A 56,346-nucleotide genomic window follows, 5' to 3' on the forward strand; every position below is an offset into this window, starting at 1 on the left:
ACTCGCGTCGGGTCGTGTCGTTCTGGTGGGAGAGGCGGCGCACGGCTTCCCGCCAATCGGCGCGCAAGGTTTCAACCTGACGCTTCGTGACGTCGAAAGAGTAGAGGACATTGTTCGGAGTGCGATGCACCTGTCAGGCAGCAAGCGGCTCGATGGCGAGAAAGCGGCTCGGGATTACGACAAGGCGCGTCGTTTCGACGTATCAGGGCGCGTTGCCGGCGTCGATCTTCTCAATCGCTCCCTGCTGAGTGACGTCCTGCCCATGCAGATTGCGCGCGCCACGGGATTGATGCTGGCCCGCGATCTTGGACCGGTCCGGCGACTTCTGATGCGCGTAGGGCTCGCTGGACGGTAACGGTCCAGGCGATGTGAGCGGCCGAAGGCGAGCCTTGCGGCCTGTCCTCCGGCGCTTCCGTTCCCGCTAGAAATTCGGCTTGCATAAATTCCGCTCTGCGGGCCGAAGCTCGGCCCGCAGAACTCTTGTCCTATGCCGGGATCACTACTCCGGCTTGGGTTGTGGCAACACGGGCTGTGCGGCGTCGCGTGGCGTTGCCCCATCCAGCAGATCCTTGGGATCGCCAGCCTTGGCGTCGGGGGCTTCGCCGTCGGAATCCGGCGGCAGATCGATGGCGTCCGGATCCTTGGTGTCCACGTCCACCTTGCCCGCGGCGGCTTTCTCGCGCTCGATCTTGCGCCACTTGGCGACGTTGCGGTTATGCTCGGCGAGGCTGGCGGCGAAGATATGCCCGCCGGTGCCGTCGGCAACGAAGTAGAGGTCCTTGGTATTGGACGGATTGGCGACCGCCTCCAGGGCGGCGCGTCCCGGGTTGGCGATCGGTCCGGGGGGCAGGCCGTTGATGTGGTAGGTGTTGTATGGCGTCGACTTGTCGATGTCGGCGCGGCTGATCGGCCGGCCGAGCGTGCCGGCGCCCCCCACGAGACCGTAGATGATCGTCGGGTCGGACTGCAGGCGCATGTTTTTCTCGAGGCGATTGAGGAAGACCGATGCGACATGCGGACGCTCGTCGGCCTTGCCCGTCTCCTTCTCCACGATCGAGGCCAGGGTGACGAGCTGCTTGGGCTCGGAGAATGGCAGGTTGTGGGTGCGGTTGGCCCAGACCTGGTCGAGCACCTTGGTGTGGGCGGCCTTCATCTGCTCGAGGATCTGGCTGCGGGACGCGCCCCGCGTGAAGCTGTAGGTTTCCGGAAGCAGCGTGCCTTCGGCGGGCACGGCGGCGATATCGCCGGTCAGGAACTCGTTCTGCTTGAGCCGGTTGACGATCTGCTGCGAAGTCAGCCCTTCGGGGAAAGTGATCTGGTGCAGGATCGCCTTGCCCGAAACGAGCATGTTCATGACGCCGCGCATGCTGACGCGGGCCGGAAAGGCGTATTCGCCGGCCTTGAGGCGCCCCTGCTGCTGGTAGGCGCGCACGCCGCCGATGAAGATATAGTGGCCGAGCATGTCATAGGGGCTTTCGATGACCCCCTCGGTCTCCAGGATATCGGCAATGCGGGCGAGGCCGGAATCGGCGGGAATGATGACGACCTTGTCCTCGGCGAGCGGCCCGGGCTTCTCGAACTCCGCCTTGCCCCAGTAGAGCAGGGCCCCCGCAGCGACGACGCCGAGCACAAGCAGCGTCACCAGAGCGTTCATGACGACGACGATCGGGTTGCGGGCCCGACGCGAACGCGGCAAGGGCGGCGCCTGCTCTGGCGCCAGCGCTTCACGCGGGCTCTTGGGGTTCAGCCGCGTTTTCATTTCCTGCGTGGTGTCGGCTGCGTCCTGCCTGTCGTCCATGGGTCCAAGTCTCTTCATGGGGGGCGCGATCCGCCACTTCCGCCCATGAATGTGGCAGCAGCGCGGAACGGTGGCCGTCAAGATGCCGTTCGTGAGGGCGTGGCGTCTTTCAGGCCCGTTCGGGCGAGCTTCCAAGCAACACGCCGACTCCTGCCTTGGCAAGCGCCGCTTTGGCGATTGCCACAGCTTTTGCCTTCCGAATCAAAAGGCCCGCCGGACGATAGATCCGGCAGGCCTGATTTTTCCGTCCTCAGCGCCGGTGGCCGTTGCCGCCGACTCGCTTTCCCGAAGCGCTGCCCTGGGGCGACGCCAGGGGGATGCGTCAGCCCTCGAAGGCCTTGACGATCAGCGACGCGTTGGTTCCGCCGAAGCCGAAGGAGTTGGAGAGCGCGTAACGCAGCTTCTTCTCCTTGGCCTTGTGGGGCACGAGGTCGATCGAGGTCTCGACGTTGGGATTGTCGAGGTTGATGGTCGGCGGCAGGATGCCGTCGCGCACGGCGAGCGTGGAGTAGATCGCCTCGATGGCGCCGGCGGCGCCGAGGAGGTGACCGGTCATCGACTTGGTCGAGGACATGGCGAGGGTTTTGGCCGAATCGCCGAACAGCCGCTCGACGGCGCCGACCTCGATGCCGTCGGCCATGGTCGACGTGCCGTGGGCGTTGACGTAGCCAATCTCGTCCGGCGAGATCTTGGCGTGCCGCAGGGCAGCCTTCATGCAGCGGAACGCGCCGTCACCGTCCTCGGACGGAGCGGTGATGTGGTAGGCGTCGCCCGACATGCCGTAGCCGACGATTTCGCCGTAGATGGTGGCGCCGCGCTTCTTGGCGTGCTCCAGCTCCTCGACGACGACAACGCCGGCGCCTTCGCCCATGACGAAGCCATCGCGGTCGCGGTCATAGGGACGCGAACCCTGCTCGGGGCGATCATTGAAGGTGAAGCAAAGCGCCTTCATCGACGCGAAGCCGGCCAGCGAGATCCGGCAGACCGGGCTTTCAGAGCCGCCGGCGATCATCACGTCGGCTTCGTCGTTGGCGATCAGGCGCGCGGCATCGCCGATGGCATGCGAGCCGGTCGAACAGGCGGTGACCACCGATGAGTTCGGCCCCTTGTAGCCGTGGGCGATGGAGATGTAGCCGGCGGTGAGGTTGATCAGACGGCCGGGGATAAAGAACGGAGAGACGCGGCGCGGCCCCTTGTCGCGGAGCGTGTAGCCCGCCTCGACGATGCCGTTGATGCCGCCGATGCCCGAGCCGACCAGCACGCCGGAACGCGCCTGATCGTCATACTCGGTCGGCTTCCAGCCACTGTCCTCGACCGCCTGACGGGCCGCTTCCAGCGCGAAGATGATGAAATCGTCGACCTTGCGCTGGTCCTTCGGATCCATGGCGAGGTCGGGATTGAACGTACCGTTGGTGCCGTCGCCGCGCGGAATGAGGCCGGCGATCTGGCAGGCGATATCATCGACGGGGAAGGTATCGATGTGGCGAATGCCGCTTTTGCCCGCCTTGATGGCGGACCAGTTGTGCTCGACACCGCAGCCGAGCGGCGTGACCATGCCGAGACCGGTGATGACGACTCGTCTCATTTGGACGAGAGCCTCCCTGTTGGTCGTCTCCGCCGGGTCCGTCGCCATGAGGAGGACACGCGCGAGCGGGACGCAGTTGACGGAGCAAAAGGACCGTTCAGCTGGCCGGGGCCGACCGAGAAGACTGCCGGCCTCGCAGCCGGCACCGGTCCCGCAAACGCGTTGTCAAGCAAAGAAAGCAGTTCCTCGGGGAGGAACTGCTTCCCAGCCGAACGCGTCCGGAAATCAGGCCGTCGCCTTCTCGAGGAACTTGACGGCGTCGCCGACCGTCAGGATCGTCTCGGCGGCATCGTCGGGAATCTCGACGCCAAAGGCTTCCTCGAAGGCCATGACCAGCTCGACGGTGTCGAGGGAGTCAGCACCCAGGTCTTCGATGAAGGAGGCCTCAAGAACCACCTTGTCGGCGTCCACGCCGAGATGGTCAATGACGATGTTCTTCACCTTTTCAGCGACTTCGCTCATGTTCACGGATCCTTGTTAGTCCAAATCCATTGCCGAACGGGACGTCGGCCGCTCGCCGCCTGCCGCGCGTTCGCGAGGCCATGGCGACGGTGACCGGCTACCGAAGGTGTCGAGCATGCCAGTGCCTGACGGCACTCCCCCGGTTGGTCCGATCGCCCGCCCCCGAGGGTAGAACGTGTCCGAACCCCTTCGGAAATCGTGGCGATCTCAGCCAATGCTCGTGCTCACGACCTTCGGGCGGGTCCTCGGACGGTTCCCGATCAGATCGCGGGCTTGGTAACACACTTCGCCCCTGCTGACTAGCGGCCCCCAGAGCATTTCCCGCTCGAACAAAGTCGTCCGATCGGGAAGGAAACACTCCGGAGTCAATCGTTTGGGCCTATTCCCGTGGCTCGGTTCACTTCAACTCGAGCCGAATATGCCCGGCGGAACCGCCGATGATCGCGAACGGTTTTCCAACCACCCGCGAAACCTTAAAAAATCAAGGCATTGCCGGACATTTCGCCCGACCGACCATCAGATCATCGCCATGCCGCCGTTGACGTGCAGCGTCTGGCCGGTGACGTAGGCGGCCTCGCGGCTTGCCAGATAGACGCAGGCGGCGGCGATCTCATCGGAGGTGCCGAGCCGGCCCATCGGCACGTTGGCCAGCGTGCCTTCCTTCTGCTTGTCATTGAGGGCGTCTGTCATCGCCGTCTCGATGAAGCCAGGCGCGACGCAGTTGGCGGTGATGCCGCGCGTCGCCACCTCGGCGGCCAGCGCCTTGGTCATGCCGATCATGCCGGCCTTGGCGGCCGCATAGTTGCCCTGACCGGGATTGCCGGTGACGCCGACGATGGACGTGATGCCAATGACCCGGCCGAAACGGCGCTTCATCATGCCCTTGATCGCCGCGCGAGCGAGACGGAAGCCGGAGGTCAGGTTGACCTCGATAACCTGGTCCCAGTCTTCGTCCTTCATGCGCATGAACAATCCGTCGCGGGTGATGCCTGCGTTGTTGATCAGAATGTCAACCTGACCGAGGGCAGCTTCGGCGTCGGCGAACAGGCGGTCGACATCCGCCCGGTCGGACAGGTTGCCGGGAACGACATGCGCGCGCTCGCCCAGTTGGCCGGCCAGTTCCTCAAGGGGGGCGACTCGCGTGCCGGAGAGCGCCACTTTCGCACCCTGTGCGTGGAGCGCAGTTGCAATCGCACCGCCGATGCCGCCGGAGGCTCCGGTGACCAGTGCCGTCATTCCAGTCAAGTCGAACATGGCTTCCCACCTCGTTCTTGCGTCCGTCCGGTTGTCGCCGGCAGCTCGCTTGACGGCCTGACACCACGTCGGCTGCGTCGAGTCAAGCGTGAACGGCTGGTTTTCCCGCCTTTGCCATTCACTTTGCCGCCCAATCCGCCAAAGACTGCTGACGGGGATTGGGGCGAGCGGGCCTAATCTCGGGAAGATGGACAAGGAGAAAACCATGACCGGAGAGACGCATTTCTCAACCGTATCGATCATTGCCCTCGGCGTTTCCGACCTTGGCCGGGCGCGCGCCTTTTATGAAGCGCTTGGTTTCACGGCCGGTCCAGGCTCTGGCGAACAGATCGTCTTCTTCCAGCTCGGAGGGCTCGTTCTTTCGCTTTACCCGAGGGCGCTGCTCGCCGAGGACGCCGAAGTGGAGAATGACGGCCAGGGCTTCGACGGCATGACGCTCGCCCACAACTATCCGTCTGAAGAGGCGGTGGACGCCGCGATGGCGCGAGCGCTCGCTTCGGGTGCGACGCTCAAGAAGAAGCCGCAGAAGGTCTTCTGGGGCGGCTACTCGGGATATTTTGCCGACCCCGACGGTCATCTTTGGGAGGTTGCCCACAATCCCTTCGTGAAGGTCGACGATCATGGCATAGTGACGCTTTGAACGCGCAAGAAGGAGTGTCACCGATGGCCATGGATGGAAAGACCGACGACGACATCACCCGCATCCTCGAGGAGACGCGGACAATCGCCGTGGTCGGCGCCAGCCAGAACCCGTCTCGCCCCGTCTATGGCGTCATGGGGTTCCTGATCGGGCGCGGTTACGAGGTGTATCCGATCAATCCGGGCCTCGCCGGTCAGGAATTGCAGGGGAGGACGGTTTACGCCAGCCTCGCCGACGTGCCGGCCGAAATCGACATGGTGGATGTGTTCCGCAACGCGGAAGCGGCCGGCGATACCATTGACGAAGCCCTCGCCCTGGCGGTGCCGCCGAAGACCATCTGGTTGCAGCTCGGCGTCATCAATCAGGCGGGTTTCGAACGAGCCGAGGCGAAGGGCGTCAAGGTCGTGATGGACCGTTGTCCCGCCATCGAAGGGCCGAGGCTTGGCGTCTGAGGCGCCACAGGTGCCGGCGCGGGCGGTCCTATCGTCCGCGCCTCACCTTGCTCGTCCGCTCCTTGCGCTCGCGGTCCTTTCGCGCCTTGGCCGCGCGCATGGCGGCGGCGCGCCCGAGCGGCCGCCCGGCGCTGCCCTCCGAGATCATTTCGAAGCGCAGGGCGCCGGCAAACGGCGCCGCCTCGATGAGGCGCACTTCGACCGTATCTCCGAGCCGATAGGTTTCGCCGGTCCGCGATCCGATCAGAGAATGCCGGGCTTCGTCGAAGGCGAAGTAGTCGTCGCCCAGCGTCGAGATGGGAATGAAGCCGTCGGCCCCCGTCTCGTCGAGGCGGATGAACAGCCCCGCCTTGGTGACGCCGGCAATGCGGCCCCTGAAAACTGCGCCGACGCGATCGGCAAGCCAGCCGGCGATCAGCCGGTCGATGGTTTCCCGTTCGGCCTGCATGGCGCGCCGTTCGGCGGCCGAGATATCCTCGGCCACGCGCGGCAACGCATCTTCGGCGCCGTCCGGTAGTCCGTCGTCACCAACGCCAAGCGCGGTAACCAACCCGCGATGAACCACAAGATCGGCGTAGCGGCGGATCGGCGAGGTGAAATGGGCGTATTTCCGGAGATTGAGGCCGAAGTGGCCGATATTGACCGGTGAGTACTCGGCCTGGCTCTGCGAGCGCAACACCACTTCGTGGACGAGGTAGGCCTGCGGCGTACCGTCCACCCTTTCCAGGATGCGGTTGAACAGATCCGGCTCGATGTGGCCCTGCTTGGCCAGCTTCATGTCGAGCGTCGCCAGGAACTCGCGCAGCGACTCCAACTTGGCGAGCGAAGGTTGGTCGTGCACGCGATAGAGCAGCGGCGTCCGACGCTTTTCCAACGTTTCGGCGGCGGCCACGTTGGCCTGGATCATGAACTCCTCGATCAGCCGGTGGGCGGTCAGGCGCTCCGGTGTGACGATGCGATCGACGGTGCCGTCGGGCTTCAGCAGCACCTTGCGCTCGGGAATGTCGAGTTCCAGCGGTCCGCGGGCGTCGCGGGCCGCGGCTAGAAGGTCGTAGGCCGCCCAGAGCGGCCTCAGCGCGCTGTCCAGGATCGGCCCTGTGCGATCGTTCGGCGATCCGTCGATGGCAGCCTGCGCTTCGAGATAGGAGAGCTTGGCCGCCGAGCGCATCATGATGCGATGAAAGCTGTGGCTCTTCTTGCGGCCCTCGGCATCGAACACCATGCGTACGGCGAGAGCGGGCCGGTCGACGCCCTCCTTCAGCGAACACAGGTCATTGGAGATGCGCTCCGGCAGCATCGGGATGACGCGGTCGGGAAAATAGACCGAGTTGCCGCGCTTCAGCGCCTCACGGTCGAGTTCGGATCCCGGCCGGACGTAGGCGGCGACGTCGGCGATGGCGACGGTGACGACGTATCCGCCGGCATTTGCCGGGTCCTCGTCGGCAACGGCATGGACGGCGTCGTCATGGTCCTTGGCGTCCGGCGGGTCGATGGTGACGAGGGGCAGGGCGCGCCAGTCCTCGCGGTTCGACATGGTCGCGGGTTTCGCCGCATCGGCCTCGCGGATCACGGCATCGGGGAAAACGTAGGGAATGTCGTTGGCGTGGATGGCAATCATCGACACCGCTTTTTCCGAGCGGAGATTGCCAACGGTCTCTCGTACCCGGGCGCGACTGAGGCCGAAGCGACCGGAGCGGATGACGTCGACGGAGACGAGGTCGCCATCCTCCGCCGTACCAAGGTCGGCGGCGTCGATGACCAGCTCCTCGTGCTGCTTCTTGGAAATCGGCAGCAGGCGGGCGCCACCGTCCGTGACGCGCACAATCCCAAGCACGCCTTCCGGCTTTTTCTCCAGTACCTTCACGACGCGAAGACCGGCCTTGGCCAAGCCTTCATAGCCGTCCGGCAGCTCGACGACGCGGGCCAGTATGCGGTCGCCGAGGCCGGCCGCCGGGCCATGTTCGCCGCGTCTGCGGCGCATGGCGACGACAATGAAACGAGGCCTTGGACCTCGGTCGGGGTCCCATTCTGCCGGTTCGGCGTAGAGATCGCCGTCGCGATCGCGACTGACGATATCGCAGGCCAACACCGCGGGGAGAGAGCCAGGCTCCGCGAAGCGACGATGCCGACGCTCGATCAGGCCTTCGCCCTCGAGTTCCTTCAGTATGCGCTTCAGGACGACGCGCCCCTCTCCATGCACCTCGAAGGCGCGAGCTATATCGCGCTTCGTTCCCTTGCCGGGATGCTCCGAAACGAAACGGAGGATTGCCTCACGGGTCGGTGTGACTGGTTCGTCGGTTGGGCGGGGCTTGCGAGCCAAGCGGATCTTCCCTGTGGCTTGAGAACGTGGCGACATAGACCACAGATGGAGATGCAAGGCCAGCCTCGCAAACGGGCAGCGGACTCGTGAGCTTGGAAGCGCGTTGTCAGGAGCGGCGGGTGCGGCCACGCTTTTGCGGGGCCGGCCCGTCCGAGCTCCAGACGATCTCATCGCCCTCGACGATACCGGGCGCGGTCGGCTCCGAGGCGAGACAGACGCGGCTCCGGCCGGTGGCCTTGGCAAACTCGAGGGCGCTGTCGGCGGCCGCAAAGGCCTGCGTAAACGTGATCGCGTCCGTGACCTCGGTGATTCCGGCCGATGCCGTCAGGCTGACCGGCTTTTCCAAAGTGCCGAAGTTGCCGCCCTCGACTCGCGCGAGAAGCGCCAGAACCTGGGTCTTGGCTTCGGCGACGGTATAGCCGGTCGCAAGCACGGCGAACTCCGTGCCGTCGGTGCGATAGATGCTGCCGAGATTGCCAAGCTCCTCGGCGATCATGCGAGCGGCCCGGATCAGGACTCGATCGCCGACCACGTGACCGTATCGCTCGTTCACAGTCTTGAAGCGGTCGAGCGATACGAGAATGAGGAGCCGGTTCCCTTCCGATGCGGCGTCGTAGTCGATGGGCAAGGAGGTGCGGTTCCTGAGGCCCGTGAGACTGTCGGCGAGGCTCTTCTCGTTCAGCTTCAGCTTGGTGCGATAGTGCTCAAGGCGTGTCGCTCCGATGTACCTTCCGATCGGATAGGCGACCAGAGCGACGACGACGATCGTGATCGCCCAACCGCGCAGCAGGCCAAGCCAGCCGTGAAAGGCGAGCAACTGCAGGGCGGAATCGACGGCTATGGCAATGACGAAGCAGATCGCGGCGAAGCGGAGGGCAAGGAGTCTGACGTCGCGCTCGGATTGGACGGGCCTGTTGAGGAGCGTCCGCAGGATCTCACCGTACATTATCGCTCTTCTACACCGTTGAACGAGGCGAAGGACGTCATCGTTCAACAGTATAGGGAGAATGTAAGGTTTTGGCCAACCAAAACGATAAAAGTGTAAATGATCGGCGGCGGGAACGATCCTGCCGAGGAGCCCCCCCGAGCTCTCGCTCAGGTGGGCTTTGCCTTTGAGGCCTTGGGCTTGGTCGCCGCCTTCTTGGCGGCTCTGCCCGCCGCCTTGGCTTTCGCGGGGGCTTTCTTCTTGCCGTCGGCCTCGCTTCCGGCGGCCGCTTTTGCGGCCTTCGGCGCCTTGGAGGATTTGGTTTTCGGCGCCTTGCCGGCCTTGTCGGCGATCAAGGCCACGGCCTCCTCCAGCGACACCGACTGAGGATCCTTGCCGCGCGGCAGGGTGGCGTTGATCTTGCCCCAGGCGACATACGGTCCGTAGCGCCCGTCGCGTACAGTGATCTCGCCGCCGGATGCCGGATGCTCCCCGAGGCTCTTGAGAGCGGCTGGCGTGGCGCGCGTCCTCCCGCCCCGTTCCTTCTTCTCGGCGAGAACCGCGACGGCACGGTTGAGGCCGACGTCGAACACCTCGTCGACGGAGGAGAGGTTGGCGTAGGTGCCGTCATGGCTGACGTAGGGACCGTAGCGACCGATGTTGGCCTCGATCGGCTTGCCGGTTTCCGGATGGTCGCCGACGTTGCGCGGCAGAGAGAGCAGCCGGCAGGCGCGTTCCAGGTCGATGCTTTCGACCGTCCAGTCCTTGGGGAGGGAGGCGCGTTTCGGCTTGCCCTCCTCGCCGAGCTGGACGTAGGGGCCGAAACGGCCGGAGCGCAGCGTGACGTCGAGCCCGGATTCCGGGTCGGTGCCGAGCAGCTTGACGCCCCCCTCGCCAAGGGCGGCATCCGCCTCGCCATCGCCGCCGAGCTGGCGGGTGTAGCGGCATTCCGGATAGTTGGAGCAGCCGATGAACGAGCCGAAGCGACCAAGCTTCAGCGACAGGCGGCCGTTGCCGCAGGTCGGGCAGGAGCGCGGATCGGAGCCGTCGCCGCGATCGGGGAAGATATGCGCGGCGAGGTCCTCGTTGAGGGCATCGATGACTTCGGCGACGCGGAGTTCCTTCACCTCGCCGACGCGGGTGTTGAAGTCGGTCCAGAAGCGGCGCAGCACTTCGCGCCATTCGGCTTCGCCGGCCGAAATGCGATCGAGGTCTTCCTCGAGACTGGCGGTGAAGTCGTACTCGACGTAGCGCGTGAAGAAGCTTTCGAGGAAGGCGGTGACGATCCGGCCCTTGTCGGAGGGGACGAGCCGCTTCTTGTCGATCGTCACATAGTCGCGGTCACGCAGCGTGGCGAGCGTCGCGGCATAGGTGGATGGGCGGCCGATGCCGAGCTCTTCCATTTTCTTGACCAGCGTCGCCTCGGTGTAGCGCGGCGGCGGCTCGGTGAAGTGCTGGCTGGCCGAAACGGATTTGCGCGCCAGAGCGTCGCCGACGGAGAGCGGCGGAAGGCGGGAACCGTCCTCGTCCTCCTCGTCATCGCGGCTTTCCTGGTAGAGGGCGAGGAAGCCATCGAACTTCAGAACCGAGCCAGTCGCTCGAAGGCCGGCCGAGGTCGAACCGCTCCCGGCGGTGATGTCGACGGTGGTTCGCTCGAAGTCGGCGCTCTGCATCTGGCTGGCGATGGTGCGCTTCCAGACCAGCTCGTAGAGGCGCGCTTCGTCAGCCTCGAGGTGGCTGGCTACCGTGTTGGGCAAACGTGCAAGGTCGGTCGGTCGGATGGCCTCGTGCGCCTCCTGGGCGTTTTTGGCCTTGGTGGAATAGAAGCGAGGCTTTTCCGGCAGATAGCGCTCGCCGTATTCCTTGACGATCACCTGGCGGGCGGCATTGACTGCCTCCGGGGCGATCTGGACGCCGTCGGTACGCATGTAGGTGATGAGGCCGACCGTTTCGCCGCCGATATCGGCGCCCTCGTAAAGGCGCTGGGCCACCTGCATGGTGCGCTGCGCCGAAAAACCGAGCTTGCGCGAGGCCTCCTGCTGTAGCGTCGAGGTGGTGAAGGGCGCGAAGGGATGGCGCTTCTGCGGCTTCTGCTCGGCGTGGGTTACCGAGAAGGTGGCGCTGTTCAGGAAGGCGCGGATCTCGTTTGCCGTGACCCCATCGGTCACGTCGAGACGGCCGATCTTCTTGCCCTTCCACTCGGACAGGCGCGCGTCGAACTCGTCGCCGGCCGGATTGGCCAGGCGGGCGAGGACCGACCAGTATTCCTGGGGCTTGAAGACTTCGATTTCGTTCTCGCGGTCGCAGATGAGGCGCAAGGCCACCGATTGCACTCGACCGGCCGAGCGGGCGCCCGGCAGCTTGCGCCAGAGGACCGGCGACAGCGTGAAGCCGACAAGATAGTCGAGCGCGCGGCGGGCGAGGTAGGCCTCCACCAGCGGCTGGTCGACGTCGCGCGGCTTGGCCATGGCGTCGAGCACGGCCTGCTTGGTGATCGCGTTGAAAACGACACGCTGAATGGTCTTGCCCTTGAGCGCACCACGCCGGGCGCCGAGCACCTCGAGCACATGCCAGGAAATCGCCTCGCCCTCGCGATCCGGGTCGGTGGCGAGAATGAGCTTGTCGGCGGTCTTCAGGGCGGCAGCGATGTCCGCCACGCGCTTGCCTGATTTGCCGTCGACTTCCCAGCTCATGGAAAAATCGTCGTCGGGGAGGACGGAACCGTCCTTGGCCGGAAGGTCGCGGATGTGGCCGTAGGAAGCCAACACCGTGTAGTCGCGGCCGAGGTATTTGTTGATGGTTTTCGCCTTGGCAGGCGACTCCACGATCACGAGGTTCATTAAGGTGCGCCGGACAATTTCTGGAAAAAAGCTCCGCCCTCTTTAAGTGCGACCTCCGGATTAAGCAAGGGTCGAGCCAGATATGCCGTCGGTGACATGCGGTTCGCCCGCGTGACGGCGCTTGACGTCAAGGAGCATTCGGAAGGCATTCCTCCGCTTGAGAAAGCGCCGATCGCGGCTCTTCCGGAAATGGATTTTCTGCCGAAGTGGCAATTTATGGGTGTGTTGTGCCTGCCGCTGTTCGGCAGCGGTCGCTCAGCGGACCAGAGAGACCAGTTGGCTGCCATGCCGCTCGATGCGTCCGGCAAGGTCGAGTTCGAGCAGGATCACGGATACGGCGGAAGGTGTGAGCCGCGTGTGCTGGATGATGTCGTCGATCGCGACGGGCGCCGGGCCGAGTGCGCCGATCACGGACGCGCGGCTTTCCTGGTCAATGCTGTCGGGGTGCGCGTCCTCCTGATCGCTTTCCCGGAGCTCCCGGAACAAGGGGGCATCGCTTTCCAGCATTGGCCGAAGTACGGCAACGACATCCTCGGCGGAACGGGTCAGCGTGGCTCCGTCGCGGATCAGGCGATTGGTGCCCTCGGCGCGCGGATCCATCGGCGAACCGGGCACGGCGAACACCTCGCGGCCCTGATCGAGCGCATAACGGGCTGTGTGCAGCGTGCCGGAGCGAGCGGCGGCCTCGACCACGACGACGCCCAGACTCATGCCCGAGACGATGCGATTGCGACGCGGGAAATCCTTCGCGCGCGGATTCCAGCCAAATGGCATTTCGGTCAGGATGGCGCCGCCCCGGCCGACGATCTCCTCCATCAGAGGACCGTGCTCCTCGGGGTAGACGTGATCGATGCCGCCGGCGATCACCGCCACGGTGCCGGTGTCGAGAGATGCCCTGTGGGCGGCGCCATCGATTCCGCGGGCGAGACCTGAGACCACCACGAAGCCGGCTTCTCCAAGACCTCGGCCGATGCGCTCGGCCATCTTGTGGCCGATTAGGGAGGCGTTGCGCGAGCCGACAATCGCCGCGGTCGGCCGGGCGAACAGCTCGCGTGAGCCGCCGCGAATGGTGACGAGCGGCGGCGGCGCGGCTATCTGGCGCAGATAGGCCGGGTAGAGGTGCTCGGAAATGGCCACGAGCCGGGCGCCATGGGCGAGCGTTCGCTCGATCTCGGCCTCGGCCTGTGCAACCGACGGAATCGAAAGCCTGGCCGACCCGCCTCGTCGGGCAAGCGCCGGCAGCGCATCGAGCGCCGCTTCGGCCGAGCCATAGTGGTTTATCAGGCTGCGGAAAGTGGCTGGACCGACGTTCTCCGAGCGGATGAGCCGCAGCCAACAGATGCGCTGGTTGTCGGAAAGCTCGCCCCCGCGTCCCGGCCCGGTCATCCCTTGTGTCCGATCTTGCCCTCGGTGCCCGAGAGAAGGCGGCGGATGTTGGCGTGGTGCTTGATCCAGACGATGACGGTGAGAAGGGCGAGCACGGCGGCCAGCACGTTGTACCCGAGGCCCCAGAGGGAAAGCGGCACCACCACGGTGGCGACAAGGGCGGCAAGTGAGGAGTAGCGGCTGAAATAGGCGACGGCGATCCAAACGCCTGCGAATATGAGAACTGCCGGCCAGAACAGGCCAAGCAGCACACCGATGTAGGTGGCGACGCCCTTGCCGCCCTTGAAGCCGAGCCAGACGGGGAAGAGGTGGCCGAGGAACGCGGTGACGCCGGCGAGCGTGGCTGCCTCCGGCACGGTTGGCATCAGCGCGCGCACGATCAGGACCGCCGCCGTTCCCTTGAGGAGGTCGAAAAGCAGCGTGGCGGCGGCCAGCTTCTTGTTCCCTGTTCTCAGGACATTGGTGGCGCCGATGTTGCCGGAACCGATGGCCCGCACGTCGCCAAGGCCGGCGGCCCGCGTCAACAGCAGACCGAAGGGAATGGAGCCAAGGCCGTAGCCGACAAGCGCGGCGACGAGGTAAGCGACCCAGGGAGAGGCTGACTCGAACATGATGCCCTCGGCGATCTTGAATGATGGTAACGGTTACCGGGTGTGCGTCACTCTGTTTGGACGTCAGCGCTCGAACACCAGCGAACCGCCGACATAGGTGCGGCGGACGCGACCGGTGAAGCGGGCGCCGTCGTAGGGCGTGTTTTTCGCCTTGGAGAGGATGTCCTTGGCGTTGAGCACCCACGGTTCTTCCGTGTCGAACACGACGACATCGGCAGGCGCGCCCTTCCTGAGCGTTCCGGCGTCGAGGCCGGCGATTTCGGCCGGGCGCGTCGACATGGCATCGATCAGCCGCAGAAGCGTCAGCGATCCTCCATGCACCAGCCTGAGACCGGCCGACAGGAAGGTTTCGAGACCGATGGCGCCGTCGGCGGCTTCCGCGAAGGGCAGGCGTTTGGTTTCGACATCCTGCGGATCGTGGTTGGAGACGATGACGTCGATGGCCCCGGTCTTGACGGCTTCGACGAGGGCAAGGCGGTCGGCTTCGGCGCGCAGCGGCGGCGACAGCTTGAAGAACGTGCGATAGGCGCCGATATCCATCTCGTTGAGCGTCAGATGCGCAGCCGAGACGGATGCCGTGGCGGCTATTCCGCGGTCCTTTGCCCAGGCCATCAGTTCGGGCGACTCGGCGGCCGACAGCAGAGACGCGTGGTAGCGTCCCCCGGCAAGCCGGGCGAGGCGAAGGTCGCGGGCGAGCATGGTGGTTTCGGCTTCGGCGGGAATTCCCTGCAGGCCGAGCCTGACCGCCGTCTCCGAGAGGTTCATGACTGCGGCGCCTTTCAGCGTCGCGTCTTCGGGTCGGTTGCAGACCAGGGCGCCGAAGTCCTTGGCATAGGTCAGCGCCCGTCGCAGGACCTGGGCGTTGGCGATGGCGCCGCGACCGGACGTGAAGCCCACGGCTCCGGCTTCGCCCAAAAGGCCGAACTCCGTGAGTTCGGCGCCAGCCTGTCCTTTGGTCAGAGCCGCCATGACACGCACGCGTACGGCCGACGTCCGTCGGGCGCGCGTCGCCACAAAGTCCACCAGGGCCGGATCATCAATGCAGGGATCGGTGTCCGGCATGGCGATGAGCGTGGTGATTCCGCCGGCAGCCGCCGCCCGGCCGGCGGAGGCGAACGTCTCGCGGTGTTCGTGCCCGGGCTCGCCGACATGGGCGCGAAGATCGACGAGGCCGGGAGCGACGACGAGGCCGCGACAGTCGACGATCTCGGTGTCCTCCGGGGCGCCGTTGTTGCCGGCCGACGGACCGGCGGCGGCGATGCGACCGTCGACCATCAGCACGGCGCCGGGACCATCGATGCCTTGCGAGGGGTCGACGACGCGGGCGTTGCTGAGCATCAGCGGGCGGGTCTGTGCCATCCGGCTCATGGGTAGGCCTCACCACCGTTGCCTCGGGCGTTCACGACCGCATCGAGCACGGCCATGCGGATGGCGACACCCATTTCCACCTGCTCCCGAATGAGGCTTTGCGGCCCATCGGCGACAGCCGGGTCGATCTCGACGCCCCTGTTCATCGGGCCGGGATGCATGACGAGGGCATCGGGCTTGGCATAGGACAGCTTCTCCTCGTCGAGACCCCAGTAGTGGAAATATTCGCGGACCGATGGCACGAAGGAGCCTTGCATGCGCTCGCGCTGGAGGCGCAGCATCATGACGATGTCGGCATCCCGAAGCCCCTCGCGCATCGAGGTGAAGGTTTCGAGGCCAATTTCACGGAAGGCGCCGGGCACCAGGGTGGACGGCCCGACGAGCCGGACGCGGGCGCCGAGGGCCGTCAGCAGCAGCACGTTGGAGCGGGCGACTCGGCTATGGGCGACATCCCCGCAGATGGCGACGACCAAGCCGTCGATGTGCTGCTTGTGGCGCCGGATGGTCAAGGCATCGAGGAGGGCCTGTGTCGGATGCTCGTGGCTTCCGTCACCGGCGTTGACCACGGAACAGTCGACCTTCTGGGCGAGCAGGGCCACCGCTCCCGACGCGTTGTGTCGCACGACGATGACGTCGGGGTTCATGGCGTTGAGCGTCATCGCCGTGTCGATCAGCGTCTCGCCCTTCTTCACCGACGACTGGCCGACGGCCATGTTCATCACGTCGGCGCCTAGCCTCTTGCCGGCCAGCTCGAAGGACGACTGCGTGCGCGTCGAGTTTTCGAAGAAAAGGTTGATCTGCGTGCGACCAAGAAGGCTGTCGCTCTTCTTGGAAGGTTGCCGGCCTAGCTCGATGTTGGCTTCGGCGCGATCGAGAAGGTCGACGATCTCCGGCGGGGAAAGACCCTCGATCCCGAGGAGGTGCGGGCGGCTGAATCCGTAGGGATTGGCGGCTTTCGTTGTCATAAGCCCCCCTGATAGAGGCGTTTTGTGCCTCCGGCAAGGGCGGGGAATCCGAGTGAACAGGAGAATCCCCGTCATAGACGACGGCGGTGGTCCCAAGTGTGCGGAAGCCCGGCCGCTTGGAGCGGTCGGGCCACGGGTATCGGTTGGGCGCGAAAGCTCAGGCGGCGTCGATTTCGGCGAGGAAGCTTTCCACCTTGTGCCCGAGGTCGACCGAGGATGCCTTCAGCGAGGTGACGGCGTCGAGCACCGTCCTCGCTTCGGAACGCGTGGTGGCGGCGCCATCGCTGAGCTCAACGATGGTGCGTGACAAATCGCTGTTGCCGCGCGCGGCTTCCTGCATGTTGCGGGTGATCTCGCCGGTGGCGCCGGTCTGCTGGGTGACGGCGGTGGTGATGCTGGCCGAAACGCTGTTCACCTCCTCGATAATGGAACCAATCTCGGCTATGGCGTTGACGGTGTTGTCAGACACGAGCTTGATCTCATCGATCTTGCGCGAAATGTCTTCGGTGGCCTTGGCCGTCTGGTTGGCGAGCGACTTCACCTCGGCGGCGACAACGGCAAAGCCCTTGCCGGCTTCGCCCGCCCTTGCCGCTTCGATCGTGGCGTTGAGGGCGAGCAGGTTGGTCTGCTCGGCGATGGCGGTGATCAGGCCGATCACCTGGTTGATCTGGTCGGTGGCGGCGAGCAATTGGCTGACCGTCTCGCGCGTCTCGTGGGCCGAGGCGCGGGCCTTGCCGGCGACGGCCTGAGACATCCCGACCTGGCGGGCGATCTCGTTGGTCGACGCCTCAAGTTCCTCGCACGTGGCGGCAACGGAACGGACGTTGCCCGAGGCCTGCTCGGCGGCGGCCGCCGCCACGCCGCTGCTGCGTTCGCTGCCTTCGGCGGTAGCCATCAGTTCCTCAGCCGATCCTTCGAGCCGCTGGGCAGCGTCGACGACCATGCCGATGGTTCCCGAGACCTCGGAGCGGAAGCGTTCGATCAGCGCCTCTGCGCGCTCGGCCCGGCGTTCACGCTCCTCGACGATGGCCCGCTGGCTTGCTTCCAGGCGATCCCTTTCCTCGGCATTGGCGCGGAAGACGGCGACGGCGGCGGCCATATGGCCGATCTCGTCGTGACGGTCGAGGCAGGGGATATCGGTCTGGAGATTTCCCGCGGCCAGCGAGCGCATGGCGGCGGTCATCGCCGTGACCGGTTCGGCGACGATGCGCTTCAGGACCAGCCCGAGCGCGAGCAGCAGAATGACCGTTGCGGCGATGGTTGCCAACAGCGCGGTGAACCCCAGTCGGTTGAGGCTGGCGTAGGCCATGTCGCTGTCGACGGCGACGCCGACGTACCACTTGACCGGCAGGCCCTCGATGGCGACGAAGCTGGCGACATGGTCGCGGCCGGCAAACGTCGTCTCCACAATGCCGCTGGCGGTCGGCGTCGACAGACCGGCGAAGGCGTCCGACAGCGGCTTGCCCACAAGGCTCGCCTCGGGGTGAACGAGAATCTTGCCGTCCGAGGAGACCAGGAATGCCTGGCCGATGCCGCCGAAATTGGATGCCTTGATCCGGTCGATCAGAGCGTCGAGCGCAAAGTCGCCGCCGAACACGCCGATCATCTTGCCGTCGGCACTGACGGGAACACAGGCCGAGATGACCACCTTGTTGGTCGCCAGATCAACATAGGGCTCGGTCAGCTGGGTCGACATCGCCTTGGCGGTGTCGATGTACCAGGGGCGCTTGCGCGGGTCGTAACCCTCGGGCATTTCGGCCTTGGGCGAGATGGTGAAAGCGCCGTTCTCCTCGCCGAGATAGACCGACAGGAACTCCGAACTCAGCGTCTTGCCCGAGAGAACCACACCGAGCATGTCCCTGGAGGCGCCGATGGCGTCGGCGGCTTGGGTTGCGATCAGAAGACGACCCTGAAACCAGTTGCCGGTACCGGAAGCGACGCTGGCGCCGGTCGTTTCCAGAGTGCGCGCGACATTGTCTCTCAGATCCTGGCGCTCCAGCACGTAGATGGTCGTGGAGAACAGGGCAAAGCTGGTGACCACGATGAGCGATGCAATGAAGACGATGCGATGCAGGAGCTTGGCCCGAGTATTGATGAGGGTCATGTCAATTCGACTCTTGGCTATTGAATGACGGAACGCTAGTCGCCAACCCATTTAGGAAAGGTAACTTCTGGGCGCGCTTTGTTGCCTGTTTCAAAAGTATCTACGTTCACATAGATCGGAATAAACTTGCTGCCTTGAGTGAACTTATTTGGTTTTACTCGCCGGGTTGGGGTGGAGCATGCGTTTCCGAGCCAGCGCCGAGGGAGGCGCGCAGGGCAGTCATTCAAAAACGCCTCTGGCCAATGGTAAGGCCCAGGGTGTAGCGACTGGCGGATCGGGCATCCTTATGTTCGAGCAGCGGCCAGCCGCGATCCCTTCCGTCGCAGATCGGTGTTGTCGATGTTCCTCCCGCAGCCGGGCCTCGGTCTCCGTGCCAATGCGATCCTCTGGGCCGTTCTCCTGTCGGCATCGGTGGCGATCAGCGTTGCCCTGGAGATGGCCCATCTTCCGGCGGCGTTGCTGCTTGGGCCGATGCTCGCGGCGATCCTGCTGGGCTTCAACGGACGGGCCGTTGCCGTGCCTCGGCCGGCCTTCATGATGGCTCAGGGCGTGGTTGGCACGATGATGGCGCGGGCGATGCCTCCAAACGTGCTCGGCGAGATCCTTTCGGTATGGCCTATCGTCCTGATCGGCGTGGCGTCGGTGGTGTTGACGGCCAATGCGATCGGCTATGTGCTCGCCCGCTTTCGCGTGCTGCCGGGAACGACCGCCGTCTGGGGCGCCTCGCCGGGGGCGGCTACCGCCATGGTGATCATGGCAGAGGCCTACGGCGGCGACACTCGGCTTGTCGCGGTGATGCAGTACCTCCGCGTGTTGATCGTCGCCACCATGGCGTCGCTGGCCGCGCGCTTCTATCTCGATGCCACGATTACCGGCGGTACTGCGGCCGACTGGTTTCCGCCGATTGATTGGGTGAACTTCGCCGGCACACTGGCGGTCATCGCCGCGGGTCTCGTCCTGTCACGCATCTTCAGGCTGACGACGGGCGCCATGATCCTGCCGATGCTGTTCGCCATCGGTTTGCAGGGCGCCGGCCTGCTCACGGTCGAGTTGCCACCGGTGTTGCTCGCGGTTTCCTATGCGGTTTGCGGCTGGGCGATCGGTGGCCGGTTCAACAGGGACATCATCGCCTATGCGGCAAGGGCTTTGCCGACGATCCTTCTTGCCATCGTCGCGCTCGTTGCCATCTGCGCCGTCTACGCCGGCATCCTGTCATCGGTGACCGGCGTGGATTTTCTGACGGCCTATCTCGCCACCTCGCCGGGCGGCGCCGACTCGGTCGCCATCATCGCCGCGTCGAGCAATGTCGACATGTCCTTCGTGATGGCCATGCAGACCATGCGCTTCTTCATGGTGCTGTTCACCGGACCGTCGACGGCGCGCTTCATCGCGGCTCGCGTCAGTCTCTGGGACGTTCCTTCCGGCCGATGACCACGGCGCGCGCCGCCGCGAGGCGGGCAATCGGCATGCGAAACGGCGAACAGGAGACGTAGGCGAGGCCGGCTTCCTCGCAGAAGGCGATGGAGGCCGGATCGCCGCCGTGCTCGCCACACATGCCGAGGCCCAGGTCGGGGCGCGACTTTCGGCCCCGCTCGATGGCGATGCGGATCAGTTCGCCGACACCGTCGCGATCGAGGCTGACGAAGGGGTCGCGAGCGAGCACGCCCTTCTGCAGATAGGTTGGCAGGAAGGAGGCAGCGTCGTCGCGGCTGATGCCGAAGGTGGTCTGGGTGAGATCGTTGGTGCCGAAAGAGAAGAAAGCGGCCGACTGGGCGATGTCCTCGGCCATCAGCGCGGCGCGCGGCAGCTCGATCATCGTACCGACCTGGTAATTTACCGGCCGACCCGCTGCCTCGGACACCTCGACGGCGACGCGGGCGATGATTGCCTTGACGTAGTCGAGTTCCTTGCGGGCGGCGACGAGCGGCACCATGATTTCCGGCACGACCGGTTGGCCGATCTTGTCCGACGCGGCAATGGCCGCCTCGAAGATGGCGCGAGCCTGCACTTCGGCGATTTCCGGGAAGGAGACGGCGAGGCGGCAGCCGCGATGGCCGAGCATCGGATTGTACTCTTCCAGATTGGCAATGCGCCGACGCAGCACCTCGGGCGATACGCCAGCTGTCTGGGCGAGCTCCGCCACCTCCCGCTCCGTGCGCGGCAGAAACTCGTGCAGCGGCGGGTCGAGGAGGCGAATACAGACCGGCTGCCCTTCCATGATCTCGAACAGTTCGGCAAAGTCCTGCCGTTGCATCGGCAGGATCTTTTCAAGCGCCGTCCGGCGACTCTCGGGCGTTTCGGCGAGAATCATCTCGCGCACGGCGGAGATTCGCGAGTGCTCGAAGAACATGTGCTCGGTGCGGCAGAGGCCGATGCCTTCGGCGCCGAACTGGCGGGCAATGCGCGCCTCGAGCGGCGTTTCTGCGTTGGCGCGCACTTCGAGACGACGGATGGCGTCCGACCAGGCCATGATCTCGGCAAAGGGGCCGGACAGTTCGGGTTCCTTCATCGGCACGCGGCCAGCCATGACCTGTCCGGAGGAGCCGTCGATGGTGATGACGTCACCGGCCCGAAGTACGCGTTTTCCCACGGTCACGATGCCGGCCACAGGGTCGGCCTTGAGGGCACTGACGCCGACCACGCAGGGTTTGCCGAGGCCACGGGCGATGACGGCGGCGTGCGAGGTCATGCCGCCGCGAGCGGTTACGACGCCGATCGCCGAGTGCATGCCGTGCACATCGTCGGGGCTGGTCTCGGCGCGCACCAGAATCACCTTGATGCCGCGCTGACGCGCTTTTTCGGCCTGTTCTGAGTTGAAGGCGATCTCGCCGACGGCGGCGCCGGGGGAGGCCGGCAAGCCGGTGGCGAGAATATCGCGCGGCGCGTCCGCCTCGATGGTCGGATGCAGGAGCTGCTCCAGCGACGACGGATCGATGCGCTCGATGGCCTCCTCGCGGGTGATCAGGCCTTCGTTGGCCATGTCGACGGCGATCTTGAGCGCCGCCTCGACGGTGCGGCGGCCGGATCGCGTCTGCAGCATCCAGAGCTTGCCGCGTTCGATGGTGAACTCGAGATCCTGGATATCCTTGAAGTGCCGCTCGAGCTTCTGGCAATACCCGATGAACTCGCGGTAGGTATCCGGCATCAGCGTTTCGAGCGAAGGGCGGTCGGAGCGGCTGGCGAGCCGGGCGGCCTCGGTGATGTCCTGCGGCGTCCTGAGGCCGGTTACGACCTCTTCGCCTTGAGCATTGAGCAGGAACTCGCCGTAGAGTTGTCGCTCGCCTGTCGAAGGGTTGCGCGTGAAGGCAACGCCGGTCGCCGAGCGCTCGTCCATGTTGCCGAACACCATGGCCTGGACGTTGACGGCGGTGCCGGAGTTCGAGGAAATGCCGTGAAGCTTGCGGAAGGTGGCGGCGCGCCGGTTGCTCCAGGAACCGAATACCGCGCCTATGGCGCCCCAGAGCTGTTCCAGAGGGTCGAGCGGGAAAGGCTTGCCAGTTTCGTCGGCGATTATTTCCTTGAAGCTGGCGATGACCTTGCGCCACTCGTCGGCCGTGAGCTCGGTGTCGTTGTAATAGCCTTCGCGTTCCTTGAGGTCGTCGAGGATCTCCTCGAAAGCCTGCCCGTCCACCCCCATCACGACTTCGCCGAACATCTGGATGAAACGCCGGTAGCTGTCGAGCGCAAAGCGGGCGTCGCCGGATTCGATCGCCAGCGCTTCGACGGTCACGTCGTTGAGACCGAGGTTGAGGACGGTGTCCATCATGCCCGGCATGGCGGCGAGCGCGCCCGAACGGACCGACACCAGAAGAGGGCGCTCGGGGTGGCCAAACGCGCGCTTCGTGCGCCGGCTGAGAAGGTCGAGCGCGGCATTCACCTGCCGCTCGAGGTCGGATGGATAGCGATGGTCGTTGGCGTAGTAGTGCCGACAAACCTCGGTGGTGATGGTGAAGCCGGGCGGGACCGGCAGGCCCAGACTGGCCATCTCCGCGAGATTGGCGCCCTTGGTCCCGAGGAGGTGGCGTAGCCTGATGCCACCGTCCGCCACGCCTTCGCCGAAGCTGTAAACCCACGTCGGCATGCTGCCGCTTTCCAGTTGCGTGTCGCGAGTATCCATGACCTGCCTATAGCACGGAAAACAGGGGCGCGCGTCCGTTGAGACGCTCACTCGTTTCGCCTGCGAGGCTACCGCGCCGCTTCGATTTCAAGCGCAAAGGGAGTGCCCTCGAACGCGTCCGCCCCCCGCCCGATGGCATCGATCGCGGTCACCATGCGACCGTCGCGGCCGAGCAGGCGATCGGCGATCTCCACGATGCGCCGGTTGGGCGTCGCCGACGGCGCGCGCTGCCGTAAAAGGGTGGCGAGGGCCGCTTCGTCGCGCCAGGGATTGAGTGCCGAGACCAGCGTATAGGCGGCGGCGGTCGACCTGGATATGCCTGCGAAGCAATGGACGACGAGGGGTGTGGTCCGGTCCCAATCCTTTACCCATTCCAGCATCTGCGCGACGTGGATCTCTCCGGGCGGCGTCATGCCATCAACCGTTTCCACTATGTCGTGCATGGCGAGAAACAGGTGATTCTCGTGGCTGATCGTCGTCGGCAGGCGCATGGGCGTGCCGGCGTTGATCAGGGTGATGACGTGGCGGGCGCCGGTAAGCGCCACCGTTTCTTCAAGCTTGGTGAGAGAGCAGACATGGATGGTCGTCGCGGTCATCGCTGGCTTTCAAGCTGTTGGAATCTGTTGAGGAAGGCTTCTTCCGCCGAAACGGTCGGCAGCGGGACGAGGCCGAGCACGGGGCCGGCCGGAGTTTGGCGCCCTATGCCACGCGGCACGCCGAAGATGCGTTTCGCTTCGTCGGCGGTGAAGCCGGCGAGTTCCACCGCCTCGAAATAGGCCGAGATGAGGTCGGCCTTCTTGGCAAGCTTCTTCAGGCGTTCGGTATCGTGTTTCTCAACCCCGAAACGTCGGTGGATGGCGTCGGCGAGGCGCTTCTCGACCGTCTTGTAGTCGCCCCCCATCACGGATTTGAACGGCGATATCATGTCGCCGATCACATACTCCGGGGCGTCGTGCAGCAAGACGACGAGGCGTTGGCAAACGGTCAGTTCCGGCTCCAGAAGGCCGGCGATGTCCTCGACGACAAGACAGTGCTGGGCCACGGAGAACGCGTGGTCGCCAAATGTCTGACCGTTCCAGCGGGCGACGCGGGCGAGGCCGTGGGCAATGTCGGTTATCTCGACGTCGAGTGGGGAGGGATCGAGAAGATCGAGCCGCCGTCCCGACAGCATGCGCTGCCATGCACGGGGTGGAGAGCCGGCTTTGTCGGCCATGTATGTCAGTCGTCCGGTTTGGATGCGTCGGGCTTTTGAGTGTCCGGCCAGCCGTAGTCGGCCCAGGCCGGAAGCGCAACCGAAACCGGCAGGCCGTCCACGGTGATGGTCTCGTCCGTCGTTTGCGCGTCCCGGACCCGGTCGAGCCTCAGGATGGCGATTCCATGTTTCCCGCTTGCCGATCCGAGGTGCCCGGCGACTCGGCCTCCAATCAGGATTTCGGCGCCTGCCTGGGGCATGTCTCCATCGGCCGAAAGCACGACCGGCCGGCGGCGAGCGGTGCCGCGAAAACGCATCCGGCTCACCACTTCCTGGCCAACGTAGCATCCCTTGTCGAAATCGATGCCGTGAAGACTGTCCATGGCGAGGTCATGGGGGAAGGCGTCGAGAAGCGGCAGGTCGGCGCCGGCCTCCGGTACGCCGAGCGCCACGCGATGCGCTTGCCAGGTGGCCTCGTCGGCGTTGGTGGCGACGGCTCCCTCGGCTGCGTAGAGGCGCCAACCAAGGTCCGGATGGCGCGGATCGACGGCAACGAGACCGGTGTCCGGCGGTGTGCCGCAACCGGCGTAGACGACGAGCGGCGAAGCACCAATCGTCACGTCGGCGCGCAGCTTGAACATCGTCAGACGCTTTCGGAGGTCGGCTTCGCCCGTTGCTGGGGTGTCGAGCAGAAATCCGCCATTATCCTGACGGACAACCAGAAAATCCGTGATGATCTTGCCCTGCGGGGTCAGGAGCGCGCCGAAGGCGGCGGTTCGTCCGTCGGCGGCTTCGGTGTTCTGCGTGATCATCCGGTCGAGAAAATCGGAGGCCTCTGGACCGGTGACTTCAACGAGGCTACGGCTTTCGAGGCGGCAAAAGAAGGAATCGGCCATGTCGGATCTTTCCGGGGAACGGCGGCGCGTGATCGCTACGTAGTTTCCGATTGGTATCCGGCTGCCGGGGGCGAGGCAAGCCTGCAGCCGTTGTCAAAGATGTTACCGGCCGTTCCGGCGTTGCGCCGGCGAGGCTTGGTCAGGGAGGACGCCGACATAGCGGGGACGGGCAGCGACGATCAGAAACCGAAGCGACGAACGCGCTGGTGGGTACGTGCCCTTCGGTTCGCGGCGATTTTGCTCGTTGCAGCCGGGATTGCGGGCGCTCTTCTCGTTTGGCGCCTGTCGCAGGGTCCGCTTTTCCTGCCGTTTCTTGCCAGCCGGATCGAGGCGACCCTTATGGCCGCATCGCCCGACGTCCACGTCGACGTTGGACTTGCTGGTGTCAAGCTCGGCGACGATCTCAATCCGGAACTGATCGTCCGCGACATCCGGCTCGAGCGACCGAACGACATCTTGGTTTCGGTCAACGAGATGCGGGTCGCTGTCCGATGGCCAAGGCCGGTTGCCAACGATGTTCCCGTCGAAGGCGTAGTGCTGGATCATGTCCTGGTCAGCGACATCGGTCCCGAGATGAAGCTGCCGCCGATGGACAAGGTGGTTCTGGCGGTTCGGCGAGCGATCACCGAAAACGGATTGCGCTTCTTCGAGATCCGCTCCTTCGGCTTTGGCGTCGAGCGGCCTGGCAAGGCGCGACGCGATGTCGTGTCCGATGTGTCGGTGACCGGAACCGTCAAGGACGGTCATCTGGTGGAAGCACAGGCGATCGGCCTTGGAACCAACGGGGCCGTATCTCTAAGGCTTACGTCCGATCTGCCTCCGGCCGAGGATCCCCTGATCGTCAAGGTCGAGACGCGCGGATTCGATCTGGCCGATCTTGCCGCGGGGACGGGGCGCAACGATCTCAACCTTTCGGGGGCGGTCAGCTTGGCCGGAGCGGTCACGGTCGATGCCGACAAGGGGTTCACGTCGGCCACCTGGCAGGTGGTGCTCGGTTCGTCACTTCGCTTCGGCGACAGCGAGTTGGAGGCCCTTGCCGCGCCGATCCGCCTCGACTTCGACTGGGACCCGGAACAGGGGCTGGTAACGCTCAATCCGTCTCCGGTGGTGCTCGAGAACGGCTATCTGCTCGCCCGTGGTCAGGTCGTGCCGCCGCGTGGCGACAAACCCTGGACCTTCGACTTCCGCTTCGAGGGACAGGATGTGCTGAGTGGCATCCGGACCAGCGACGGGCGTATCGCGGGCAGCTACGATCAGGCTGAGTCCCTGTTGGTCATGGACGACATGCACGTCGAAGGGGCCGGCATCAGCTTTACGGCCGCGGCCCGCGCGTCGCATCGCGACGGCGCTACATTCGCGGTGCTTTCTGGGGTGTCGCCACGCCTTCCCGCAGCCGCTCTCAAGGCGCTCTGGCCTGTCACGGTGGCTCCAGACGTACGCAGTTGGATCGGTACGCATATCCATTCGGGTCTCATCACCAACGCGACGGTCGATCTCGTCATGCGCGGCGACGTGCCGTTGGGCGGCGGGGTTGTCGCGCCCGAAGCGTCCCTTGCCTTCGACTTCTCGGAAGCCGTGTTCACGCCGTTCGATGATGCTCCGATGATCCGTGACGCTGTGGGGCACGGTAGGCTGTCCGGAAATCGCTTCGAGATTACGGTGGACAGCGGCTGGGTCGATCTGGGGCAGGGGCGTCGCCTCGAACTGGGGGCGACGACGTTCGCGGTGCCGGTGGTGGATGCCAAGGTCCCGGACGGCGAGGTGACGTTGCGTCTCTCCGGCCCGGCTGCGGCTGCCGTCTCCCTCTGGAATCGTCTTCCGTTCTCAGAGGAAGCCGACTTCTCGCCCGATCCGGCCAAGGCCGCGGGAACGGCGAAAGCCGATCTTTCCATCCGCCTGCCGCTCGCCGAGGAGATTGCCGACACCGACATCGTCTATGGCGGCCGGATCGATCTCGCCGGGTTCTCTCCCGGTACGCCGATCAACGGCCGCGCCGTCACACGCGGGGATCTCGCCATAGAACTGCGCGATGGAGCGGCGCATCTCAGCGGCAAGGCGCTGATCGACGGCGCGCCGGCCGATGTGTTCCTGACGCTGCCGCTCTCCGGCGAGGGGGAGACGAAGTCGGTCGTGAAGCTCGATCTCGATGCCGCCGCGGCCAAGAAGTACGGCCTCGATCTCGGCGAGATGTTCAAGGGCAAAGTCTTGGTGGAGATGGCCGACAATGGGACGTCGCGCCATGTGTCGGTCAATCTTGCCAATGCGGAGATCAATCTGCCGCTGGTCGGCTTCCGCAAACCGGTTGGCAAACCCGGTACGCTGATCTTCGACCTGGCGGCGAGCTCCTCCGGTACGAGCATCACCAACCTCGCCCTGAAGGCCGGTTCTGCCCAGGTGGAGGGGCAGATCGCCCTCGACGGCGATGGCAACTTCATCGGCGCCAATCTCAGCAAGTTCAATTTTTCCGCCACCGACCGCCTGACGCTGAAGGCTTCGACTGGTGAAAACGGTCTCAAGGTCGCGGTGAACGGTTCTCAGCTCGACGCGCGCGCGCTTGTCGGCAGCATTCTCCGGCGGACAACCGGAACCGGTGTTCCAAGCGACATGCCGCTGGTCTTGTCGGCGGCCATCGCCAACGTCACCGGCGAGGGGGGCGAGCAGCTCGACGGACTCAACTTGACGGCCGCCATCGCCGGCGGACGGATCAACGAGTTGTCGCTGACGGTGCAGACCTCGGGCGGCGGTTCGGCGTCGGCGACGGTGCGTCCGTCCGCTGATGGACGCGATATCAGGGTCGAAGCCGGCGAAGTCGGCCGTCTCCTGCGTTTTCTGGGCGTTTATCGGCGGGTCTATGGCGGGCGAGCGACGCTGACCGGCTCCATTGACGATCAGGGCGTCCTGGGTGCTCGGATCGATGGCAATCGTTGGAAGGTGGTGGAAGAGCCGGCGTTGGCCCAGCTCTCGACCGCATCGCGCGACGGTCCGACCGAGGGGCTTTCGACGACGGATATCAGCCGGCTCGTCTTCGACATAAGGTTCGGAAACGGTGTTCTGTCGATCGGCGAGGGGTTCATCCGAACTGGAACGGCCGGCCTCACAATGGCCGGCGACGTCGATTTCTCCAAGAACGCCCTGCGTCTTGCTGGCAGCTATCTGCCGGCCAACCAGCTCGACAGCGTGTTGGCGTCCATTCCCCTGCTCGGACAGACGATCTTCGCCGGCGGAGGTCGCTCCGGCCTGCTCGGCGTCTCCTATCGCCTCAGCGGTCCGATCGATGCGCCTTCGCTGTCGGTCAATCCGCTGTCGGCCATCGCTCCGGGCATCTTCCGCCGCCTGTTCGAGCTGAAATGATGGCGAGTTGAAAAAACGGCGTGGGCGCATTGTGCTCGCCGTGCCCTGCTCATTTTTCCTCGTGGCCGAGTTCGACCCAACGGTTTCAACGCCGGGCGCCTGATGTTAAGCTTAACAATATCGTCGCGATGCTGGCGGTGGGCGGACAGGCCGTCCCTTGCTTCGGGGAGCATCGTTCGATCTTGGGAAAACAGAGTGAAACCGTGCCGATCCCCTGAAGACGTCCGGATCGGAAGGACACGTGCGAATGCTCGGATCGGGTCGAGCGTTGCATGGCATATCTCGTCGAGTGACCCAACCGGGGATTGGCCGTCATGTTCGTCCTGCTGACCCTCCAGATTGCCGCCTTTTCCATATTTCCACTCTATTTCACGACGCTTTCAGGTCCGATACGGCAGGTCCATTTCTACGTTTACATATCCCTTGTTCTGTTGATCGGTGGCTTCTGGGGCAACATCTACTCTCTCCAGGTTGCCGACGGCGTCGTCGTCTCGGGTGGAAACCTCTGTTATGGCGCCTTCATGATGACGGCGGTCATGTTCGTCTGGATCGAGAGAAATGCTTTCATCCTGCGTCACCTGGTTCGACTGGTCTTCGTCGTCGATGTCTTCAACATCATCATTTCGTTCCTGACGCAGTCGGTCCTGAAGGCGGACGGCGTCATCAACCCGCATAACGTTCCTCCGGCGCTGTTTGAGGTCTCGACGGCACTGATCGCGCTCGGAGGCGTTCTCATCGTCACCGAACTCTTGCTGCTGCTGTATATCTTTGAGTTGACGAAGAAGAGAAAACCGTCGCTTCCGATCGCGGCGGCGATCTATATTCTTTCTTTCGTCCTTGTCCTCATCCTCGACGGTGTCGCTTTTCCGTTCATTGCTTTCGGAATCAACGCTCAGATTGCCGCGATCGTCTTTGGAGGCCTTGCGGGAAAAGTGCTGATAGCCGCCGCTTTCGGCATTCCGCTTGCGCTGTTCGTGCTCTGGAAGCGACAAGCTTTCGTCGGTTACCTCGAGGCCGATACGGTTCGCTGGCGCCTTTTGGCATCCAGCAGTTCCGCCTTGATCAAGGAAATGGCTCGGAAGGATCAGGATGTTCGGCGCGGCGACGTTGTGTTCAAGAGTTCGACCGATGGTCTCGCCATCGTCGACAGCACGGGGGCCATGCTCAAGGCCAACGCGGCCTTCCGGCGAATGCTGGACATCGGCGGCGGCGACGATGATCGGCAATCCAGTCTGAAGGACGCGTTCTGGAGCGACGGCAAGCCGATTTCTCTTCCGCAAAGCCTGACGGACATGTGGCGCCGCGAGGTCATGTTCGGCCCGGACGGGAGCCGGCCGGGCATCCTGTCGATAACGCCCGCCGGCGAGGATGCTGAGGGTGGGGAGACCTATGTCTATTCTCTGATCGACATCACCGAGCAGAAGAGCACGCAGGAAAGACTGGAGTACCTTGCTTCGCGCGACCAGTTGACCGGTCTGGTCAATCGTCGCGCGCTCGATCAGAGGCTTGCCGGTCTGCACGATACGCCTTTTGCGCTCATCATCGTCGATCTGGACCACTTCAAGGACGTCAACGACAGTTATGGGCACGGCGCTGGCGATCGCGTTCTCAAGGTCGTTGCAAGCCGCCTCGATACCATTCGGCGAGATCACCTGAAGCCGGAGGATATTCTGTGCCGCATCGGCGGCGATGAGTTCGCGCTTCTCATCCATTCTGGCGATGGCGACTTCATCAATGGCATCATCGAGCGGATTCAGCAGGCTCTCGGGCAAACCGTTCGCATCGACGATGGGTTGGAAGTGTTTTCCTCTGCGACGCTCGGCGTCAGCTACAAAGCCCGCCCTGGCGACCGCGACGCTCTCCTGGAGGCGGATGCGGCCCTCTATGAGGCAAAGCGGAACAGGCGTGGCTCGGTCGGCATCTATGAGGACAGGCTGACCGCCGACAGCCAGAGGAAGATGAAACTGGGCGTGAAGCTAAAAAAAGCTTTGGCGGACAACATTCTCGAGGTCCACTATCAGCCGCAGTTCGACGCCGTGAGCCACAGGTTGTGCGGTGTCGAGGCCCTTGCGCGATGGACCGACCCAGAGCTTGGCGTGATCCCTCCTTGCGATTTCATTCCAGTGGCTGAGGGAACCAGTCTCATCGAAGCGGTGGGCGAGTATGTTCTTGAAAGAGCTTGTCGCGACGGCCAGGAGTGGCTTCGGAACGGTTATGCGCCCATCACCGTGTCGGTGAACATTTCAGCCAGCCAAGTCAGGTTTGGCAGCTTCGTGTCCGTCCTGTCGAAGACATTGGCCGAGACAGGCTTCCCCGCCCACAATCTTCAAATCGAAATAACGGAGTCGTCCTACATCGAGCGAGAGAATGAGGTCACGCCCATTCTCAAGGAGTTGAAGGACATGGGGATCAGCATTGCGATCGATGATTTCGGGACGGGGTACTCTTCCTTCTCCTATCTGAGGGAGATGCCGTGGGATTGCATCAAGATCGATCGAAGCTTCATCACCAACATTCCCCGCGACGCCCAACAGTGCGGCTTGGCCTCGATGATCATCAGGCTTGCGAAGGTGATGTCTTTCAAAGTGGTGGCTGAAGGCGTGGAAACCAGGGAGCAGCTGGACTCGCTGACCGCGTGGGGGTGCGACCTGATCCAGGGCTACTATTTCTCAAAGGCCCTTCCGAAGGATGGCCTTGTTTCCATGTTGCCGCGTCTCAAAGAGGGTGCCGATCTGACTCGGTCAGATTAAACAGCGCCTTAGCTCGTTTTTCATCGTGAGCCGGAGGAAGGCCCGAGTTCCACTTCCGCTGAAGTTGGTCGAGGCGTTGCGCCACAAGTGGGCACCCCAGCTGGAAGCCGGGGTGCCGTAGATGTCTTCGAGACTACAGTCCGCCGATCAGACCGGCTTCAGGAGCATGTGCTTCTTCTTGCCGAGCGACAGCTTGATGACGCCGTCGTCGTTGAGGCTCTGGAGCGTCAGCACTTCCTTCGGGTCGGTAACCGTGCGGTCGTTGACCTTGAGGCCTCCACCCTGGGCGGAGCGACGGGCATCGCCGTTGGAGGCTGCGAGGCCGGCCTGAACGAAGGCCGTCAGCACGCCGACGCCGGCCTCGAGGTCGGCCCTGGGCACCTCGACGGTCGGCAGATCGTCCGCATGGACGCCTTCCTCGAAGGTGAGTCGAGCCGTTTCGGCCGCCGCTTCCGCCGCTTCACGGCCATGGACGACGGCGGTCGCCTCGGTGGCGAGGATCTTCTTGGCTTCGTTGATCTCGGCGCCGCCGAGCGCGCCGAGACGGGCGATCTCGGACAAGGGCAGGCGGGTGAAGATTTTCAGGAAGCGGACGACGTCGGCATCCTCGGTGTTGCGGAAATACTGCCAGAAGTCATAGGGGCTGAAGAGGTCGCCGTTGAGCCAGACGGCGCCGTTGGCGGTCTTGCCCATCTTCTGGCCCGAGGATGTGGTGAGCAGCGGCGTCGTCAGCGCGTAGAGCTGCGGGCCGCCCATGCGGTGGCTGAGGTCGACGCCGTTGACGATGTTGCCCCACTGGTCGGAGCCGCCCATCTGCAGCACGGTGCCATAGCGCCGGTTGAGCTCGACGAAGTCGTAGCCCTGCATGATCATGTAGTTGAATTCGAGGAACGATAGCGACTGCTCACGGTCCAGGCGCAGCTTGACGCTGTCGAAGGACAGCATGCGGTTGACCGAGAAGTAGCGGCCGACGTCACGCAGGAACTCGACGTAGTTGAGCTTCATCAGCCAGTCGGCATTGTTGGCCATGATGGCGTCGGTCGGGCCGTCGCCGTAGCGCAGGATGCGCGAGTAGACCTTCTTGATGCTGGCGATGTTGTCGGCGATGGTCTCCGGCGACAGAAGCTTGCGCTGGTCGTCGCGGAAGGAGGGGTCGCCCACCATCGATGTGCCGCCGCCCATCAGGCTGATCGGCCGGTGGCCGGTCTCCTGCAGCCAGTAGAGCATGGTGACGGTGATGAGGTTGCCGATGTGGATGGATGTGGCCGTGGCGTCATAGCCCACATAGGCGGTGATCGGACCCTTCATGCACTCGGCGTCGAGACCCTCGGGGTCCGAGATCTGGTGGATGAAACCGCGCTCGTCGAGCGTGCGTAGGAAGTCCGACTTGAAGCCGCTCATCTTTCTGTACCTTTGGTTTGTCCGCGGACCGGAATTGACGTATCAGTCCGCTGGGCTTCCTATCAGGATCGAAACCGGATTTCACGGGGTATGAGGTCAAAAATGTCTGGCGATTCGGCCATGTGGGCACTCGGATTGATGAGCGGTACGTCGATGGACGGCGTCGACGCGGCGCTGATCCGCACCGATGGAGAGGGGATCGCCGAGTTTGGGCCGACGCTTTTCCAACCTTATGGGGATGAGGAACGGTCGGTTCTGCGGGCGGCGCTGAAGGATGCCGTCGGCATGTCCGCCCGCGAAGATCGCTTCGGCCGGCTTGCCGAGGCGGAAACCGTCGTCACCGATGCGCATGCGCATGTGGTGGCGGTGCTGCTGATCGCTGCCGAGAAGAAGGGTATCAGGCCGGAGGTGATCGGCTTCCATGGTCAGACGGTTCATCACGCTCCCGATCGGGGCTTTACCGCCCAGATCGGCGATGCCGGCGTGCTGGCCGAGCGTTTCAATCTGCCGGTCGTCCATGACTTCCGGTCGGCCGATATTCGCGAAGGCGGGCAGGGGGCGCCGCTCGTGCCGGTCTATCACCGGGCGCTGGCCCGGAAGGCGGGGCTCACTCCGCCGGTGGCCTTCCTCAACATCGGTGGTGTCGCCAACGTCACCCTGATCGGCGAAGATGGCGAACTCATTGCCTTCGATACCGGACCCGGCAATGCGCTGATCGACGACCTGGTGTTCAACGCCACCGGTGCCCGTTTCGACGTCGATGGCGCCATAGCCGCGCAGGGACGAGTGGATGAGGTGGTCCTCGAGCAGTTGATGGATCATCCGCATTTCGAGACGCCAGCGCCGAAGTCGCTCGACCGCAACACGTTCCGCGCCGACGCGGCCGCCCGTTTGCCGTTCGCCGACCGTGTGGCGACGCTTACCGCCTTCACGGCCGAAGGAGTCGCGGCCGGTCTGCGTCTTGCCGGCGCTCCCATCCGGACCGTCATCGTGTCGGGTGGTGGCGCCCGCAATCCGGTGATGGTGAAAATGATCGCCGAGCGTTCGGGTGTCGAAGTGGTGCCCGCCGGCAAGGTCGGGTTTGACGCCGATTTCGTCGAGGCGCAGGCCTTTGCCTATCTCGCGGCACGCCGCCTGAAAGGACTGCCGTCGACGTTCCCGGCCACCACGGGGACACCTGTTCCGGTGGTTTGTGGCGAAGTCGCCTGAGGTTCGTGCGACGCGCGTTCCAGGGAAGGCGGGTGTCGCCCTAATTGTTGTCGCAAGTTATTTGCGGAAGCGACTCCGCGTGAAGGATCAGCCGGATACCGCGCATGCTCGCCGAGGCCTTTCTGTTCGCCGTTACCCGCCTCATTTCGCCCGGAAGCCGCGCTAGCGCCGTCCGGGATGCCATTGGCCTTCGGGCGCGAGCCAGTCGGCGACATGCCGCATGGGCCGAACACGAAGCGCGGACGCGAGCGGCGATCGACCATGCCATCGATGGCGTCGCCGTTCGTCGCACGGCGGTGGTCCTGGGGTCGGGATTGCTCCGGGATGTGCCGATCGATCGGTTGTCGAGCATGTTCAACAAGGTCGTGCTGGTGGACATCGTCCACCTGCCGACGGTCCGACTGAAGGTGTTCCTTCGCCGCTACCCCAATGTCACCTTCCTCACCCGGGACATATCCGGCTATGACCGGCTCGCCGAGCAGTCGCGGATCAAGCTTGCGACCGGCCAGGAGGATCTTGGCGTTCGCCTCGATCCTCTTGGCTTTATCCGCAAGATCGACGAGGTCGATCTCGTGATCTCAGCCAATGTGCTGTCGCAGATCGCGGTGGGGGCGGCGGCTCGCTTGCACGCCAAGGATGGCAAAGCGCGGATCATGCCCGACGACGCGGTGACGCAGTTGGTCGCCGGCCATCTCGATGGGCTGGCGCAACTGCCTTGCAAGACGGTCATCGTCACCGATGTCGCCTATGTGCGGCGGCGGCGCGATGGCGTGATCATAGAGAATCGCGACCTTCTGTGCGGCGTCACTCCGCCGTTCCCCTTCGATACCTGGGATTGGCCCGTAGCGCCTTTCGGGGAAGAGGCCGCGGACGAGGAGCGCATTCATCGCGTGATCGCCGCCGAGGATGTGGCCGTCGATCTCTAGGGCTTCCCGGTGAAACGACTTTGCAGGAGACACTCCGTCTCCTTTGCGAAGGCGTCCTTCCGGACGCAAGCCCGGTGCTCGCACGTGCCGAGATTGCTCTAGAAAGTGGCCGCGGCCGGTTCGATCCACCAGCCCGGATGCTTGGGTGCAAGCTTTAGCGCGGCCCGGTTTGCCGTGGCCTTGTCGTCGAACAGGCCGAAGCAGGTTGCTCCCGACCCCGACATGCGGGTCAACCGGACGTCCGGCAGATCGGCGAGGGCGGTGAGCACGTCGCCAATGACCGGAGCGATGGTGCGTGCTGCCGGCTCGAGGTCGTTGCGTGTCTCAGCCGCCAGGAAGTCCGCGAGCCGCCGCACGGTATCGAAGACCGGCAAAGGGGGCAGCGGCGGATTGTCGCGACGCTCAAGCGCCCGGAATGTCGCGGGCGTCGACACGCCGACGTTTGGGTTGACCAGCAGAAGGCCGAAACAGAGGTGTCCGGTCGTGGGCACGATGCGTTCGCCGACGCCGCCAACGCGGGCGGGGCTGCTGGCGATGCACATCGGCACGTCCGCCCCAAGTGACAGCGCAAGCGCGGCGAGGGCAGGGGCGTCGGCGGGGACGTCATGCAGCCGGCAGAGGGCACGCAATGTGGCCGCCGCGTCGGCCGAGCCTCCGCCGATTCCGGAGGCGACCGGCAGGCGCTTGGTCAAGCGGATGGAAAGGGGATCCGTCCGCCCCGTGATCTCTCGAAAGCCCTTCAACGCACGCTGAACGAGATTGTCGGCGTCGGTGGAAAGACTTGCGGCCATCGGGCCGTCGATCAGGAAGCGGTCCGCCTCGCTCGTCGTCAGCTCCACACTATCGCCGACATCGGCGAAAGCGACGAGCATGTCGAGATCGTGATAGCCGTCGGGTCGACGTCCGGAAACGTGCAACGCCAAATTGACCTTGGCGCGCGCCTCTTCGACAATCGTCATTGCCCGCGATCCCCGGTGCGTATCAGGGCGTTGCCCGGTCGGGCTTTGGCTCCACCACCTCGGCCGCCTTGCCAACGTGCGCCTCGCCGAGGCCATGTTCGATCTTGGCTTCGATCTTGGCCAGATCCTCGGGTTCGGGCTTGCTGGCCTTGGCGTGGTTCCACTGGAAGCGGGCCTCAAGCCTACGACCGACCCGCCAGTAGGCGTCACCAAGATGGTCGTTGATGGTCGGGTCGGACGGCATCAGCGAAACCGCGCGCTCCAGTTCTTCGACTGCCTGATCGTAATCGCCGAGCTTGTAGTGAGCCCAGCCGAGGCTGTCGACGATGTAGCCGTCGGACGGGGCGAGGCTGACGGCCTTCTCGATCAGTCTCATGCCTTCCTCGAGGTTCATGCCCTTGTCGATCCAGGAGTAGCCGAGATAGTTGAGCACCAGGGGCTGGTCGGGCCTGAGTTCGAGGGACTTCTTGAAATCGGCCTCGGCCTCAGGCCAGCGGTCGGTCCGCTCGAAGGCGATGCCGCGATTGTAGAACACCTGCCAATCCTCGGCCTGCGGCTTGTTGCCGATGGCTCGTATGGTTCGCGTATAGACGTCGGCCGCTTCGGCGAACATCTTGCGCGTCCTCAGGATATTGCCGAGGCCGTTCAGCGCCTCCTTGTCCTTCGGGTTCTTGCGAATGACGCGCTTCAGAGTGGCGCGCGCCTCATCCACCTGATCCATCGCGTTGTAGTCGAAGGCAATCATGATGTCGGCGTTTCGCCTAAGGGGCGAGTGGGCCGGCACCTTGTCGAGAATGTCGATCGCGTCCGCTGGACGATTCAGGCGCTCGAAGTTCTCGGCCAGCGTGATGCGGCTCATGTCGTCGCCGGGATCGAGCGCCAGCGCCAACTGCAGGAAGATGACGCCGAAGTCGTTGGCGTCCTCGCGAACCACGGCCGAACCGAGGCCAGAGAGGATTTCCGCGGCACCTTCGTTGACGTTGCGGGCACGTGGGGCCGGACGCCGCTTGGCATTGATGATGGCCGCAACGTCCTTGAGCAGGGGATGCCCGGGCGCTGATGCCAGCGCCTTGTCGATGGTGGCCTTGGCGGTCTCGAAGTCGCCGTTTCGAGCGAAAGCGCGCGTCGCCGCGTCGATCACCGACACCGGGCCGTCGTCGATGGCCAGGGCTGCCTTGAACTCTTCGGTGGCCACCTCGCCGCGCCCCGCGACCGAGGCGATGAGACCAGCGTGATAGTGGCGGAAGAAAAGGTACCACTTCTCGCCATCGAGCTTTGCGAGGCGCGCAAGCGCCTCGTCGGTCCTGCCTGCGCCCTGTTCGGCCCAGGCAGAGAGAATTTCCACTGCCAGCGTCAGGAGCGGCCCGGAGCGGGCGTGTTGAAACGACGCGATGGCTTCGTCCCAATGACCGGACTGAAAATCGTCGAGGCCGATTGTCATCGCGGCGATCGGGCTGTCCGCGTCGAGATCTTGCAGCCGTTCGGCAAACGCACGGACTTCCGTCAGCTCACCGGCGGCGATGTAGAGCGACAGCGCACGTTCGAGCAGGAACTTGTCGTCGGGCGCGTCGAGGAGGGCCGAGGCGAAGTAGTCGGCCGACGCGCGGTAGTCGGCGATGCTGCCGGCAAAGCGGCCGGCCAGATAGTTGCCTTCCAGCGAGGAAGCGACCGGCAGTCCGCTATCCGGCTGCTCTGTCGCTGTCGCCATGCCGCGTGCCATGGCCGGCAGGGGACCGACGAAGGCGAGGGTGACCAGGGCCGCTCCGAGGAGGGATCTCATGGCGAGGCGTCGGAGGGTCGGCTGGCAAAGCATCATGTGCGAAGCATCCCGTCGTCGGTTTGTGGCAGCGCGCAAACAATAGCGGCGTTCGAGTTGCCCCGCCCGCCGACTCCACTCAAAGGCAAAATGGCGGCAAAGGCATGGCGCTTCAAGCGTGGCGTGTCCTTCATCGCCAATAAAGTCGGTCAGGGCCCTTCACCATTGCATTCCAGCCGGCAAAGTTCGAAATGAAGCATCGACACCCCGAATGCCGGATGCGCCTTCCGATGAATGTGGCTTTCACGCTGGTACTGCTTCTCGCCTTGGGCGCCTGGCTGGTTCGCTGGCGCGGCGCTCGCCTCCGGAGCGACGTCGACTCCATCGTTGGCAACTACAGTCTTCTGGTCGGGCTCGGTGTTGTCGCGGCGCTTGCCGCCACCGGTCGGCTGGCATTCGCCGCGGTTGGCGTGGCGGCGCTGATCGCCCTTTATCGGGCGGGCCTGTTTCGACCCCGGCGGGATGGACGACGCGGGCAGCCGGTCTTTCGATCGCCGATGGTCGAGGTCGTTGTCGATGGGGAGGCGATCGGTGGCCGGGTCAAGGCGGGTTCCTATCGCGGACGGGACCTCAACCGCATGGGAGCGGCCGAGCTGTCCGATCTCCATGCGGAGACGGCGAGGGATCGCCGCAGCCGCGCCACCCTAGAGATTTACCTCGACCGCCGAATGCCCGGATGGCGTGAGAACATGCAGGGCGAGGCCGCAGCGGGGAGCCGTCGAGCGACGAATCCGAGCGCCATGAGCGAGCAGGAGGCGTACGAGATCCTTGGGCTTCAGCAGGGCGCCGGAGAGGCCGATATCCGGGCCGCCCACCGCCGGTTGATGAAGCGGGTGCATCCCGACCAGGGCGGCTCCACATTCCTGGCGGTACGTATCAACCAGGCCAAGGACCGGCTTTTGTCCAAACATGTCTAGCTCCCGTTACGCAAAACAGTGGGTGCCGTTGACTGACTCTGCTTGCCGTGCCGCCTGAAAGGCGAAGAGATACCTTGCGGGTTGTGCACGGGTCGCTCCGACCGCCGACAGGGCGGTCAGAGCCTGATTGTGAAACAGGCGAAGTCGTTCTTCTTGAGGGCCGCACAGGCTCGATTGGCGGCCTTTTCGTTTTCGAAACCGCCGAAGCGGGCTCTCACCATCGTTGAACCACCCTTTTTCACCGGTTCGGCGAAGGGGTTGGCGGCGGCAAGCAGCGGAGCTGCCGACTTTGCCTTGTCGAGAAGGTCCATCGCGGCGGCTTCCGAGCCAACGGCGCCGATCTGGATGAACCAGCCGCTCCGACGGCGGTCCGGCGACGCATCGGTCATCACGACGGCGGCCGGGGCGGCGGACGCGACCTCGACGGTCTTGGGGGCGCGGCGCGAATGGGCGTCGACGCGGGCGACAAGATCGGCCATCGGGTCGCCCTGTGGCGCGGGACCGATGTCGGCGAATGCTTCGGCGGCGGAGGACGGCAAGTGGGCGTTGGCCAGGCTCGACGGCAGCGTCGCCGTTGCAAGGCTGACCGGTTCGGGCGAAGGGGGCAATGCCGGCGTCGGAGCTTCGGCGACCTGTTCGGGCGCGGCCGGAGCAACCGGGGGCACCGGCACGGCGGGCGCAAGCGAGGCGACGACAGCCGGATCCGGATCGACGGCGTCCATGCCGGCCATCATCGGTCGCGGCAGAGGCTTGGGATGGGGCGGCAGAGCCGACGCCGTGGCGGCGGCCACCTTCGGCGCATTCACGATGGCGGCCACAAGCTCGTCGTCGTAGCCACGGGAGCGCGAGGCCTTGGGCAGGTAGGTGTTGATCAGTTGCACCATGTGGGCGTCGCGCTGGGCGGCAGTCTTGCCGCCGAAGACGACCGCGACGATCTTGCGTCCGTCGCGTTTCACCGAGGTGACCAGATTGAAGCCGGAGGCATTGACGTAGCCGGTCTTGATGCCGTCGACGCCGTTGATGCGGCCAAGCAGGTTGTTGTGGCTGCCGATCGTCCGCCCACGGAAGGTGTAGGAACGGATCGAGAACAGCGGATAATATTGCGGGAAACGGACCTGCAGCGCGACGCCGAGCTTCATCATGTCGCGCGCCGACGTGTACTGACCCGGATCGGGCAGGCCGTTGGCGTTGCGGAAGCGAGTGTTGGTCATGCCGATGGCGCGGGCCGTGCGCGTCATGCGATCGGCAAAGGCCGGCACCGAGCCGGCGACATTTTCGGCGATGACCGCAGCGGCATCATTTGCCGAGCGGGTGATGAGACCCTTGATGGCGTCTTCCACGGTGATCGTCTCGCCGGCGCGCAGACCTAGCTTGGTCGGCGCCTGGCGCTGGGCGAGCGCGGAGACGCGCAACGGCGTCGACATCTTGAAGCGACCTCGGTTGAGCTCTTCGAACAGGACGTAGAGCGTCATCATCTTGGTCAGCGAGGCGGGGTAGCGCCGGGCGTCCGGATTGGCCTCGTAGAGGACCTTTCCGGTGGCCGTATCGACGACGATCGCCGCATATTTCGATGGAACAACCTGGCTCGGCACCCCTTTCGCCGCAACAGCGGCGGTCGAGACGCCCGCCACGATGAGCGCGACCGCCGCCGGGGCCGCCATTTGGTGCAGAACCTTTGAGACCAGACTACGCAAACTCGACAATGGACCGCCCTCACAACGCCAACTCACGGGCTTCGCTCCTTGCTCTTCGGCAGGATCCGAACCCCATTCGACCTGTTCTCTCCAATCCCGTGCGCCCAACGGGCAACGGTTGCAAAATTAGCGGCAACGCGGTTACGGAAGCGTAAAGTTTGAATCGACTTTTCCAGATTTGCACCGTCCCGAAATTGGACTCTGCATTTTTTGGGGGGGTGTCGAGGCGGTGGGAAGCGCGGTCATGCGAAAAGCAGGGGGCTGCCAGCGATTCACCAATTGCATCGCGTCTTGACCTAAGCGAAACTCCTTACCAAATAGAGACGTACAGGGCGGTTCAACGCTCACAAGTGCGTGGAGTCCCCGCCCTGAATCCAGATTGGAATTGCGCCCCCGTTGTCCCTGATTCAATATGACCCCAAGGCCCGCAAGATCGGGGCAAGCAATCGGAGGGAAAACGTGGTCGAGGCGGTTCAGGTTGGCGTGACGGGAACGGTACCGGCGGATCTTGCTTTCGGTCTGCCCGATGCTCTTTGCGTGGCTGACCGATGGACCGCGGGGTGGATGGAAGACAAGACGCGACGTTCGGTCCTGTCGGCCGACGACGATGACGGGGAGAGTGGGAACGGGTCTGACTCGGGAACCGGAGTAGCATCCAAGGTTCTGACCAAGACCAAACGACCGAGCATGTATCGCGTTCTAATCCTGAACGACGATTACACGCCGATGGAATTCGTGGTGCACATCCTGGAGCGTTTCTTCAACAAGGGGCGTGAAGAGGCAACCCAGATCATGTTGCACGTCCACCATCATGGGGTGGGGGAGTGCGGTGTCTACACCTATGAAGTCGCCGAGACCAAGGTGACACAGGTTATGGACTTCGCGCGCCGCCATCAGCATCCGCTTCAGTGCGTCATGGAAAAAAAGTGAGGGTCCATCGTGCCATCCTTCTCGCGCAGTCTCGAAAAAGCCCTTCACCAGGCCCTCGCATTCGCCAATGAGCGCCGTCAGGAATACGCGACGCTCGAACACCTGCTTCTGTCTCTGGTTGAAGATCCCGACGCCGCCGCTGTCATGCGCGCCTGCTCGGTCGATCTCGATGTCCTGAAGCGCAATCTCGTCGAGTACATCGACACCGAGCTCGACAACCTCGTGACGGAGCTTGGCGAAGAGGCGAAGCCCACCGCCGGTTTCCAGCGCGTCATCCAGCGTGCGGTGATCCATGTCCAGTCGTCCGGGCGCGACGAGGTGACCGGCGCCAATGTGCTCGTCGCGATCTTTGCCGAGCGCGAAAGCCACGCCGCCTACTTCCTGCAAGAGCAGGACATGACGCGCTATGACGCCGTCAACTACATCAGCCACGGCATCGCCAAGCGCGCCGGCATGAGCGAGAGCCGGGCGACGCGCGGCGTCGATGAGGAAACGCCCTCGCAGGAGACGCCGCCGAACGGCGGGCAGGCGGCCGAGAAGAAGAAGGCCGACGCGCTCGATGCCTATTGCGTCAACCTCAACGAGAAGGCGCTGAAGGGCAAGATCGATCCGCTGATCGGGCGGGCCGACGAGATCGCCCGCACCATTCAGGTGCTGTGCCGCCGTTCGAAGAACAACCCGCTCTATGTCGGCGATCCCGGCGTGGGCAAGACGGCGATCGCCGAGGGCCTCGCTCGCCGCATCGTCGACGGCGACGTGCCGGGTGTCCTCAAGGACTCGACCATCTTCGCCCTCGACATGGGCGCGCTTCTGGCGGGAACCCGCTATCGCGGCGACTTCGAGGAACGCCTCAAGCAGGTGGTCAAGGAGATCGAGAACTATCCCGGCGCCATCATGTTCATCGACGAGATCCACACGGTGATCGGCGCGGGCGCGACCTCCGGTGGCGCGATGGATGCGTCGAACCTTTTGAAGCCGGCGCTGTCCAGCGGCACCGTTCGTTGCATCGGCTCGACCACCTACAAGGAGTATCGCCAGTTCTTCGAGAAGGATCGGGCGCTGGTGCGCCGCTTCCAGAAGATCGACGTCAACGAGCCGACGGTCAACGACGCCATCGATATCCTGAAGGGACTCAAGCCGTATTTCGAGGAGTTCCACAAGGTTCGCTACACTCAGGACGCCATCAAGTCGGCGGTGGAGCTCAGCGCGCGCTACATCAACGACCGCAAGCTGCCGGACAAGGCGATCGACGTGATCGACGAGACCGGCGCCAGCCAGATGCTGCTGCCGGAGGGCAAGCGCAAGAAGGTGATCGGCGTCAAGGAGATCGAGGCGACCATCGCGACCATGGCCCGCATCCCGCCGAAGTCGGTGTCCAAGGACGACGCCGAGGTGCTGGAGAGCCTGGAGACCAACCTCAAGCGCGTCGTCTACGGTCAGGACAAGGCGATCGCCGCCCTGTCGTCAGCGATCAAGCTGGCCCGCGCCGGACTTCGGGAGCCCGAGAAGCCGATCGGCAACTACCTGTTCTCCGGCCCGACGGGCGTCGGCAAGACCGAGGTTGCGCGTCAGCTCGCTTCGATCCTGGGCGTTCCGATCCTGCGCTTCGACATGTCGGAGTATATGGAGCGGCACACCGTCAGCCGGTTGATCGGCGCGCCTCCGGGCTACGTCGGCTTTGATCAGGGCGGTCTTCTGACCGATGGCGTGGACCAGCATCCGCACTGCGTGCTGTTGCTCGACGAGATCGAGAAGGCGCATCAGGATCTGTTCAACATCCTTTTGCAGGTGATGGACCACGGCAAGCTGACCGACCACAACGGCAAGCAGGTCGACTTCCGCAACGTCATCGTGATCATGACGACCAACGCCGGCGCCGCCGATCTCTCCCGCGAGCCGATCGGTTTCAATCGGTCGCGTCGCGAGGGGGACGACACCGAGGCGATCAACCGCATGTTCACCCCGGAGTTCCGCAACCGCCTCGATGCCATCATTCCGTTCGGTGCTCTGCCGCCGGAAGTGGTGCGCTCTGTGGTTCAGAAGTTCGTCATGCAGCTTGAGGCCCAGCTGGCCGATCGCAACGTCACCTTCGAGCTGGATGACGCGGCCATCGAGTGGCTGGCGACCAAGGGCTATGACGAGCACATGGGCGCCCGGCCGCTTGGTCGTGTCATCCAGGAGCACATCAAGCGTCCGCTCGCCGACGCGGTGTTGTTCGGCGTGCTCAAGAAGGGCGGCACCGTCAAGGTGTCGGTCGAGACCAACGAGGCCGGCGAAGTTGGTCTCAAGCTCGACTGCCTTCCCGATCCGGCGCTGAAGCGCAAGGTCGAGGAAGTCGATGCCAAGGTCGCCGATGCGCCCGTGTCGCCGAAACCGCGCAAGCGCAGCCCGAAGCAGAGTGCCAAGGCCGAGTGATGATTGGCGGCTGACGGCCGTGTTTCGATGAACAGGCGGTGCGATCGAGAGGTCGCGCCGCTTTTTTCGTTCATCGGGCGAAGAAGGTCATGACGCCTTCCTTGAAGACCTTGTCACCGGTGGACCGCATATGGTCCCGGTTGGGAATGTCGAGCACGTCCGCGCCGGGAATCATCTTGGCCAGCTCGGTAGCCGACCCGGCGACCGCGTCCTTGGTGCCCACGGCGACCAATGTCGGTACGGCGATGCGTTCGGTCTCGCTGGTCTCTACGGGGCGGCCATAGCCTCGTATGCAGGCAGCGAGTGCTTGCCTGTCCGACCGGGTCTGTTCGGCGAACTGGCGGTAACCGCGACCAACCGGGTCGGCGACATCTTCGAGTGTCGGAGCGAGAAGGGCGGCTGCGATGGGCTCCCGGTCGAGGCCGGCCTTCGCCATGGTGCCGCCGATGCCGCCGAGCACCAACTGCTCCAGGCGGTCGGAGTGGCGGCTTGCGAAGTCGAGCAGGATGCGGGAGCCCATCGAGTAGCCAATGGCCCTCACGCGTGGAAGAGCGAGGTGGTCGATCAGCGCCAGGACGTCTCCTGCCATTTTCTCGAGACGATAGTCCGCGGCATCGTGAAGCTTGACCGAGTCGCCATGCCCTCGGTTGTCGAGGGCGATTGCCCGGTAGCCCTCCTGAACGAGCCTGTCGATCCAGCCGGTATCGAGCCAGTTGACGTGGGCATTGGAGGCAAAGCCGTGGACGAACACGACCGGCTGGCCGCTCCCCTTGTCGATATAGGCGAACTCGCCATCGACGGTCGAAAAACGCGTCACGAACAAACCTCCGTCGCACCGTTGGCGCCAACACGCAAAGTCCCGCCGCTTTCGCTGCAAAGGGACTGTTCTTGCTGTCATCTTGCCGGTATGCTTCCCGAAGTCAGGACTTTAAACAAGGGTATCGTGCATGGCCGACGCTTTCGTTCCTCATTTCGCCAACGACGCCGGGGTGACGACCATCCGGATTGGCGCGAAGGAATTCATGTGCATCGGCGCCAAGCCGCCCTTCGACCATCCGCATATCTTCCTGGAAATGGGAGATGACGCCGAGGTGGTCTGCGCCTATTGCTCGACCGTCTATCGCTACGATCCGTCGCTCAAGGCGACCGAGTCGGAACCCAAAGACGCCGCGTGGCAGCCGAAAGCGGCCTGACCCACGCCAAGGATGGAGCTATGCCGGATCACTTACCGGTGGTGGTGGTCGGGGCCGGAATAGCCGGCCTCACTTTGTCGTTGTGTCTTGCGCGAGCCGGCGTGCGGGTCATCGTGATCGACAAGGCGCAAGAGCTGAGAGAGGTGGGGGCGGGCCTCCAGCTTTCGCCCAACGCGTCATCGATTCTCTTTCATCTCGGTCTGGGCTCGGCGCTCGATGCCACCGGCATTCGTCCGGAGGCGGTGAGCATACGCGACGGAGCGAGCGGTCGCCTCATTGTGCGCATGCCGCTCGGAGAGGCGATGGTCGAGCGCTACGGTGCGCCCTATATCGTCATCCACCGCGCCGACCTGCAGGGCACGTTGCTGGCCGCCGTCGAGCAGGAGCCAAGGGTCACGCTGCATCTCGGCGTCCAGATCTCATCCATCGATGTGGATGCGGCCGGCGTCGTGATCGAAGGGATGGAAGCGGACCAGCCGGTTCGCTTTGAGGGAAGTGTTCTGGTCGGTGCCGACGGCGTCCGTTCAACTGTGCGCGAGACGGTCGTTGGCGGCGGTCCCGCCCGCTATACCGGGCGAACCGCCTGGCGAGCCACCTTCAAGGCGGAGGGCTTCTTCGCCCAGTCTTTCCGGCACAACGAGACGGGCCTTTGGCTCGGTCGCCATGCGCATCTCGTCCATTACGCCATCGATGCCGGGCGCGAGATCAATCTCGTCGCCGCCATCGACGATGCCTGGAACGAGGATGGCTGGGATGTGTCGGGCGATCCAGCGCAGATCCAGGCGGCCTTCGAGGGATGGCCGGAACCGGCGAGAAAGCTGATCGCCATGCCGGATAGCTGGCGAAAGTGGGCGCTTTGCGAGGCGCCGCGCGATACGCCATGGACCAAGGGGCGGACAGTGCTGATCGGCGATGCCGTTCACGGCATGCCGCCCTTCGTGGCGCAGGGCGCGGCGATGGCGATCGAGGATGCGCGCGTCCTGGCCGGGGTGTTGGCGTCCGGCCTGGGCGATGACGTCGAAGACCGGCTTGGCGTCTTCGCCGAGGGACGCAAGGCGCGTACCGACAAGGTGGCGGCCGCCGCGCGGCGCAACGGCGTCATCTATCATCTTGGCGGGGTGCCGGCGAAGGCGCGCAATCTCGGCATGCGCCTCATCGGCGCCGAGCGGCTGGCCGACAACATGGATTGGATTTACGGCTGGCGTCCGCTAGAAGGCTAGGCCCTCTTTCGGACAGCCCACATGACATTGTTCTCCGACGACCGTTTCGACCGGCGCCGCGTTGCCGGCCTTGCCGCCGCGATCGGGGCGATCTCGGCGGTCGGTACCTCGCTTTCGCTTGGCATGCCGCTTCTGGCCGTCATCCTCGAGCAGCGTGGACACTCGAGCTCGGTGATCGGCCTCGTGACGACGGCCGCCGGCGTCGCTGCGATTCTCAGCACGCCCTTCGTGCCGGTGCTGACGCGCCGGTTCGGAGCAGCCTGGGTGTTGCTGATCGCCGTGGTGCTCGGCACGCTCACCTTCCCGCTTTTCTACGTCTTCGATTCGATCGTCGTGTGGTTCGTGCTGCGGTTCGTCTTCTCGCTCTGCCTCAACACGGCGTTCATCGTCTCGGAGTTCTGGATCAACGCGCTGGCGCCGGCCGAGAAGCGCGGCTTCGTGATGGGCGTCTACGCCACCATCCTGTCCATAGGGTTCGCGGTGGGGCCGGCGATCCTGAGTCTCGTCGGTTCGGAGGGATGGCTGCCATTTGCCATCGGCACGGGCTTGATGGCCCTCTCGATCCTGCCGATCATTGCCGGCTTCCGGGCCGATCCGCCGATGCACGAGGGCAAGGGAGGAAATTTCCTGCACTTCCTCACCGTGGTGCCGCTCGCCACCTTCGCGGCGTTCACGGTTGGCGCGGTCGAATCGTCGGTGATGAGCTTCTCGCCGGTCTACGGACTTCGTCTCGGTTACAGCGAGCAGGTGGCGGCGCTGCTGGTGATGGCCGTGGCGGTCGGCAATATCGTCGCCCAGTTGCCGCTCGGCATGCTGTCCGACCGCATGGATCGGCGACGCTTGCTTCTATACATCGCGCTGGGCGGCATCGCCTCGGCCTTGCTTGTTGCCGCCGTGTCGTCGAACATGCTCCTTCTGATGGTCACGATCGGCCTTTGGGGAGGGCTGGTGGCCGGTCTTTATGCCGTGGGGCTGACCCATTTGGGCGCGCGCCTGTCCGGAAGCGACCTCGCATCGGCCAACGCGGCGTTCATCTTCATGTACTCCGTCGGCATGCTTGCCGGGCCGGCGGCGACCGGGATCGGAATGGACGCCATGGGGCCGCAGGGGCTCGTCGTGGTGACGGCTCTTATCCTCGTTGGCTACGCCGTTTTTGCCTTTCGGCGCATCCGCAAGGTACCCGAACCTGGCGTCGAAGGTTCGACAAGCTCATCTTGACTTTCAGGCGCTTTCGACTAGGGTGCGCGCCGAACGAACGACGCTTCCCGCGTGGGGCGTCCAGCCGCTTTGGCTGTCACCGTCAACAAGCACAAGGAATCGGATGCCATGGCCAAGGCAACGACCATCAAGATCCGGCTCGTCTCGACCGCCGACACCGGGTACTTCTACGTCACCAAGAAGAACTCCCGCACGATGACCGAGAAGATGACCAAGACCAAGTACGACCCGGTCGCGCGCAAGCACGTCGAGTTCAAGGAATCCAAGATCAAGTGATCCGGTTCGGCCGGATGCGCCGCAGGGCGCCCGGCCTGGACGGAAGATCCACGCAAGAGGCACCCGACCGGGTGCCTTTTTTGCTTTGAGGCACAGGAAGGGAGTCGGCGTTGCCGATGCTGCTGCGGACATGTTTTGGCGTCGGGCTGCCTATAGTCCGCCGCCTGAGTTTCCAGGACGCCGCAGATGAGTCCCTCCTATCGCTCTACCCCGATTGGCGCCTCCCAAGCGCGCCGGGCCACCGTTTTCGCTCTGGTCGCCGTATTTCTCGACGTGGTCGGTTTCGGCCTGATCATTCCCGTGTTGCCTCGTCTGATCGAAGAAGTCGGGCATACCGGGCTTGATGACGCCGCCCGGATTGGCGGCTGGCTGTTTGCCGTGTTCAGCCTGGCTCAGTTCGTGTTCGCACCGCTTGCCGGCGCCCTGTCCGATCGTCTGGGTCGTCGGCCGCTCTTGCTGTTGGCGATTTCCGGTCTTGCCGTCGACTATGTCGTTCAGGCTCTGGCGCCGACGATACTCTGGCTGTTCGTCGGCCGGCTGATCGCCGGTGTCTGCGGCTCCTCGCACGTCATTGCCGGTGCCTGCCTTGCCGACGTCAGCTCGCCCGAGAATCGCGCCCGCTCCTTTGGCCGGATGACGGCTGCCTTCGGTCTCGGCTTCGTGCTTGGGCCGGCGATCGGCGGGCTGCTCGGCGAGTTCGGAACCCGTGTGCCTTTTTGGTGCGCGGCTGTGTTGGCCGGCGTCAACTTCCTGTTCGGTGTCTTTGCGCTGCCGGAGACGCTTCCTCGCGAGAACCGCCGCGCCTTTCACTGGCGCGAAGCCAATCCGCTCGGTGTGCTTGCTGTCTTCGGCCGGTATGCCGGCGTTTTGCCTTACGCCTGGGTACTGACGATCTTTTTCTTCGGCACCTCGATCTATGCGGCGATATGGCCGTTCTGGGGCATGGCGAAATTCGGCTGGCCCGGAACCACGGTCGGCCTGACGCTCGCCGCCTCCGGTCTCACCGTGGCGCTTCTGCAAGGTTTCGGTACAGGTCCGGCAGTGGCCCGCTGGGGTGAACAGCGGATGGCGGCGGTCGGCCTTGCCGGCGCGGCGGCGACCTGCATCGGGTTCGCCCTGTCGCCTACGACGGGGATCGTCGTCGTGATGCTGGTGCTCAACGCCGTGGAAGGCTTCGCGCATCCGATGCTGTCGGCGCTGATGTCGAAGGCCGTGCCGGAGGATACGCAGGGCGCATTGCAGGGCGGTATCTCCGCCCTGATGAACCTTGCCATGCTGGCCGGCGCGATCTTCTACACCCAAGCCTTCGGCTACTTCCTCTCGGAAGCCTCGCCGATCCGCAGCCCGGACGTGTCGTTCTTCATTGCCGCCGTTCTGATGCTGACTGCCCTCGGTCTGTTCCTGCGCCACTCGAAGCGGACGATCGGATAGGCGTCACTCGCCCGTCTTCGGCTCAGGGGAGGCAGGCTCTGTCGGGGCCTTGTCGGCAGGGGGGCGTTTCGGTCTTTGCCGGTGTGTCGACCTTCGGCTGCTCGACCGAGGCGCCATCACTTTCCGGCTTGGCCGGAGGGGCCACGGCGGGTTCGTCCTTGGTCGGAGGCGTCGTGGCATCGGGCGCACTGGCGGATGGTGTCGTCGTCTTGGCGCAAGCCGTCTCGGGCAGCAGTTCCAGGTGGACGATCTTGCCGCTCAGGACGAAGTCGCCGTAGTCGAGGCGCATCTTTGAGGAAACGCCGTTCTCCCACAGATCGAATGAAATCGAATAGTCCGGCGGCTGGTCGCCACCGGCCTCGGTTCCGAAATAGGAAACCGTCACCGGCCAACGCCGGAAGTTGCCGATCGCCTTCTCGCTTTCGTCGGGCGGCGTGGTCCGGGGGGAGCCGATGACCGTCGACGTGTGGAACACGTGCTGGCCGCCGTCCGAGCCGTCGTAGATGTCGTCGGAGAAGACGGTTGTGCCCTTCTCGGCCTCGGCGATCGTCTTGATGAGCTGGGCGGTCGGGAACATCACCGGCTTGTCGATGGTGAACTCGGCGTCCTCGGTCAGCTTGAGCTTGACGTCGACCTTGTCGCCATCACGGACGGCTGCACCGTTGACGTCCTCTGTCTGGACCTCGTTGACGAAGGTCTGCGAGCGGAAGTCGAAGCTTCGGCCGTCGCCGCTTTCGAAGTTCCGGTTGCGCAGGTCGGTGATCGCCGAGTTTCCCTCACTGTCGCCGGTTTCCAGGACGAAACGGAAGTTGACCGTATATCCCTGGCAAGCGTCACCGGTGAACTCGTAGACCATTCGTCCCTTCATGTTGACGGCGAAGTCGCTCATCTGGGTGTTGCTCTCGAGAGCAAGATCGTAGGCAACGCGGTGCGGCACCAGACCTCCGGCCAGCGCTGGCGCGGCCGACCCCGCAAAGACGCAGGCGATCGCCGCCGATCGGAAAAGCGAGTTCATCATGGGGATCCCCGACGTCTCAAAATGGCTTCGTTGAGTATCTGTATATGGAAAGGACTCGAAGGGTACCACGTATCCTGTTCGACAAGTCCCAACTCCAAAAGGCAGTCTCCAGGATAGCGGCGAGAGCGCACGCCTGCCGAAGCGGGACGATTGTTGCCTGAGTTGAGTGAACTGGCCGTTAAGGGGGGGGCTGAAAGCGGGCGCGTTTCCGACCTCCGCTTGCCGAGGGGCGAACGGCGATATGGGGACGCGTTCGGTCCGCTCAATCTCAGGTACAACCGGCACCTTGGTTCGACGAGTTGCGCCGACCGTCTCTATGGGGCATGACTCCACGCACTCAGAATGGAGGTTTCCGAAAATGACCAGTTCCGTCGAATCCGCGCTCAATGGCCTTGGCTTGACGCTGCCGGAGGCGATTGCCCCCGTCGCCAACTATGTGCCTTACGTTCGCACCGGTAACCTGCTGTTCGTCTCCGGGCAGATTTCCAAGACGGCGGCCGGCGCGGCCGTCACCGGCAAGCTCGGGGTCGATGTCGACGTGGCTGGCGGTCAGAAGGCGGCCGAGCTTTGCGCCCTGAACATCCTGGCGCAGGTGAAGGCGGTTGTCGGCGATCTCGATCGCATCGCTCGCATCGTTCGCCTCAACGCCTTCGTCAATTCCGCTCCGGACTTCACCGATCAGCCGCAGGTCGTCAACGGAGCGTCAAATCTCTTCGCTAATGTGCTGGGCGAAAAGGGCAAGCACAGCCGCACAGCCGTCGGTGTCGCGGCCCTGCCGCTCGGCGTCGCGGTGGAGATCGACGCCATCATCGAGGTTTCCTGAGACAAATGACGGATTTTTCCTGGCTGTCCGCCCGCCCGATCGCCCATCGGGGGCTGCATGATTCGAAGGTCGGGCGTATCGAGAACACGCTCTCGGCATTCGACGCTGCCGCGCGGGCGGGGTTTCCTATGGAGATGGATGTCCATCTTTCCGCCGATGGCGTCGTCTACGTCTTCCATGATGACGTGCTCGACCGCCTGACCACCGGCGCGGGCCCGGTGGAAGGCCGGACGATGGCCGAGCTCAAGGCGATTCCCATGGTCGGCACCGAGGATCGGATCCCGACGCTGCGGGAGGTGCTCGATCTCGTGGGGGGACGGACCGGTCTCGTCATCGAGATCAAAAGCTACTTCACCGAGCGGCAACGGGCCCTCGTTGAGGCGACGGCCCGCGAGCTTGCCACCTATGGCGGGCCGGTGGTGGTCGAATCCTTCGATCCGCGCCAGATTCAGGATCTTGCGGAGATCGCGCCAGAGCTGCCGCGCGGCATCGTCGCCGACGATGCGTCCAGCGCCAAGGACTACAACCAGTATCGCTTCGTCCGACAGGACGTACTGGCTACGCTGTCGCATCACTCCTGGTCGAAGTTCCAGTTCGTGAGCTACTGGGTCAAGCTTCTCGGCAATGATGTCAGCTGCCGTGTTCGCGACGAGTTGGCCCTGCCGATTACGGCATGGACGATCCGCAAATCGGAGGAGCGTCAAGCGGCGACGGATTTTGGCGCCCAACTGGTGTTCGAGGGATTCGATCCGGACGCCTGACGCTTTGCTTTCGTGGCTGGAGGCGCCTTTTGCTGGCGCCTCCCTCCCGCTCATGCCGTCAGGGCAACCTTGTTGTCTTCGAAGAAACTGGCGAGCGTGCGCGGCTTGCGGCCGGTCAGTTCCTCAACGGCCTTGGACGTCCCGGACAGCAGGCCGGCGCTGTTGGTCGCGTCCATGGAAAGCGTCAGCTGGATCACGAAGTCCGGTACGCCTGCCGCTTTCATGCCGCTGGCCAGGGAATCAGGCGACAGTCGGACCACGTCGATCGGCTTGCCAAGAATTCTCGAAGCCAGGCTGGCGACTTCCTCCGTGGTCAAGGCCTCGTCGCTCGTGATGTCGTAGATGGCCTTGTCGTCGGACCAGGCCAGCGTCAGAGCCGCGGCGGCGGCGCGGGCGCAATCCTCGTGGGCGACGCGGGTGACCCGAGTACCCGGCGTCTCGGAGGTGTACCAGGTGCCTTGCTTCAGGATCGCCGGCAGGCTCATGAACAGGTTCTCGTGGTACCAGTGATTGCGCAGGATGCGGTAGGGAAGGCCGCTGTCGAAGATGGCCGTCTCCGTGCCCGCGTGTTCGCCAGCGAAGAAAAGCGGGTGGTTTGCGCCATGCGGGTTCGGGGCGGAGGTGTAGACGATACCCTTGACGCCCGCATCCTTCGCGGCCGCAACCGCCGCCTTGTGTCCGGCGAGGCGGTTTCCGATCGCGTCCGTCGACACGATGAGCAGCCGATCGATACCGGTGAAGGCCGGGACGAGTGTTTCCGGCTTGCTGAAGTCGACAGCCTTCACTTCGACGCCACGCGCGGCCAGGTCGGCCAACTTGCTCGGCTCGCGGGTGCCGGCGACGAGACTGGAGGGTGCAACGCCGAACTCGTCGAGAAGGTGTTTGACGACGCTTCGGCCAAGTTTGCCGGCGGCGCCGGTGACCATCAGTTTCTCGCCCATGATTGCTCCTTGTTCCTGCGTGACTACATTGTCTCATTGTGAGATCAGGCCTAAGATAGAGCCCATATCCCAGCGGACAAGACGGCAGTTTGCCCTGCGTTAGTTACTTGGAGGGAACCGGTGACGACGATGATTTCAGGCGAGGTCGACGCCATGCTCGACGGCTTTCAGCGCGCTCTCGGGGACGAGCCGAGTTTCGACAACTGCCCGGTCCGTGGGGTTCTCGACCGCATCGGCGACAAGTGGAGCACTCTGATGGTGCTGACGCTGGCGCTCAGGCCGCATCGCTTCGGCGAGCTGAAGCGCGCTATTCCCGACATCTCCCAGCGCATGCTGACGCAGACGCTGCGCGATCTTCAGCGCGATGGCTACGTGGCGCGAAAAGTGTATCCGACCACCCCACCGGCGGTCGAGTACAGGCTGACCGACCTCGGCCGGTCGTTGACGGTGCCGCTGGCCGGACTTGTCGACTGGGCGGTCAGGACGCGCGGCGAGATCGAGGCGGCGCGGGCCGCCTTCGACCGCGAGAACGTGTGAGGGTAGCGCTTACTCGGCCAAAGCGGCCTTGAGCTTCTCGGCCTGGCTGGCGAGCAGTGTTCCGTCAGCCATCTTGCCGGTATGCGGGCGGAGCGGCGTGCCGATGTAGCGCGGCACGACGTGGAAATGCAGGTGGAAGACGGTCTGGCCGGCCGGCGCCTCGTTATACTGCATGACGACTGCGCCATCGGCCTCGAAGGCTTTCACGGCTGCCTTGGCGATCTTCTGTGTGACCTTGACGACTTTGGCGAGCACGTCCGGATCCACGTCCAGAATATTGCGCGCCGGCGTCTTGGGCAGAATCAGCGTGTGACCGTCCGACTGCGGCATGACATCCATGAAGGCGAGGGTGTCGTCGTCCTCGTAGACCTTGTACGAGGGAATATCGCCGCGCAGAATCTTGGCGAAGATGTTGTCGGCGTCATAAGCGGTCATCATGCTCTCCCGGAAGGATTTGTCGGGGCGAAAAGTGGTCCCTCGCGTCCGGCCGGTCAATCCCGTTCCTGCAATGGGCCGCGACGGAAAGGTCCCAAACCTTCAAGAGCCGTCTCGGCATTGAGCACGGCTCGCTTCTCGCGGACCAGATAGTCGGCGACTGCCCGGCGGAAGCCTTCATCGGCGATGTAGTGGGCCGAGCGGGTGGTCTCCGGCAGATACCCGCGCGAGAGCTTGTGTTCGCCCTGGGCGCCGGCCTCCACCACCGCAAGGCGGTGCTCGATGGCATAGTCGATGGCCTGATGGTAGCAGACCTCGAAATGCAGGAAGGGGTGGTCTTCGATGGCGCCCCAGTTGCGCCCGTAGAGCCGATCGGAGCCGATAAGGTTGAGAGCGCCAGCGATATAGCGGCCGGCGCGACGCGCCATGACGAGCAGAACACGGTCGGCCATCTTCTCCGAGAGTAAAGAGAAGAAGAGGCGGTTGAGATAGGGCGTACCCCACTTGCGTGCGCCCGTATCCATGTAGAAGGCGAAGAAAGCGTCCCAATGGGCTTCCGTCAGGTCGCTGCCGGTTGCCCATTCTATGGTGATGCCGTCCTGAAGCGCTTCCCGCCGCTCGCGTTTCAGCGCCTTGCGCTTGCGGGAAGCGAGGCGGCCGAGGAAGTCGTCATAGCTTTGATAGCCGTCGTTGCGGAACTGGAATTGCTGGTCCAGCCGCTCGAGCCAGCCCTCGGCGGCCAGAGCGGTGGCCCCTTGCTCGTCGACGAATGTCACATGAGCGGACGACAGCTCGTAGCGGTCGGCGACGAGCTTCATGCCGCGCGCGAGGGCCTGGCGCGTTGCAGCATCGGCAGCGAAGAGACGCGGACCGCTGACCGGCGTGAAGGGGACCGATGACTGGAGCTTCGGGTAATACTGGCCACCGGCTCGCTCCCACGCGTCCGCCCAGCCATGATCGAACACATACTCGCCGGCCGAATGCCCTTTCAGGTAGGCTGGAACGGCGCCGACGAGGCGGCCTTCTTCGTCTTCAAGCAACAGATGGCTCGGCAACCAGCCGGTCTCGGCTGTCGCGCATCCCGACTCTTCGCAGGCAAGCAGGAAGTCGTGACTCACGAAAGGGTTGTAGGGAGCGGGCGATCCGTCGCCTTGCCAGCGTATGGCGCCGCGTGGGCCGGTCTCCCAGCCGGGGTTGGCAAGGCCATCCCAGGCGGCCTTGTCGACGGCCGCCAGTGTGTCGATGGTACGCAGCGAAAGCGATTGGGGCATGAACGGACGAGTCGGCGCTCGATAGGGGTTTGTCCTTAAGATAACCTCGCCGCGCGCGTCGATGCAAATCCTGGATTTCCCGGTTTGCCGGCTTGAGGTGGCTGAACTAGGGAAACGAAGGATTAACGGGCGGCGTTCTATCTAGAATTGTTGCCAATGACGGATTTCCCGACGTGCACAGAAGCCAAAAATTGTCGAAGGGGGAAATGGCGGAGCTGATCGCTCGCCTGCGCAACCCCAATGTCAGGGTCGGTGAGCAGCGGCGAGCCGAACGCCTGAACTGTCATTGGCCGGCTCTCGTTCAATCCGATCCGCGCGATGTTGCCTGCATTGTCGAGAATATCAGCCATAGCGGCTGCCGGGTTCGCACCGTCGGAAAGCTGTTCGAACCAGGGGATACGGTGATCGTCCGCATTCCCTCGCAAAAGATGGTGCTGGATGGCGTGATCGCCTGGGCACGCGCCGAGGAGGCCGGCATCCAGTTCAGCTTCGGCGATGAAAGCCACAATCTGACGGTCTGAGGTCCTTCTGGAAGAGCTCGCGGTCAGTGCTTGTGGCCGTAGACCGCTTCCGGGTCGAAGCGGCGTTCGCCACCGACATGCTCGACCCGCACCGGACCGTCAGCCGCCTTCTGGCCGAGAGGCACGCTCCGGTAGAAGCAGGAAACCTGACCCGTGTGGCAGGTCGCGCCAGCGCCGTCCACGCGCACACGCAAGACCAGCGCATCCTGGTCGCAGTCGGTCAGAAGCTCCACGACCCTCTGCACGTTGCCCGAGGTGGCGCCCTTGTGCCAGAGCTCGCCGCGCGAGCGACTCCAGTACCAGCCTTCGCCGGTTTGGATGGTCAGTGCGAGGCTCTCGGCGTTCATGTAGGCGACCATCAGAACCTGGCCGCTGTCGGCATCGACGGTGACGCAGGCGATGGTTCCGTCCGCGCCGAAGCGCGGGGTCAGCACGTTGCCGGCCTCAAGCGACGCCTTGTCGCCGGGGAGGGGGAACAGTCTCGTCTCGGAGGTCATGTTTCGATCACTTGCTGTCGCCGCGCACCATCATCATGAAGCGGGCCTGTTCGCTGGGGTCGGTCTTGAAACAGCCGGTGAACCGGGCTGTCACCGTCGAGGCGCCGGGTTTCTGAACGCCACGCATGGTCATGCAGAGATGTTCGGCCTCGATGAGAACGGCCGCGCCGCGTGGTTTCAGAACCTTGTCGATGGCATTGCTGACCTGGGCGGTCATCGTCTCCTGCGTCTGCAAGCGCCGCGCATACATCTCGACGATGCGGGCAAGCTTGGACAGGCCGACGACTCCCGTCGTTGGATAGTAGGCGATGTGCGCCTTGCCGATGAACGGCACCATGTGGTGCTCGCAATGGGAGTAGAAGGGGATGTCACGGACGAGAATCAGTTCCTCGTAGCCGGCCACTTCCGTGAAGATGCGATCCAGCACCTCCTCGTCGGTTTGGCCGTAGCCGGAAAACAGCTCGGCATAGGCCTTCACGACGCGTTTCGGCGTGTCGCGCAGCCCTTCGCGCTCAGGGTCCTCGCCGGCATAGGCGATCAGCGTCCGCACGGCGGCCTCGGCTTCTTCTCGGCTGGGGCGGTGGATCTTGCGAGAGCCGGCGGTGAAGATGGCATCGTCCATGCTTGGTCCTTCCTGGGGCCGCGCGCCCGAGTGGCGGCCGCCGCGACAGCCCTTCGTCGTTGCCGCGCTTGGCGGCGGCGCCGTCTCAGGCCTATATACGCGCCAGGGGCGGGAGTTCAAAGTGGCAGGCACTTCCCCGGAACGATAAGCCCGGCTTGCCCGCCGAAGGGGACAGCATGCTCGACGAGATCTACAACGCGCGCATTCTTGACCTAGCAGGCAACATCGGCCGCATTGGTCGGCTGGCAGCGCCGGACGCCACGGCGACACGCCATTCGCGTCTGTGCGGATCGAAGATC

The 56,346-nt window shown here is 64.3% G+C and carries 48 protein-coding genes (2 of these 48 only partly in view); 21 read left to right on the forward strand and 27 right to left on the reverse strand.

The annotated features are described in order from the left end of the window. On the forward strand, positions 1-355 hold the 3' end of the coding sequence (locus tag M4J40_RS20225; protein ID WP_251756221.1) for a UbiH/UbiF family hydroxylase. The gene continues 830 nt to the left of window position 1, outside the view; 355 of the gene's 1,185 nt are visible here — the last part of the coding sequence; the start codon falls outside the window, past its left edge; the stop codon is at positions 353-355. A gap of 144 nt (positions 356-499) precedes the next feature. On the opposite strand, the gene mltG is transcribed toward M4J40_RS20225, so the two are convergent. The 4 genes from mltG to fabG all read right to left on the reverse strand — a co-directional run bounded on the left by mltG (position 500) and on the right by fabG (position 5,099). Further along, entirely contained in the window at positions 500-1,816 is a 1,317-nt protein-coding gene (gene mltG, locus M4J40_RS20230) for an endolytic transglycosylase MltG (protein WP_251756222.1), read from the reverse strand. Positions 1,817-2,120: 304 nt separating this feature from the next. After that, positions 2,121-3,383: a beta-ketoacyl-ACP synthase II gene (gene fabF / locus M4J40_RS20235; RefSeq protein ID WP_251756223.1), complete on the reverse strand. Its 1,263-nt coding sequence runs from the start codon at positions 3,381-3,383 to the stop codon at positions 2,121-2,123. A gap of 225 nt (positions 3,384-3,608) precedes the next feature. Further along, positions 3,609-3,845, reverse strand: a complete 237-nt coding sequence (locus tag M4J40_RS20240; protein ID WP_026792810.1) for an acyl carrier protein — start codon at positions 3,843-3,845, stop codon at positions 3,609-3,611. Between the two features lie 516 nt (positions 3,846-4,361). Next, the gene (gene fabG, locus M4J40_RS20245) at positions 4,362-5,099 is read right to left on the reverse strand and encodes a 3-oxoacyl-[acyl-carrier-protein] reductase (protein ID WP_251756224.1); all 738 of its coding nucleotides are present in this window, start codon (positions 5,097-5,099) and stop codon (positions 4,362-4,364) included. A 205-nt stretch (positions 5,100-5,304) separates the two neighbouring features. Between fabG and M4J40_RS20250 the strand changes: the two genes are divergently transcribed. Further along, complete coding sequence (locus tag M4J40_RS20250) at positions 5,305-5,739, forward strand: VOC family protein (protein WP_251756225.1); 435 nt, start codon at positions 5,305-5,307, stop codon at positions 5,737-5,739. A 23-nt stretch (positions 5,740-5,762) separates the two neighbouring features. Next, positions 5,763-6,191 (forward strand): CoA-binding protein, encoded by a 429-nt coding sequence (locus M4J40_RS20255; RefSeq protein WP_251756226.1) that lies wholly within the window; start codon positions 5,763-5,765, stop codon positions 6,189-6,191. 28 nt (positions 6,192-6,219) lie between these two features. Here the strand turns inward: M4J40_RS20255 and rnr are convergent, their stop codons facing one another. The 8 genes from rnr to M4J40_RS20295 all read right to left on the reverse strand — a co-directional run bounded on the left by rnr (position 6,220) and on the right by M4J40_RS20295 (position 18,710). Further along, a complete protein-coding gene (gene rnr / locus M4J40_RS20260; RefSeq protein ID WP_405030779.1) occupies positions 6,220-8,547 on the reverse strand; it encodes a ribonuclease R in 2,328 nt (775 codons plus the stop codon). Positions 8,548-8,617: 70 nt separating this feature from the next. After that, positions 8,618-9,457, reverse strand: coding sequence for a GGDEF domain-containing protein (locus M4J40_RS20265; protein WP_251756228.1), 840 nt, complete (start codon positions 9,455-9,457; stop codon positions 8,618-8,620). Positions 9,458-9,606: 149 nt separating this feature from the next. Continuing rightward, the gene (gene topA / locus M4J40_RS20270; RefSeq protein WP_251756229.1) at positions 9,607-12,276 is read right to left on the reverse strand and encodes a type I DNA topoisomerase; all 2,670 of its coding nucleotides are present in this window, start codon (positions 12,274-12,276) and stop codon (positions 9,607-9,609) included. Positions 12,277-12,531: 255 nt separating this feature from the next. Next, positions 12,532-13,662: a DNA-processing protein DprA gene (gene dprA, locus M4J40_RS20275; protein WP_251756230.1), complete on the reverse strand. Its 1,131-nt coding sequence runs from the start codon at positions 13,660-13,662 to the stop codon at positions 12,532-12,534. Beyond that, on the reverse strand, positions 13,659-14,273 hold the full coding sequence (plsY, locus tag M4J40_RS20280) for a glycerol-3-phosphate 1-O-acyltransferase PlsY (RefSeq protein ID WP_251756231.1): 615 nt from the start codon (positions 14,271-14,273) through the stop codon (positions 13,659-13,661). Before plsY ends, dprA begins: the two co-directional genes overlap by 4 nt. 63 nt (positions 14,274-14,336) lie before the next feature. Further along, complete coding sequence (locus tag M4J40_RS20285; RefSeq protein WP_251756232.1) at positions 14,337-15,641, reverse strand: dihydroorotase; 1,305 nt, start codon at positions 15,639-15,641, stop codon at positions 14,337-14,339. After that, a complete protein-coding gene (locus tag M4J40_RS20290; RefSeq protein WP_251756233.1) occupies positions 15,638-16,606 on the reverse strand; it encodes an aspartate carbamoyltransferase catalytic subunit in 969 nt (322 codons plus the stop codon). Before M4J40_RS20290 ends, M4J40_RS20285 begins: the two co-directional genes overlap by 4 nt. 157 nt (positions 16,607-16,763) lie before the next feature. Further along, positions 16,764-18,710, reverse strand: coding sequence for a methyl-accepting chemotaxis protein (locus M4J40_RS20295; protein ID WP_251756234.1), 1,947 nt, complete (start codon positions 18,708-18,710; stop codon positions 16,764-16,766). 339 nt (positions 18,711-19,049) lie between these two features. On the opposite strand from M4J40_RS20295, the gene M4J40_RS20300 reads away from it, so the two are divergent. Continuing rightward, a complete protein-coding gene (locus M4J40_RS20300) occupies positions 19,050-20,141 on the forward strand; it encodes an AbrB family transcriptional regulator (protein ID WP_251756235.1) in 1,092 nt (363 codons plus the stop codon). On the opposite strand, the gene ppdK is transcribed toward M4J40_RS20300, so the two are convergent. The 4 genes from ppdK to M4J40_RS20320 all read right to left on the reverse strand — a co-directional run bounded on the left by ppdK (position 20,110) and on the right by M4J40_RS20320 (position 24,915). After that, positions 20,110-22,791 carry a pyruvate, phosphate dikinase gene (gene ppdK, locus M4J40_RS20305; RefSeq protein ID WP_251756236.1) on the reverse strand — a complete coding sequence of 894 codons (2,682 nt, stop codon included), beginning with the start codon at positions 22,789-22,791 and terminating at the stop codon, positions 20,110-20,112. The two genes, M4J40_RS20300 and ppdK, sit on opposite strands and share 32 nt — an antisense overlap. Before the next feature lie 104 nt (positions 22,792-22,895). After that, the gene (locus M4J40_RS20310) at positions 22,896-23,423 is read right to left on the reverse strand and encodes a tyrosine phosphatase family protein (RefSeq protein ID WP_251756237.1); all 528 of its coding nucleotides are present in this window, start codon (positions 23,421-23,423) and stop codon (positions 22,896-22,898) included. After that, positions 23,420-24,040 (reverse strand): YfbR-like 5'-deoxynucleotidase, encoded by a 621-nt coding sequence (locus M4J40_RS20315; RefSeq protein ID WP_251756238.1) that lies wholly within the window; start codon positions 24,038-24,040, stop codon positions 23,420-23,422. Before M4J40_RS20315 ends, M4J40_RS20310 begins: the two co-directional genes overlap by 4 nt. Positions 24,041-24,045: 5 nt before the next feature. Next, entirely contained in the window at positions 24,046-24,915 is an 870-nt protein-coding gene (locus M4J40_RS20320) for a folate-binding protein YgfZ (protein ID WP_251756239.1), read from the reverse strand. A 339-nt stretch (positions 24,916-25,254) separates the two neighbouring features. Between M4J40_RS20320 and M4J40_RS20325 the strand changes: the two genes are divergently transcribed. Together M4J40_RS20325 and M4J40_RS20330 are read left to right on the forward strand one after the other, a co-directional pair. Beyond that, positions 25,255-28,266, forward strand: a complete 3,012-nt coding sequence (locus tag M4J40_RS20325; protein ID WP_251756240.1) for an AsmA-like C-terminal region-containing protein — start codon at positions 25,255-25,257, stop codon at positions 28,264-28,266. A gap of 314 nt (positions 28,267-28,580) precedes the next feature. Further along, complete coding sequence (locus M4J40_RS20330) at positions 28,581-31,016, forward strand: bifunctional diguanylate cyclase/phosphodiesterase (RefSeq protein ID WP_251756241.1); 2,436 nt, start codon at positions 28,581-28,583, stop codon at positions 31,014-31,016. A 147-nt stretch (positions 31,017-31,163) separates the two neighbouring features. On the opposite strand, the gene tyrS is transcribed toward M4J40_RS20330, so the two are convergent. Beyond that, complete coding sequence (gene tyrS, locus M4J40_RS20335) at positions 31,164-32,417, reverse strand: tyrosine--tRNA ligase (protein ID WP_251756242.1); 1,254 nt, start codon at positions 32,415-32,417, stop codon at positions 31,164-31,166. 102 nt (positions 32,418-32,519) lie between these two features. Here tyrS and M4J40_RS20340 point away from each other — a divergent pair, with 102 nt between their 5' ends. Further along, a complete protein-coding gene (locus tag M4J40_RS20340; protein WP_251756243.1) occupies positions 32,520-33,626 on the forward strand; it encodes an anhydro-N-acetylmuramic acid kinase in 1,107 nt (368 codons plus the stop codon). A gap of 104 nt (positions 33,627-33,730) precedes the next feature. Further along, positions 33,731-34,552 carry a hypothetical protein gene (locus M4J40_RS20345; RefSeq protein WP_251756244.1) on the forward strand — a complete coding sequence of 274 codons (822 nt, stop codon included), beginning with the start codon at positions 33,731-33,733 and terminating at the stop codon, positions 34,550-34,552. Between the two features lie 98 nt (positions 34,553-34,650). Here M4J40_RS20345 and M4J40_RS20350 read toward each other — a convergent pair whose 3' ends face one another. Both M4J40_RS20350 and M4J40_RS20355 read right to left on the reverse strand, forming a co-directional pair. Continuing rightward, positions 34,651-35,511 carry a 4-(cytidine 5'-diphospho)-2-C-methyl-D-erythritol kinase gene (locus tag M4J40_RS20350; RefSeq protein WP_251756245.1) on the reverse strand — a complete coding sequence of 287 codons (861 nt, stop codon included), beginning with the start codon at positions 35,509-35,511 and terminating at the stop codon, positions 34,651-34,653. Between the two features lie 22 nt (positions 35,512-35,533). Further along, complete coding sequence (locus M4J40_RS20355) at positions 35,534-37,291, reverse strand: tetratricopeptide repeat protein (protein ID WP_251756246.1); 1,758 nt, start codon at positions 37,289-37,291, stop codon at positions 35,534-35,536. A gap of 266 nt (positions 37,292-37,557) precedes the next feature. On the opposite strand from M4J40_RS20355, the gene M4J40_RS20360 reads away from it, so the two are divergent. Next, positions 37,558-38,244 (forward strand): DnaJ domain-containing protein, encoded by a 687-nt coding sequence (locus M4J40_RS20360; protein WP_251756247.1) that lies wholly within the window; start codon positions 37,558-37,560, stop codon positions 38,242-38,244. 116 nt (positions 38,245-38,360) lie between these two features. Here M4J40_RS20360 and M4J40_RS20365 read toward each other — a convergent pair whose 3' ends face one another. Further along, positions 38,361-39,905, reverse strand: coding sequence for a D-alanyl-D-alanine carboxypeptidase (locus tag M4J40_RS20365; protein ID WP_251756248.1), 1,545 nt, complete (start codon positions 39,903-39,905; stop codon positions 38,361-38,363). Positions 39,906-40,502: 597 nt separating this feature from the next. Between M4J40_RS20365 and clpS the strand changes: the two genes are divergently transcribed. Both clpS and clpA read left to right on the forward strand, forming a co-directional pair. Beyond that, positions 40,503-40,868 (forward strand): ATP-dependent Clp protease adapter ClpS, encoded by a 366-nt coding sequence (clpS, locus tag M4J40_RS20370; RefSeq protein ID WP_251726801.1) that lies wholly within the window; start codon positions 40,503-40,505, stop codon positions 40,866-40,868. A 9-nt stretch (positions 40,869-40,877) separates the two neighbouring features. Next, positions 40,878-43,283 (forward strand): ATP-dependent Clp protease ATP-binding subunit ClpA, encoded by a 2,406-nt coding sequence (gene clpA, locus M4J40_RS20375; protein WP_251756249.1) that lies wholly within the window; start codon positions 40,878-40,880, stop codon positions 43,281-43,283. A gap of 70 nt (positions 43,284-43,353) precedes the next feature. Here the strand turns inward: clpA and M4J40_RS20380 are convergent, their stop codons facing one another. Further along, on the reverse strand, positions 43,354-44,100 hold the full coding sequence (locus M4J40_RS20380; RefSeq protein WP_251756250.1) for an alpha/beta fold hydrolase: 747 nt from the start codon (positions 44,098-44,100) through the stop codon (positions 43,354-43,356). Between the two features lie 130 nt (positions 44,101-44,230). On the opposite strand from M4J40_RS20380, the gene M4J40_RS20385 reads away from it, so the two are divergent. From M4J40_RS20385 to M4J40_RS20405, 5 genes are all read left to right on the forward strand, one after another. Then, positions 44,231-44,476 (forward strand): zinc-finger domain-containing protein, encoded by a 246-nt coding sequence (locus M4J40_RS20385; protein ID WP_251756251.1) that lies wholly within the window; start codon positions 44,231-44,233, stop codon positions 44,474-44,476. A 20-nt stretch (positions 44,477-44,496) separates the two neighbouring features. Next, positions 44,497-45,696 carry an FAD-dependent monooxygenase gene (locus M4J40_RS20390; protein WP_251756252.1) on the forward strand — a complete coding sequence of 400 codons (1,200 nt, stop codon included), beginning with the start codon at positions 44,497-44,499 and terminating at the stop codon, positions 45,694-45,696. Positions 45,697-45,717: 21 nt separating this feature from the next. After that, positions 45,718-46,914 carry an MFS transporter gene (locus tag M4J40_RS20395; RefSeq protein ID WP_251756253.1) on the forward strand — a complete coding sequence of 399 codons (1,197 nt, stop codon included), beginning with the start codon at positions 45,718-45,720 and terminating at the stop codon, positions 46,912-46,914. Between the two features lie 108 nt (positions 46,915-47,022). Then, positions 47,023-47,190 (forward strand): 50S ribosomal protein L33, encoded by a 168-nt coding sequence (gene rpmG / locus M4J40_RS20400; RefSeq protein ID WP_026782960.1) that lies wholly within the window; start codon positions 47,023-47,025, stop codon positions 47,188-47,190. A gap of 186 nt (positions 47,191-47,376) precedes the next feature. Beyond that, positions 47,377-48,621: an MFS transporter gene (locus tag M4J40_RS20405; RefSeq protein WP_251756254.1), complete on the forward strand. Its 1,245-nt coding sequence runs from the start codon at positions 47,377-47,379 to the stop codon at positions 48,619-48,621. Positions 48,622-48,643: 22 nt separating this feature from the next. Here M4J40_RS20405 and M4J40_RS20410 read toward each other — a convergent pair whose 3' ends face one another. Beyond that, entirely contained in the window at positions 48,644-49,639 is a 996-nt protein-coding gene (locus M4J40_RS20410) for an EipB family protein (protein ID WP_251756255.1), read from the reverse strand. Positions 49,640-49,997: 358 nt separating this feature from the next. Between M4J40_RS20410 and M4J40_RS20415 the strand changes: the two genes are divergently transcribed. Together M4J40_RS20415 and M4J40_RS20420 are read left to right on the forward strand one after the other, a co-directional pair. After that, positions 49,998-50,462, forward strand: a complete 465-nt coding sequence (locus tag M4J40_RS20415; protein ID WP_251756256.1) for a RidA family protein — start codon at positions 49,998-50,000, stop codon at positions 50,460-50,462. A gap of 5 nt (positions 50,463-50,467) precedes the next feature. Then, entirely contained in the window at positions 50,468-51,223 is a 756-nt protein-coding gene (locus tag M4J40_RS20420; RefSeq protein ID WP_251756257.1) for a glycerophosphodiester phosphodiesterase family protein, read from the forward strand. Between the two features lie 50 nt (positions 51,224-51,273). Here M4J40_RS20420 and M4J40_RS20425 read toward each other — a convergent pair whose 3' ends face one another. Continuing rightward, the gene (locus M4J40_RS20425; protein WP_251756258.1) at positions 51,274-52,164 is read right to left on the reverse strand and encodes an NAD(P)H-binding protein; all 891 of its coding nucleotides are present in this window, start codon (positions 52,162-52,164) and stop codon (positions 51,274-51,276) included. 153 nt (positions 52,165-52,317) lie between these two features. On the opposite strand from M4J40_RS20425, the gene M4J40_RS20430 reads away from it, so the two are divergent. Continuing rightward, positions 52,318-52,701 carry a helix-turn-helix domain-containing protein gene (locus M4J40_RS20430; protein WP_251756616.1) on the forward strand — a complete coding sequence of 128 codons (384 nt, stop codon included), beginning with the start codon at positions 52,318-52,320 and terminating at the stop codon, positions 52,699-52,701. 9 nt (positions 52,702-52,710) lie between these two features. Here the strand turns inward: M4J40_RS20430 and M4J40_RS20435 are convergent, their stop codons facing one another. Then, on the reverse strand, positions 52,711-53,136 hold the full coding sequence (locus tag M4J40_RS20435) for an HIT family protein (protein WP_251756259.1): 426 nt from the start codon (positions 53,134-53,136) through the stop codon (positions 52,711-52,713). Positions 53,137-53,192: 56 nt separating this feature from the next. Beyond that, on the reverse strand, positions 53,193-54,407 hold the full coding sequence (locus M4J40_RS20440; RefSeq protein WP_251756260.1) for a GNAT family N-acetyltransferase: 1,215 nt from the start codon (positions 54,405-54,407) through the stop codon (positions 53,193-53,195). A 206-nt stretch (positions 54,408-54,613) separates the two neighbouring features. On the opposite strand from M4J40_RS20440, the gene M4J40_RS20445 reads away from it, so the two are divergent. After that, a complete protein-coding gene (locus M4J40_RS20445; RefSeq protein WP_251756261.1) occupies positions 54,614-54,928 on the forward strand; it encodes a PilZ domain-containing protein in 315 nt (104 codons plus the stop codon). A 23-nt stretch (positions 54,929-54,951) separates the two neighbouring features. Here M4J40_RS20445 and hisI read toward each other — a convergent pair whose 3' ends face one another. Then, positions 54,952-55,425: a phosphoribosyl-AMP cyclohydrolase gene (gene hisI / locus M4J40_RS20450; RefSeq protein ID WP_251756262.1), complete on the reverse strand. Its 474-nt coding sequence runs from the start codon at positions 55,423-55,425 to the stop codon at positions 54,952-54,954. A 7-nt stretch (positions 55,426-55,432) separates the two neighbouring features. Further along, positions 55,433-56,047, reverse strand: coding sequence for a GTP cyclohydrolase I FolE (folE, locus tag M4J40_RS20455; protein WP_251756263.1), 615 nt, complete (start codon positions 56,045-56,047; stop codon positions 55,433-55,435). Positions 56,048-56,223: 176 nt separating this feature from the next. Between folE and M4J40_RS20460 the strand changes: the two genes are divergently transcribed. Next, positions 56,224-56,346: the 5' end (the start) of an iron-sulfur cluster assembly scaffold protein gene (locus M4J40_RS20460; RefSeq protein ID WP_251756264.1), read on the forward strand. 318 nt of this gene lie beyond the right edge of the window; 123 of the gene's 441 nt are visible here — the first part of the coding sequence; it begins with the start codon at positions 56,224-56,226; its stop codon lies off the right edge, out of view.

This window comes from Pleomorphomonas sp. JP5 (assembly GCF_023721815.1).
In the GTDB taxonomy this organism is placed as follows: domain Bacteria; phylum Pseudomonadota; class Alphaproteobacteria; order Rhizobiales; family Pleomorphomonadaceae; genus Pleomorphomonas.

What these genes read in the sequence shown, in the direction of transcription:
- hisI (WP_251756262.1), bottom strand. Translation starts at nt 55,425, where the DNA reads ATGACCTCCGAGACGAGACTGTTCCCCCTCCCCGGCGACAAGGCGTCG.
- plsY (WP_251756231.1), bottom strand. Translation starts at nt 14,273, where the DNA reads ATGTTCGAGTCAGCCTCTCCCTGGGTCGCTTACCTCGTCGCCGCGCTT.
- M4J40_RS20440 (WP_251756260.1), bottom strand. Translation starts at nt 54,407, where the DNA reads ATGCCCCAATCGCTTTCGCTGCGTACCATCGACACACTGGCGGCCGTC.
- M4J40_RS20285 (WP_251756232.1), bottom strand. Translation starts at nt 15,641, where the DNA reads ATGAGCCGGATGGCACAGACCCGCCCGCTGATGCTCAGCAACGCCCGC.
- M4J40_RS20415 (WP_251756256.1), top strand. Translation starts at nt 49,998, where the DNA reads ATGACCAGTTCCGTCGAATCCGCGCTCAATGGCCTTGGCTTGACGCTG.
- M4J40_RS20410 (WP_251756255.1), bottom strand. Translation starts at nt 49,639, where the DNA reads ATGATGAACTCGCTTTTCCGATCGGCGGCGATCGCCTGCGTCTTTGCG.
- M4J40_RS20430 (WP_251756616.1), top strand. Translation starts at nt 52,318, where the DNA reads ATGCTCGACGGCTTTCAGCGCGCTCTCGGGGACGAGCCGAGTTTCGAC.
- folE (WP_251756263.1), bottom strand. Translation starts at nt 56,047, where the DNA reads ATGGACGATGCCATCTTCACCGCCGGCTCTCGCAAGATCCACCGCCCC.
- M4J40_RS20320 (WP_251756239.1), bottom strand. Translation starts at nt 24,915, where the DNA reads ATGGCCGATTCCTTCTTTTGCCGCCTCGAAAGCCGTAGCCTCGTTGAA.
- M4J40_RS20390 (WP_251756252.1), top strand. Translation starts at nt 44,497, where the DNA reads ATGCCGGATCACTTACCGGTGGTGGTGGTCGGGGCCGGAATAGCCGGC.
- M4J40_RS20355 (WP_251756246.1), bottom strand. Translation starts at nt 37,291, where the DNA reads ATGAGATCCCTCCTCGGAGCGGCCCTGGTCACCCTCGCCTTCGTCGGT.
- rnr (WP_405030779.1), bottom strand. Translation starts at nt 8,547, where the DNA reads ATGTCGCCACGTTCTCAAGCCACAGGGAAGATCCGCTTGGCTCGCAAG.
- M4J40_RS20240 (WP_026792810.1), bottom strand. Translation starts at nt 3,845, where the DNA reads ATGAGCGAAGTCGCTGAAAAGGTGAAGAACATCGTCATTGACCATCTC.
- M4J40_RS20345 (WP_251756244.1), top strand. Translation starts at nt 33,731, where the DNA reads ATGCTCGCCGAGGCCTTTCTGTTCGCCGTTACCCGCCTCATTTCGCCC.
- M4J40_RS20310 (WP_251756237.1), bottom strand. Translation starts at nt 23,423, where the DNA reads ATGACCGCGACGACCATCCATGTCTGCTCTCTCACCAAGCTTGAAGAA.
- M4J40_RS20290 (WP_251756233.1), bottom strand. Translation starts at nt 16,606, where the DNA reads ATGACAACGAAAGCCGCCAATCCCTACGGATTCAGCCGCCCGCACCTC.
- M4J40_RS20360 (WP_251756247.1), top strand. Translation starts at nt 37,558, where the DNA reads ATGAATGTGGCTTTCACGCTGGTACTGCTTCTCGCCTTGGGCGCCTGG.
- M4J40_RS20325 (WP_251756240.1), top strand. Translation starts at nt 25,255, where the DNA reads ATGGCCGCATCGCCCGACGTCCACGTCGACGTTGGACTTGCTGGTGTC.
- M4J40_RS20385 (WP_251756251.1), top strand. Translation starts at nt 44,231, where the DNA reads ATGGCCGACGCTTTCGTTCCTCATTTCGCCAACGACGCCGGGGTGACG.
- M4J40_RS20265 (WP_251756228.1), bottom strand. Translation starts at nt 9,457, where the DNA reads ATGTACGGTGAGATCCTGCGGACGCTCCTCAACAGGCCCGTCCAATCC.
- M4J40_RS20435 (WP_251756259.1), bottom strand. Translation starts at nt 53,136, where the DNA reads ATGACCGCTTATGACGCCGACAACATCTTCGCCAAGATTCTGCGCGGC.
- ppdK (WP_251756236.1), bottom strand. Translation starts at nt 22,791, where the DNA reads ATGCCGACGTGGGTTTACAGCTTCGGCGAAGGCGTGGCGGACGGTGGC.
- topA (WP_251756229.1), bottom strand. Translation starts at nt 12,276, where the DNA reads ATGAACCTCGTGATCGTGGAGTCGCCTGCCAAGGCGAAAACCATCAAC.
- rpmG (WP_026782960.1), top strand. Translation starts at nt 47,023, where the DNA reads ATGGCCAAGGCAACGACCATCAAGATCCGGCTCGTCTCGACCGCCGAC.
- dprA (WP_251756230.1), bottom strand. Translation starts at nt 13,662, where the DNA reads ATGACCGGGCCGGGACGCGGGGGCGAGCTTTCCGACAACCAGCGCATC.
- M4J40_RS20330 (WP_251756241.1), top strand. Translation starts at nt 28,581, where the DNA reads ATGTTCGTCCTGCTGACCCTCCAGATTGCCGCCTTTTCCATATTTCCA.
- M4J40_RS20365 (WP_251756248.1), bottom strand. Translation starts at nt 39,905, where the DNA reads ATGGCGGCCCCGGCGGCGGTCGCGCTCATCGTGGCGGGCGTCTCGACC.
- M4J40_RS20295 (WP_251756234.1), bottom strand. Translation starts at nt 18,710, where the DNA reads ATGACCCTCATCAATACTCGGGCCAAGCTCCTGCATCGCATCGTCTTC.
- tyrS (WP_251756242.1), bottom strand. Translation starts at nt 32,417, where the DNA reads ATGAGCGGCTTCAAGTCGGACTTCCTACGCACGCTCGACGAGCGCGGT.
- M4J40_RS20250 (WP_251756225.1), top strand. Translation starts at nt 5,305, where the DNA reads ATGACCGGAGAGACGCATTTCTCAACCGTATCGATCATTGCCCTCGGC.
- M4J40_RS20395 (WP_251756253.1), top strand. Translation starts at nt 45,718, where the DNA reads ATGACATTGTTCTCCGACGACCGTTTCGACCGGCGCCGCGTTGCCGGC.
- fabG (WP_251756224.1), bottom strand. Translation starts at nt 5,099, where the DNA reads ATGTTCGACTTGACTGGAATGACGGCACTGGTCACCGGAGCCTCCGGC.
- M4J40_RS20445 (WP_251756261.1), top strand. Translation starts at nt 54,614, where the DNA reads ATGGCGGAGCTGATCGCTCGCCTGCGCAACCCCAATGTCAGGGTCGGT.
- M4J40_RS20350 (WP_251756245.1), bottom strand. Translation starts at nt 35,511, where the DNA reads ATGACGATTGTCGAAGAGGCGCGCGCCAAGGTCAATTTGGCGTTGCAC.
- mltG (WP_251756222.1), bottom strand. Translation starts at nt 1,816, where the DNA reads ATGAAGAGACTTGGACCCATGGACGACAGGCAGGACGCAGCCGACACC.
- M4J40_RS20340 (WP_251756243.1), top strand. Translation starts at nt 32,520, where the DNA reads ATGTCTGGCGATTCGGCCATGTGGGCACTCGGATTGATGAGCGGTACG.
- M4J40_RS20405 (WP_251756254.1), top strand. Translation starts at nt 47,377, where the DNA reads ATGAGTCCCTCCTATCGCTCTACCCCGATTGGCGCCTCCCAAGCGCGC.
- M4J40_RS20315 (WP_251756238.1), bottom strand. Translation starts at nt 24,040, where the DNA reads ATGGCCGACAAAGCCGGCTCTCCACCCCGTGCATGGCAGCGCATGCTG.
- M4J40_RS20300 (WP_251756235.1), top strand. Translation starts at nt 19,050, where the DNA reads ATGTTCCTCCCGCAGCCGGGCCTCGGTCTCCGTGCCAATGCGATCCTC.
- M4J40_RS20425 (WP_251756258.1), bottom strand. Translation starts at nt 52,164, where the DNA reads ATGGGCGAGAAACTGATGGTCACCGGCGCCGCCGGCAAACTTGGCCGA.
- M4J40_RS20420 (WP_251756257.1), top strand. Translation starts at nt 50,468, where the DNA reads ATGACGGATTTTTCCTGGCTGTCCGCCCGCCCGATCGCCCATCGGGGG.
- clpS (WP_251726801.1), top strand. Translation starts at nt 40,503, where the DNA reads ATGGAAGACAAGACGCGACGTTCGGTCCTGTCGGCCGACGACGATGAC.
- fabF (WP_251756223.1), bottom strand. Translation starts at nt 3,383, where the DNA reads ATGAGACGAGTCGTCATCACCGGTCTCGGCATGGTCACGCCGCTCGGC.
- M4J40_RS20255 (WP_251756226.1), top strand. Translation starts at nt 5,763, where the DNA reads ATGGCCATGGATGGAAAGACCGACGACGACATCACCCGCATCCTCGAG.